This window comes from Embleya sp. NPDC025285, assembly GCF_055558835.1.
In genome coordinates, this window is record NZ_JBVHLU010000030.1 from 57,672 (window position 1) to 107,456 (window position 49,785).

At 72.3% G+C, this 49,785-nt stretch carries 48 protein-coding genes (1 of these 48 cut by a window edge); 18 read left to right on the forward strand and 30 right to left on the reverse strand.

What is annotated here, in order from left to right; genetic code table 11:
* The 3 genes in view from ACZ4FV_RS21535 to ACZ4FV_RS21545 are tightly spaced (at most 9 nt apart) and all read left to right on the forward strand, a layout consistent with a single transcriptional unit that may run on beyond the window.
* A protein-coding gene (locus ACZ4FV_RS21535) for a transketolase family protein (protein ID WP_395867136.1) crosses the window boundary here: on the forward strand, nucleotides 1–349 show its 3' end. Its footprint begins 644 nt before the window's first position; the window shows 349 of its 993 coding nt (coding positions 645–993); the start codon falls outside the window, past its left edge; the stop codon is at nucleotides 347–349.
* Complete coding sequence (locus tag ACZ4FV_RS21540; protein WP_402232036.1) at nucleotides 349–1,968, forward strand: AMP-binding protein; 1,620 nt, start codon at nucleotides 349–351, stop codon at nucleotides 1,966–1,968. The genes ACZ4FV_RS21535 and ACZ4FV_RS21540 overlap by 1 nt, the downstream gene beginning before the upstream one ends.
* Nucleotides 1,969–1,977: 9 nt before the next feature.
* A complete protein-coding gene (locus ACZ4FV_RS21545; protein ID WP_465323081.1) occupies nucleotides 1,978–3,123 on the forward strand; it encodes an acyl-CoA dehydrogenase family protein in 1,146 nt (381 codons plus the stop codon).
* A gap of 111 nt (nucleotides 3,124–3,234) precedes the next feature.
* Here ACZ4FV_RS21545 and ACZ4FV_RS21550 read toward each other — a convergent pair whose 3' ends face one another.
* From ACZ4FV_RS21550 to ACZ4FV_RS21575, 6 genes are all read right to left on the reverse strand, one after another.
* Nucleotides 3,235–3,837 carry a CGNR zinc finger domain-containing protein gene (locus tag ACZ4FV_RS21550; RefSeq protein ID WP_402232040.1) on the reverse strand — a complete coding sequence of 201 codons (603 nt, stop codon included), beginning with the start codon at nucleotides 3,835–3,837 and terminating at the stop codon, nucleotides 3,235–3,237.
* 27 nt (nucleotides 3,838–3,864) lie between these two features.
* Nucleotides 3,865–5,382 (reverse strand): nitrosuccinate lyase, encoded by a 1,518-nt coding sequence (locus tag ACZ4FV_RS21555; protein ID WP_465323082.1) that lies wholly within the window; start codon nucleotides 5,380–5,382, stop codon nucleotides 3,865–3,867.
* Complete coding sequence (locus ACZ4FV_RS21560; RefSeq protein WP_395867126.1) at nucleotides 5,379–7,376, reverse strand: FAD/NAD(P)-binding protein; 1,998 nt, start codon at nucleotides 7,374–7,376, stop codon at nucleotides 5,379–5,381. The genes ACZ4FV_RS21555 and ACZ4FV_RS21560 overlap by 4 nt, the downstream gene beginning before the upstream one ends.
* Nucleotides 7,373–8,575, reverse strand: a complete 1,203-nt coding sequence (locus ACZ4FV_RS21565) for an FAD-dependent monooxygenase (RefSeq protein WP_402232044.1) — start codon at nucleotides 8,573–8,575, stop codon at nucleotides 7,373–7,375. The genes ACZ4FV_RS21560 and ACZ4FV_RS21565 overlap by 4 nt, the downstream gene beginning before the upstream one ends.
* Nucleotides 8,575–10,146, reverse strand: coding sequence for a class I adenylate-forming enzyme family protein (locus ACZ4FV_RS21570; protein WP_395867122.1), 1,572 nt, complete (start codon nucleotides 10,144–10,146; stop codon nucleotides 8,575–8,577). Before ACZ4FV_RS21570 ends, ACZ4FV_RS21565 begins: the two co-directional genes overlap by 1 nt.
* 114 nt (nucleotides 10,147–10,260) lie before the next feature.
* The gene (locus tag ACZ4FV_RS21575; protein ID WP_395867120.1) at nucleotides 10,261–10,839 is read right to left on the reverse strand and encodes an SRPBCC family protein; all 579 of its coding nucleotides are present in this window, start codon (nucleotides 10,837–10,839) and stop codon (nucleotides 10,261–10,263) included.
* 190 nt (nucleotides 10,840–11,029) lie between these two features.
* On the opposite strand from ACZ4FV_RS21575, the gene ACZ4FV_RS21580 reads away from it, so the two are divergent.
* Nucleotides 11,030–12,052, forward strand: coding sequence for an NADPH:quinone reductase (locus ACZ4FV_RS21580; RefSeq protein WP_402232047.1), 1,023 nt, complete (start codon nucleotides 11,030–11,032; stop codon nucleotides 12,050–12,052).
* A 77-nt stretch (nucleotides 12,053–12,129) separates the two neighbouring features.
* Nucleotides 12,130–12,528, forward strand: coding sequence for a VOC family protein (locus ACZ4FV_RS21585; RefSeq protein WP_402232049.1), 399 nt, complete (start codon nucleotides 12,130–12,132; stop codon nucleotides 12,526–12,528).
* 66 nt (nucleotides 12,529–12,594) lie between these two features.
* Here ACZ4FV_RS21585 and ACZ4FV_RS21590 read toward each other — a convergent pair whose 3' ends face one another.
* From ACZ4FV_RS21590 to ACZ4FV_RS21665, 16 genes are all read right to left on the reverse strand, one after another.
* Nucleotides 12,595–14,937, reverse strand: coding sequence for an amino acid adenylation domain-containing protein (locus ACZ4FV_RS21590; protein WP_395867114.1), 2,343 nt, complete (start codon nucleotides 14,935–14,937; stop codon nucleotides 12,595–12,597).
* A gap of 152 nt (nucleotides 14,938–15,089) precedes the next feature.
* Nucleotides 15,090–16,178, reverse strand: a complete 1,089-nt coding sequence (locus tag ACZ4FV_RS21595) for a 3-deoxy-7-phosphoheptulonate synthase (RefSeq protein ID WP_395867112.1) — start codon at nucleotides 16,176–16,178, stop codon at nucleotides 15,090–15,092.
* 29 nt (nucleotides 16,179–16,207) lie between these two features.
* Nucleotides 16,208–17,230: a ketoacyl-ACP synthase III family protein gene (locus ACZ4FV_RS21600; RefSeq protein ID WP_395867110.1), complete on the reverse strand. Its 1,023-nt coding sequence runs from the start codon at nucleotides 17,228–17,230 to the stop codon at nucleotides 16,208–16,210.
* On the reverse strand, nucleotides 17,217–17,723 hold the full coding sequence (locus ACZ4FV_RS21605) for an SRPBCC family protein (RefSeq protein WP_395867108.1): 507 nt from the start codon (nucleotides 17,721–17,723) through the stop codon (nucleotides 17,217–17,219). Before ACZ4FV_RS21605 ends, ACZ4FV_RS21600 begins: the two co-directional genes overlap by 14 nt.
* Complete coding sequence (locus ACZ4FV_RS21610; RefSeq protein ID WP_402232053.1) at nucleotides 17,720–19,309, reverse strand: aldehyde dehydrogenase family protein; 1,590 nt, start codon at nucleotides 19,307–19,309, stop codon at nucleotides 17,720–17,722. The genes ACZ4FV_RS21605 and ACZ4FV_RS21610 overlap by 4 nt, the downstream gene beginning before the upstream one ends.
* Before the next feature lie 445 nt (nucleotides 19,310–19,754).
* A complete protein-coding gene (locus tag ACZ4FV_RS21615; RefSeq protein ID WP_465323083.1) occupies nucleotides 19,755–20,153 on the reverse strand; it encodes a YdeI/OmpD-associated family protein in 399 nt (132 codons plus the stop codon).
* The gene (locus ACZ4FV_RS21620; RefSeq protein ID WP_465323084.1) at nucleotides 20,150–22,075 is read right to left on the reverse strand and encodes an anthranilate synthase family protein; all 1,926 of its coding nucleotides are present in this window, start codon (nucleotides 22,073–22,075) and stop codon (nucleotides 20,150–20,152) included. The genes ACZ4FV_RS21615 and ACZ4FV_RS21620 overlap by 4 nt, the downstream gene beginning before the upstream one ends.
* A complete protein-coding gene (locus ACZ4FV_RS21625; protein ID WP_402232057.1) occupies nucleotides 22,072–22,740 on the reverse strand; it encodes an isochorismatase family protein in 669 nt (222 codons plus the stop codon). The genes ACZ4FV_RS21620 and ACZ4FV_RS21625 overlap by 4 nt, the downstream gene beginning before the upstream one ends.
* A 47-nt stretch (nucleotides 22,741–22,787) precedes the next feature.
* Entirely contained in the window at nucleotides 22,788–23,558 is a 771-nt protein-coding gene (locus ACZ4FV_RS21630; RefSeq protein WP_395867098.1) for a 2,3-dihydro-2,3-dihydroxybenzoate dehydrogenase, read from the reverse strand.
* A 10-nt stretch (nucleotides 23,559–23,568) separates the two neighbouring features.
* Nucleotides 23,569–25,062, reverse strand: a complete 1,494-nt coding sequence (locus ACZ4FV_RS21635; RefSeq protein WP_395867096.1) for an amidohydrolase family protein — start codon at nucleotides 25,060–25,062, stop codon at nucleotides 23,569–23,571.
* Nucleotides 25,059–25,388 carry a phosphopantetheine-binding protein gene (locus ACZ4FV_RS21640; RefSeq protein WP_402232059.1) on the reverse strand — a complete coding sequence of 110 codons (330 nt, stop codon included), beginning with the start codon at nucleotides 25,386–25,388 and terminating at the stop codon, nucleotides 25,059–25,061. Before ACZ4FV_RS21640 ends, ACZ4FV_RS21635 begins: the two co-directional genes overlap by 4 nt.
* 7 nt (nucleotides 25,389–25,395) lie before the next feature.
* Nucleotides 25,396–27,063, reverse strand: coding sequence for a (2,3-dihydroxybenzoyl)adenylate synthase (locus tag ACZ4FV_RS21645; protein ID WP_402232061.1), 1,668 nt, complete (start codon nucleotides 27,061–27,063; stop codon nucleotides 25,396–25,398).
* Between the two features lie 3 nt (nucleotides 27,064–27,066).
* Nucleotides 27,067–28,113 carry a ketoacyl-ACP synthase III family protein gene (locus ACZ4FV_RS21650; RefSeq protein WP_395867090.1) on the reverse strand — a complete coding sequence of 349 codons (1,047 nt, stop codon included), beginning with the start codon at nucleotides 28,111–28,113 and terminating at the stop codon, nucleotides 27,067–27,069.
* Nucleotides 28,113–29,456 carry a salicylate synthase gene (locus ACZ4FV_RS21655; RefSeq protein ID WP_395867088.1) on the reverse strand — a complete coding sequence of 448 codons (1,344 nt, stop codon included), beginning with the start codon at nucleotides 29,454–29,456 and terminating at the stop codon, nucleotides 28,113–28,115. Before ACZ4FV_RS21655 ends, ACZ4FV_RS21650 begins: the two co-directional genes overlap by 1 nt.
* Before the next feature lie 273 nt (nucleotides 29,457–29,729).
* A complete protein-coding gene (locus tag ACZ4FV_RS21660) occupies nucleotides 29,730–30,932 on the reverse strand; it encodes a cation:proton antiporter (protein ID WP_395867086.1) in 1,203 nt (400 codons plus the stop codon).
* An 85-nt stretch (nucleotides 30,933–31,017) separates the two neighbouring features.
* Entirely contained in the window at nucleotides 31,018–31,239 is a 222-nt protein-coding gene (locus ACZ4FV_RS21665; RefSeq protein WP_020555717.1) for a cation:proton antiporter regulatory subunit, read from the reverse strand.
* 259 nt (nucleotides 31,240–31,498) lie between these two features.
* Here ACZ4FV_RS21665 and ACZ4FV_RS21670 point away from each other — a divergent pair, with 259 nt between their 5' ends.
* The 3 genes from ACZ4FV_RS21670 to ACZ4FV_RS21680 all read left to right on the forward strand — a co-directional run bounded on the left by ACZ4FV_RS21670 (nucleotide 31,499) and on the right by ACZ4FV_RS21680 (nucleotide 32,358).
* Complete coding sequence (locus tag ACZ4FV_RS21670) at nucleotides 31,499–31,657, forward strand: hypothetical protein (protein ID WP_395867084.1); 159 nt, start codon at nucleotides 31,499–31,501, stop codon at nucleotides 31,655–31,657.
* Nucleotides 31,658–31,786: 129 nt separating this feature from the next.
* A complete protein-coding gene (locus tag ACZ4FV_RS21675; protein WP_402232065.1) occupies nucleotides 31,787–32,113 on the forward strand; it encodes a DUF6247 family protein in 327 nt (108 codons plus the stop codon).
* A complete protein-coding gene (locus ACZ4FV_RS21680) occupies nucleotides 32,110–32,358 on the forward strand; it encodes a hypothetical protein (RefSeq protein WP_395867080.1) in 249 nt (82 codons plus the stop codon). The genes ACZ4FV_RS21675 and ACZ4FV_RS21680 overlap by 4 nt, the downstream gene beginning before the upstream one ends.
* Before the next feature lie 88 nt (nucleotides 32,359–32,446).
* Here the strand turns inward: ACZ4FV_RS21680 and ACZ4FV_RS21685 are convergent, their stop codons facing one another.
* Complete coding sequence (locus tag ACZ4FV_RS21685; protein ID WP_395867078.1) at nucleotides 32,447–33,661, reverse strand: acyl-CoA dehydrogenase family protein; 1,215 nt, start codon at nucleotides 33,659–33,661, stop codon at nucleotides 32,447–32,449.
* Nucleotides 33,662–33,826: 165 nt separating this feature from the next.
* Entirely contained in the window at nucleotides 33,827–34,222 is a 396-nt protein-coding gene (locus ACZ4FV_RS21690) for a VOC family protein (RefSeq protein WP_395867076.1), read from the reverse strand.
* Between the two features lie 252 nt (nucleotides 34,223–34,474).
* Between ACZ4FV_RS21690 and ACZ4FV_RS21695 the strand changes: the two genes are divergently transcribed.
* From ACZ4FV_RS21695 to ACZ4FV_RS21720, 6 genes are all read left to right on the forward strand, one after another.
* Nucleotides 34,475–35,494 (forward strand): ADP-ribosylglycohydrolase family protein, encoded by a 1,020-nt coding sequence (locus tag ACZ4FV_RS21695; RefSeq protein ID WP_395867074.1) that lies wholly within the window; start codon nucleotides 34,475–34,477, stop codon nucleotides 35,492–35,494.
* Nucleotides 35,495–35,555: 61 nt separating this feature from the next.
* Nucleotides 35,556–37,043 (forward strand): bifunctional phosphatase PAP2/diacylglycerol kinase family protein, encoded by a 1,488-nt coding sequence (locus ACZ4FV_RS21700; RefSeq protein ID WP_395867072.1) that lies wholly within the window; start codon nucleotides 35,556–35,558, stop codon nucleotides 37,041–37,043.
* Nucleotides 37,044–37,398: 355 nt separating this feature from the next.
* Complete coding sequence (locus ACZ4FV_RS21705) at nucleotides 37,399–37,740, forward strand: hypothetical protein (RefSeq protein WP_395867070.1); 342 nt, start codon at nucleotides 37,399–37,401, stop codon at nucleotides 37,738–37,740.
* A gap of 209 nt (nucleotides 37,741–37,949) precedes the next feature.
* On the forward strand, nucleotides 37,950–38,630 hold the full coding sequence (locus tag ACZ4FV_RS21710; RefSeq protein ID WP_395867068.1) for a uracil-DNA glycosylase: 681 nt from the start codon (nucleotides 37,950–37,952) through the stop codon (nucleotides 38,628–38,630).
* 230 nt (nucleotides 38,631–38,860) lie between these two features.
* Complete coding sequence (locus ACZ4FV_RS21715; RefSeq protein WP_395867065.1) at nucleotides 38,861–40,150, forward strand: MurT ligase domain-containing protein; 1,290 nt, start codon at nucleotides 38,861–38,863, stop codon at nucleotides 40,148–40,150.
* Nucleotides 40,150–40,884 carry a type 1 glutamine amidotransferase gene (locus tag ACZ4FV_RS21720; protein ID WP_395867445.1) on the forward strand — a complete coding sequence of 245 codons (735 nt, stop codon included), beginning with the start codon at nucleotides 40,150–40,152 and terminating at the stop codon, nucleotides 40,882–40,884. Before ACZ4FV_RS21715 ends, ACZ4FV_RS21720 begins: the two co-directional genes overlap by 1 nt.
* Nucleotides 40,885–40,974: 90 nt before the next feature.
* Here ACZ4FV_RS21720 and ACZ4FV_RS21725 read toward each other — a convergent pair whose 3' ends face one another.
* From ACZ4FV_RS21725 to ACZ4FV_RS21735, 3 genes are all read right to left on the reverse strand, one after another.
* Entirely contained in the window at nucleotides 40,975–42,033 is a 1,059-nt protein-coding gene (locus ACZ4FV_RS21725) for a cation diffusion facilitator family transporter (protein WP_465323085.1), read from the reverse strand.
* Entirely contained in the window at nucleotides 42,030–42,416 is a 387-nt protein-coding gene (locus ACZ4FV_RS21730; RefSeq protein ID WP_395867061.1) for an ArsR/SmtB family transcription factor, read from the reverse strand. The genes ACZ4FV_RS21725 and ACZ4FV_RS21730 overlap by 4 nt, the downstream gene beginning before the upstream one ends.
* A gap of 206 nt (nucleotides 42,417–42,622) precedes the next feature.
* Entirely contained in the window at nucleotides 42,623–43,498 is an 876-nt protein-coding gene (locus ACZ4FV_RS21735) for a PaaX family transcriptional regulator (protein WP_465323086.1), read from the reverse strand.
* A 61-nt stretch (nucleotides 43,499–43,559) separates the two neighbouring features.
* On the opposite strand from ACZ4FV_RS21735, the gene ACZ4FV_RS21740 reads away from it, so the two are divergent.
* The 3 genes from ACZ4FV_RS21740 (at nucleotide 43,560) to ACZ4FV_RS21750 (ending at nucleotide 46,593) form a co-directional block, all read left to right on the forward strand.
* Nucleotides 43,560–44,729, forward strand: a complete 1,170-nt coding sequence (locus ACZ4FV_RS21740; RefSeq protein WP_395867057.1) for an LLM class flavin-dependent oxidoreductase — start codon at nucleotides 43,560–43,562, stop codon at nucleotides 44,727–44,729.
* A 39-nt stretch (nucleotides 44,730–44,768) separates the two neighbouring features.
* Nucleotides 44,769–45,833: a zinc-binding dehydrogenase gene (locus tag ACZ4FV_RS21745; protein ID WP_395867055.1), complete on the forward strand. Its 1,065-nt coding sequence runs from the start codon at nucleotides 44,769–44,771 to the stop codon at nucleotides 45,831–45,833.
* A gap of 331 nt (nucleotides 45,834–46,164) precedes the next feature.
* The gene (locus tag ACZ4FV_RS21750) at nucleotides 46,165–46,593 is read left to right on the forward strand and encodes an ATP-binding protein (protein ID WP_402232075.1); all 429 of its coding nucleotides are present in this window, start codon (nucleotides 46,165–46,167) and stop codon (nucleotides 46,591–46,593) included.
* 39 nt (nucleotides 46,594–46,632) lie between these two features.
* On the opposite strand, the gene ACZ4FV_RS21755 is transcribed toward ACZ4FV_RS21750, so the two are convergent.
* Nucleotides 46,633–47,148, reverse strand: a complete 516-nt coding sequence (locus ACZ4FV_RS21755) for a GNAT family N-acetyltransferase (RefSeq protein WP_395867051.1) — start codon at nucleotides 47,146–47,148, stop codon at nucleotides 46,633–46,635.
* A gap of 51 nt (nucleotides 47,149–47,199) precedes the next feature.
* Between ACZ4FV_RS21755 and ACZ4FV_RS21760 the strand changes: the two genes are divergently transcribed.
* The gene (locus tag ACZ4FV_RS21760; RefSeq protein ID WP_465323087.1) at nucleotides 47,200–47,766 is read left to right on the forward strand and encodes a TetR/AcrR family transcriptional regulator; all 567 of its coding nucleotides are present in this window, start codon (nucleotides 47,200–47,202) and stop codon (nucleotides 47,764–47,766) included.
* Nucleotides 47,767–47,805: 39 nt separating this feature from the next.
* Here the strand turns inward: ACZ4FV_RS21760 and ACZ4FV_RS21765 are convergent, their stop codons facing one another.
* On the reverse strand, nucleotides 47,806–48,789 hold the full coding sequence (locus ACZ4FV_RS21765; RefSeq protein ID WP_402232078.1) for an NAD-dependent epimerase/dehydratase family protein: 984 nt from the start codon (nucleotides 48,787–48,789) through the stop codon (nucleotides 47,806–47,808).
* Nucleotides 48,790–48,888: 99 nt separating this feature from the next.
* On the reverse strand, nucleotides 48,889–49,368 hold the full coding sequence (locus ACZ4FV_RS21770; protein WP_465323088.1) for a MarR family winged helix-turn-helix transcriptional regulator: 480 nt from the start codon (nucleotides 49,366–49,368) through the stop codon (nucleotides 48,889–48,891).
* Nucleotides 49,369–49,785: the final 417 nt, after the last annotated feature.

The window sequence follows — 49,785 nt, forward strand, 5'->3', positions numbered from 1 at the left end:
CGCCGCCCTGGCCGCGGCCGACGAGTTGGCCGGCGAGGGCATCTCGGCCGGCGTCCTGCACGTGCACACGGTCAAACCGCTGGACACCGCCGCCCTCGCCGCGGCGGTCGGCCCCGGCGGCACGGTGATCACCGTCGAGGAGCACTGGCGCACCGCCGGCTTCGGCTCCGCCGTCGCCGAGGCGCTGACCGAACTCGTGCCGGTGCGGGTGCGTCGAGTGGCCATGCCGGACGCGTTCGTGTCGGTCGCGGGCGGCCAGCGGTATCTGGTCGAGCGCGGCGGCATCACCGCCCGCGCCATCGCCGCGCACGCCCGCTCGGCCGTCGACCCGACCCGAAAGGACCTGTGATGACCGGCTCGTACCGAGCGAACGGATGGTGGCGCGAGGAGACCCTCCTGGCCGACCTGCGCCGCGCGGTGGCCGACCATCCCGACAAGGACGCCCTCGTCTGCTACCAGGACGACACCGTCGTGACCCTCACCTACGCGGAACTCGCGCACCGGGTCGATCGGTTCGCCGCCAACCTGGTAAGGCTGGGCGTGTGCTCGGGCGATGTGGTCACCCTGCAACTGCCCAACTCGTGGCAGTTGGTGGCACTGTGCCTGGCCTGCGCGCGGATGGGCGCGGTGGCCGGCCCGGTCGTCCCGGTCATGCGCCGGCGCGAGGTGGAGTTCATGACCGGCCTGACCGAGAGTCCGCTCTACATCGCGGCGGCCGAGTTCCGCGGCTTCTCCTACGCCCGGATGAGCGCGGAGGTGGCGCGGACCGTGCCCACCCTGCGCCGGCGCGTGCTGCTCGGCGGCGACGGCGGCGAAACCGCCGACGGGGCGCTGGACTTCGACCGCGAACTGATCGAGCGCGAGCCCACGACGGCCGAACTGGCCGCCCTGGACGATCTGGAGGCGGGACCCGACGACGCCGCGCAGGTGATGTTCACGTCGGGCACCACCGGCGAGCCCAAGGGCGTGGTGCACAGCCACAACACGCTCTACGCGATGAACAAGGCACAGGCCGACGTGCTCGGGCTCACCCCCGACGAGGTCACCGCGATGGGCTCGCCGACCTCCCATCAGGCGGGCTACACCTGGAACTTCGTGATGCCCCTGCTGCTCGGCGCGACCGCCGTCCAGGTGGACGCGTGGGATCCGGCGCTGATGTTGCGCGTGCTGGAGGAGCGTCGGGTCACCTTCTTCATGGGCGCGCCCACCTTCCTCTCCGACCTGATCGAGGCGCAGCGCGCCGCTCCCCGGGACCTGTCCGCGCTGACCACATTCGCCACCGGCAGCGCCCCGATCGCGCCGATGCTGGTCGAGGACGCGCGCGAGATCCTGGGCTGCCGGTTGTACGCGCTGTGGGGCATGACCGAGAACGGCTGTGTCACCATCACCCGTCCCGAGCAGCCCGCCCTGCGCGCCGCCGAGAGCGACGGCACCGCGGTGCCGGGGATGTGGGTGCGCGTCGTCGACCGCGACCACGGCGGGCCGGTGGCCGCAGGGGAGTCCGGGCTGCTCCAGGTGCGTGGTGCCGCGCAGTGTCTGGGCTACTTCCGCCGTCCCGAGGTGTACGCGGCGTCGGTCACCGAGGACGGCTGGTTCGACACCGGCGACCTGGCCCGTTCCGACGGACACGGCGGCATCCGGATCACCGGTCGGGTCAAGGACCTGATCATGCGCGGGGCGGAGAACATCCCGGTGGTGGAGGTGGAGGCCGCGCTGCTGCGCCACCACGCGATCAAGGACGTGGCGATCGTCGGCTACCCGGACGCCCGGCTGGGCGAACGCGCGTGTGCGGTCGTGGTCCCGGCGGGCCCCGCGCCGACGCTCGCCGACCTGCAGACCCACCTCGCCGGTCTGGACATGGCCAAGCGCTACTGGCCCGAGCGGGTGGAGATCGCGACCGCGCTGCCCCGGACGCCGTCCGGAAAGGTGCAGAAGTTCGCCCTGCGCGACCGATTCCAACAAGCCTGAGGAGGGGCCATGGACTTCACCTTCACCGAGGATCAGAACGAACTCGCGGAGCATGTGCGCAAGTTCGCCGACTCGCGGATCGCCCCGCACGCCCGGCAGAGCGACGCGCGCGGCAGCTATCGGCCCGGCCTGCTCGCCGAGATGGGCGCCGAGGGCCTGTTCGGCCTGCGCATCCCGCGGGCGTACGGCGGGAGAGAACTGGACGCGACGAGCGCGGGCATCGCGCTGGCCGAACTGGCCGCGGCCGACCTGTCGGTGTGCTTCCCGGTGCTCAACGCGGCGTTGGTGGGCGGTGTCCTGGCGGCGAACGGTACGCCCGGGCAACTCGCCGAGTGGTTGCCGTCGATCGCCTCCGGCGACACGATCGTGGCCCTCGCGCTGACCGAGCCCGCACACGGCACCGACGCGGCGAACATCGGGATGCGCGCCGAACCCACCGCCGACGGCTGGGTGCTCTCCGGCGAGAAGACCTCGATCATGGCCGCGATGTACGCCGGCCACGCGCTGGTCTTCGCGCGCACCGGCGAGGCGGGCGCGCACGGCGTCACCGCCTTCTATGTGCGGCTCGACGACGCGCACGTGACCCGCGAACAGCTCGACGATCTGGGCTGCCGGGCCGGTGGCCGAGGCCGGCTGCTGCTGGACGGGTTGCCGGTGGGTGCGCGGGACGTGGTGGGCACGCCCGGCCGCGGCTTCGTCGAGGTGATGCGCGGTTTCGGTGTCTCCCGGGCGCTGATCTCGCTGATGGCGATCGCGGTCGGGCAGGCCGCACTCGACGAGGCGGTCGGGCACGCCGGGCGGCGGGAGGCGTTCGGGCAGCCGATCGGCCGGTTCCAGTCGGTGGCCTTCGCCCTGGTCGAGCACGCGACGATGTTGCATGCAGCGCGCCTGGTCGCCTACCAGGCGCTGGCGCTGGCGGACGCCGGCGAGGATCCGCGGGTCCCGGCGAACATGGCCAAGTGGTGGGCCCCCAAGGCCGCGATGGACGCCGTGCACCAGGCGCTGTTGACCTTCGGCCAACTCGGCTGGACCGAGGACGGCCCGATCGCCCGCCGGCTCCGCGACGTGATCGGCCTGCAACTCGCCGACGGCACCGCCGCCGCCACCAAGCTCGTGGTGGCCCGCAAACTCCTGGGCCGCACCGCCGCGCCGTGAGACGACGGCGGGCCGCCGTACCTCGGCGAAGACGGCCGGCGGCGGGGAACGCGGTCGCGGGACACGAGAGACACCCGGGACCGGGCGCTCGAACGCCCACCCCGCCCCGGGTCATCCCCCGGACGAACCGGCGTTCGAGGTCGCTCGCGTCCCCCGGTAGGTGGCCATCTTGGCCCGCGTGCCGCATACCGCCATCGAGCACCAACGGCTGCCCCGGTTGCGCGAGCGATCGTAGAAGGCCCATTCGCAGCGGTGTTCGTTGCACGACTTCAGCCGCTGCCAGGTGCCGTCGAGCCGCGCCTCGACGGTGGCCGCCAGCACCGCGGCCCATACGCCGGGCAGTTCCGTCCGCGTCGGCCGGAGCACCGGGTCCGGCCCGCCACCGTCGAATCCGACGACCAGCGGGCATTCCCGCGCGACCTGTTCGAGGGTCCGCCTGGACCGCTCGTCGGTCGGCGCGCCGTTGTTCTCGCGCAGGAGCCCCCGCAGCGCCTCGCGCAGCGTGATCGTCCGCGCGAGGTCGAGGTCGTCCGGCGCGGTCGCCGGTGGCGCGAAGCCGTTGCGCGCCAGCCAGCGGTTCAGGCCCTCGACCGAGGCGAACTCGTCCGGACCGAACTCGACGTTGACGCTGTTCACGAATGCCTGCACCAGCGCGAGTCCGCCCGGTGCGACGGCCCGGTCTCCCGGCTGTCGGATTTCGCGTTGTGACCGCATGCCATTCATGCTACCGGCGTCTCCGTTTCACTGGTAGTTCCCCGTTCGCCCGTGCTCCCGTCCGGGCGAACCGAGTACACGGTCGACCATCACGCCGGCGCCGCCGGTGTACCCGGCCGGGTCCAGCAGTTCCGCCAGGCGCTCGGCGGGGATCCGTGTCGTGACCTCCGGCTCGCCGGCCAGCACCTCGGCCAACGACCGCCCGGTCCGCGCCGCGCTCGCGGACGCCGCGGCCGCCAGCGCCTTGGCCCGAGCCCGCCCGAGCGCGGGGGTCAGGATCGCCGCGAGCCGCTCGGTGACCATGTGGCCGCCGGTCGACTCCAGGTTGGCGCGCATGCGTTCGGGGTGGACGACCAGGCCCTCGGCGAGTTCCACGGCCGTGTGCGCGGCGCCGCCCGCGAGCCGCAGGCCCTCGCGCAACAACAGCCATTCGGCGTGCCACGCGCCCGCCGAGCGCTCGTCCTCGGCGACCGAACACCCGGACAACGCCGCCGCGATCGCCGGCACCTGGAGCGCCGCGCTGCGAATCAGCGTGGACAACACCGGATTGCGCTTGTGCGGCATCGCCGACGATCCGCCCCGGCCCGCCACGTCGGGTTCGGCCACCTCGCCCACCTCGGTCCGCGCCAACACCTGCACATCCACCGCGATCTTGCCCAGCACGCCGGTGGTACCCGCCAGCACGGCGGCCAGGTCGATCATCGGGGTGCGCAGCGCGTGCCACGGCAACGGCGTCCGGGCCAGGCCGGTTTCGGCGGCGAACGCGTCGACCAGCGCCTCGATGTAGACACCGGGGTCGAGCCGTTCGGCCGAGTCGTCGCGGACCGAACCGTCGCGGACCGAACCGTCGCGTGCCGCGTATTCGAGCGCCGCGTATTCGAGATAGGCCGCCAGCGTGCCGGCTGCGCCGCCGAGTGACACCGGCAGGCCGTCCGCGAGCAGCGCGTCGATCCGTCGTCGGGCGTCCAGGACCGACTGCCGCCAGCCCGCCGCCTTGAGGCCGAAGGTGGTGGGCACCGCGTGCAGGGTCAGGGTGCGCCCGGCCAGCACGGTGTCCCGATGCCGCTCGGCGAGCACGCCGAGCGCGTCGGCGATCCGGGTCAGGTCGGCCCGTACGATGCCCAGGGCCCGCGCGGCGATCAACATCGCGCCGGTGTCCAGGATGTCCTGGCTGGTCGAACCGCGGTGCACGAACTCGGCCGCTGCCGAGTCCTGTTCGGCTACCGCCCGGGTGAGCGCGGCGACCAGCGCGACCACCGGATTGGCACTCTCCCGGGCGGCCAGGGCCACCTCGCGCAGATCGAAGCGCTCGGCCCGGGCCGTCGCGGTGATGATCTCGGCGGCGGCCCGCGGCAGGGTGCCCAGCCGCGCCTGGGCTCGGGCGAGCGCGGCCTCCGCGTCGAGCATGGCCTGGAGCCAGGCCCGATCGCACACGGCCGCCTCCACCGGCGTCCCGACCCGGACCGGGGACAGCAGTCCCGCGTCCTGCTCGATGTCCGGGCGAGCGCCCACGTGTTGGTCGAGTACGTGCGGGACAGCGGTCACACGATCACTCCGTTCGGGGTGATTTCCGGGTCGGTCGACAACACCGGACGCACGTTCGCCGGCGTTCGGGAGGCGGCGGGCAGCGCGAGGACCGCGCGGGCGATCGCGTCCGAGTCGGCGAGCGTGACCGAGTCCACGCCGGGGCGGATCCCGGCGGCGGTGACCCAGTGCACCGATTCGGTCGGCACGCCGTAGGCGAATCGGCGCGGATGCGGCCGGTCCCGCCCATCGATCAGCCGGTACGGCCGCTCGGTCACCGCCAGGCCGCCGGTCTCGTAGTCCTCGCCGCCGACACCGCGGATCCGGTACGGCGCGGCCTGGTCGGTGTTCAGCAGGTGACGCAGCAGCGGGTCCTCGGTCCGGCGCAGATCCGGCTCGGGCAGCCGGGCCTCGATCAACACCGCGGCGCGTACCGGCGGGCCCGGCACCATGGTGGAGGCGGCCACGAACGCCGGTTCGGCGACGTCCAGGCAGATCCGGGTGCCGGGCCCGGTCAGGGTCAACACGCCGGCCTCGATCAGCGCGATCATCTGCTCGATCCGGGCGGCCGGCGGGCCGATCGACAGGAAGCCGTTGAGCGGCGTGTACCACCCCTCCAGGTCGTCCCGGTGCGAGTCGCCGGTCAGGCCGCCGTGGTCGACCGCGAGCCGGATCTCGTTGCGCAGGTCCCGCAGGACATCCAACGCGGCCTTGAGCGGTCCGTCCACGTTCCCCTCCCGGGCCGCCGCGACGTCCCGCTCCAGGTACTCCACCAGCCACCGGGTGAACTCCGCCCGGCTCGCGAACTCCCGCTCGCCGTAGGGCCGGGAGATCGCCGACCAGTCCCAGTGCGCGGCCCGCTCGATGCCGTACGCGAGGGCGAGGTCGGCACTCTCGTCGTCCGAACCCGCCGCCAGGTACTCCCGGGTGAACGCCGCGCATTCGGTCTCCCGGCGGCCTCGCCGGCGCAACAGCGCCGCGTAGTACACGCTTTCCACCTCGCGGACGATCAGCGGCCACAGGTCCGCGGTGAAGTCGACCGGCCGTCCCTCTCGGGCGCGCCGGCGCAGACCCTCGACGTACTCGGGCGTCAGCAGCCGAGGAACGTACCGCCCGTGCGCGCCCTTCTGGTTCTCGCCACGGGCGTGGTAGGGCACGCCGCGCCGCGAACTCGCGTACATGGCGGGCTCGTTGCCCGACGGGTGATACACCGTCCGCCCGTCCTCGGCGCGATCGAAGCGGCCTCCCCTGCCGCTGCTGAACAGGGCCATGTGGTCGAAGAAGTTGAGCCCCAGGCCGCGCAACAACACGTTCTCGCCGGGCCGGACCCGATCCAGGTCCAGGTCCGCCGGATTGGCCGGGGTGATGTAGGTCAGATGGTGGATCCGGGCCAGGCTCGCGGTGCGGGCCTCGCGCGCGGACAGCCGGGCCGGCAGGTGGCCCAGGGCCAGCACCACCGCGTCCAACTCGTGCAGTCGGGTGCCGTCCTCCAGTCGCACCCCCTGCGGGCCGCCCGGTATGCCGTGCGTGTCCGCCAGCGCCACCGCGCGCGAGCGGTGCACCCGCACCGCGACATGCGCCGGCGCGCGGGCCACCACCCGCTCGAACGCGTCGTGCAGGTAGCGGCCGTAGAACGCGCGCGTGGGGTAGTCGTCGGGGCCCAGCGCGCGGGCCTCGGCGAGGATCTCCGCACCGAGGTCGCCCGCTTCGCCCGCGGCCGCCGCGGACCGCGCCCAGTCGTACAGGCTCGGCCCGGGCACGACCGGCCCCTCGATCCGCGAGCTCGCGTCGGTGTACACCGTGATCTGCGCCGCGACCGTGTTCATCAGCAGGTGCTGGGACTGCTCCGAACGCCAGACCGCGCCGGCCCCCGGCGAGGCGGGGTCGACCACGTGGATCGTGACCTCCGGATGGGTGGGCGCGGCGCGTTCGTTGGCGCACAGGCGCTCCAGGACGGAGAGCCCGCGCGGCCCCGCGCCCACGACGCAGACCCGGATCGGGCCGGCGGCGCTCATGCCGCCGCCTCCTCGGCGCGCGGGCCGCCGACCCGGAACCCGTGCATCCAGGCCACGTGGTCGTGCAGCCGATCGGCCGACATCGCGCCGAGCAGCGCGTTCCTGGTCTCGGCCGCGGCGCCCGCGGGATGCCACAGACGGATGCTGTCGCGCGCGGCGAGCGTGATCCGGGTGGTCCGCTCGTGCCGCGCGTCGCGGTACCCGGCCAGGCGCTGCGGCAGGTCGTCGGCTCGCGCACCGGCCAGTCGCGCGCCGAGCACGACGGCGTCCTCCAGGGCCTGACACGCGCCCTGCGCCGCGTAGTGCAGCATCGGGTGGGCCGCGTCGCCCAGCAGCGCGACTCGGCCGTCGGTCCATCGGGACACCGGGTCGCGGTCGACCAGCATCCAGGTCTTCCAGTCCGCGCCGAGTTCGAGCAGCCGCTGTGCGGTGCCGCCCAGGGCGGCGAGTTCGCGCAGCACCCGGTCGCGGTGCACGCACTCCCCGGCGACGGCCTCGGTGCCGCCGTCCGCGCGGCTGGCCGCGAGGTTGAGGAAGCGACCGCCGGCGATCGGGTAGTGCACGAAGTGACAGCCGGGTCCGGCCCACCACACCACCGACCGGTCGAAGCGCAGCGCGTCGGGTACCCGTTCCATCGGGATCACCGCCCGGTACACGCTGATCCCGGAGATCCGCGGCTCGCCGTCGCCGACCAGCCGGGCCCTGATCGCGGAGTGGATCCCGTCCGCGCCGATCAGTACGTCGCCGGTGATCCCGGTGCCGTCCGCGAGCAGGGCCGTCGCGCTCGTGGCGTCCCGGGTGTAGTCGACGACGTGCGCGCCGGCGTACAGCGACACGGCGTCGGCGGCCAGGCACGCGTCGAGCAGCGCCCGGTGCAGTTCCGCGCGATGCACGACGACGTAGGGGCCGGCGAAGCGGCGCCGGTACTGCTCGGTCAGCGGCAGGCTCGCCACGTGCGCACCGGTGATGCCGTCCATGAAGCGCAGTTCGGCCATTCGTACCGCGGCCGCGCGCACCGCCGCGCCCACGCCCAGGACGTCCAGGGCGTGCAGTCCGTTGGGGGCCAGTTGGATGCCGGCACCGATCTCGGCGAACTCGTCCGCTCGTTCGAGCACTACCGCGTGGTGTCCGCGGGCGGCCACCGCGAGAGCGGTGGCCAGCCCGCCGATCCCGCCGCCCGCGACGATGACCTCGGCCATCACGCACCCCGATCCTCGTCCTCGAGCCGGCGCGCCAACTCGAGGCGTTTGATCTTGGTGGTCGCGGTCTGCGGCAGGTCCTCGATCCGACGCTGGACCGGATCGGCCATGTCCGGAAGTTCGGCGGTGGCCGCACGCCAGGCGTCCCGATCGATGGGGTGGTCGTCCCTGGTGCACACCACCGGCACGGCGGTGCCGTCGGCGCCGGGCACGATGACCACCTCGGCGAGTTCGTCCAGCTTGTCGAACAGCACGTCCTCGGCGGCCAGCGTCGAGCCGAAGCCCTCGATCAGGTCGACCTCGCGGTCCAGCAGGTGGATACAACCCCACCTGGTCCGGTAGCCGACGTCGCCCATCCGCCACCAGCCGTCGGCGGACACCTGCGCGTCGTAGCGGTCCTGTTCGCCGAGGTAGGTGAGGACCCGTCCGTCGCTCTTGACCTCGATGAAGCCGGGGTGCTCGGCGGACGGCGGCCGGCCCGCCCGACCGACCACCCGGGCGGCGGTCATCCCGGGGAAGGGGCGGCCCACACAGCGACCGTCGGCGTCCGGGGCCCGGCCCCGGGTGAAGGCGCGCACCACGGCCGGCCCGACCTCGCTCTGGCCGTACAACTGGCCGAACAGCGGCGCGCGGCGCCGGGTGGCGGCCAGCAGTCGGTGCACGGTGCGCGGGTGGATCGCGTCGAAGGTGGAGCTGAACAGCTTCACGCCGGCCAGCGGTTCGCGCGGATCGTCGGCCAACTCCTCCCATTCCATGAAGGTGTTGGGATGCGCCTCCAGGACCCCCGGCCGCAGCCGCGCGAACAGATCGGCGGCGCGTCGGGGATCGGAGTCGGCCAGCACGGCGATCGGGAAGCCGCGCAGCAGCGAGATGGCCAGTGCGGTGATCAGTCGGGAGTGCACGAACGACACGTGCAGCGCGATGGTTTCCCGGCGCCGCAGGATCGGCGCGACGATCGCGGCCTGCGGCCGATACCGGGCCTGGAGGCTGCGGCCGGTGTGTACGGCGAGCTTGGGCACTCCGGTGGTGCCCGAGGTATGGGTGATCAGCGTCGGCTCCTCGGCGGGCCGGGTCACCGCGGGCACCCGGGCCACCCCGGCGAACGCGTCGAGGGTGGTGGCGTCCGGGTGTGTGCCCGTGGTCAGCAGCACCCGCGCGGTCTCGGCGAAGACCGCGCCCGGCAGTCCGTCGAGCTTGGCCCGGTCGGTGACCAGGAACGGCCGGTCGGTGCGCCGCACCAACTCGGCGACGGTCGCGCCGTCGAGCATCGGCGACAGCAACACCGGAACCCCGCCGGCTCGGGCGATCGCGCAGGCCAGGAGGGTGATGTCGAAGCCGTCGGATTTGTGCACCACGACCCGGTCGCCGGGTCGGATCCCGGCCGCGTGCAGCCGGGCCGCGAAGTCGTCGATCAGGTCGGCGATCTCCGGGATGGTCGCGCGCCGGCCCAGGTCGGGGGCGATGTCCAGGTCGTGGTCGAGGATCAGGACGTTGGCCGGGTGTCGGGCCGCCGCGCGTTCGAAGAGCGTGCCCAGTCGGATGCCGCGATTACCGATGCGTTGCAAGAACATGAGGTCAGACCTTCGTCGGTGGGTTCGGGCGGGCCGACGACCGCGGGGAGGGTGCGGGATGGCGGGCGGTGGACCCGGTCGGCCGAGGGTCGGGGGGCGGGTGCCGGCGGCGGTTCAGCGCCGGACGGCGGCGGAGCGCTCGACGACCCGCTTGATGCGTTCGAGGGTGACCGGCAGGTCCGTGGCGAGTTTGGCGCCCCACTCGGCCAGGAAGCGCAGCTTCTCCCGCTCGTCCATCGCCGCGGTGATGCCCCGGATCCCCTCGGTGGCACGGCCCATCCGGAACCGGTGGGTCAGCACACAACCGCCGTCGGCGGGCTCGATGTCGTAGCCCCACACGCTGTCCTGCCGCACCCCCGCCGAGTCCCGCATCGCCCAGCCGAAACCGCGCCCGGGCTCGGCGGCGACCACCTCGGATTCGGTGAACCACGTGCCCCGGACCACCGGGGCCCAGCCGACCACGTCCGCGGCCCGCAGGTTCTCGCCGCGGAACACCGCGCCCACCGTGCCCGGTTCGCCGCGGATCCAGGTGCCGCCGACACACTCGGGACTCCACTCCGCGCTGCGCGGCAGATCGCTGACGACCGCGTAGACCTCGGCCGGGTCGGCCGTGATGTGCGTATGCGCGGCCAACAGGAACAGCGGCGCACGCTCGCCGGCCTCGAAGGCCGCGAAGCTTGGTGCGTTGGTCATCTCCCGGCGCCCCTTTCGGTGTCGCTGGTATGGGCGAGAGCACTGCTACCACTCATCACGTTATGGTGGTAACAGCGCGGCGACCACGCCCTGGCGATAAGACGTCCTTCTCGAATCGCGAAGCCACGCGCGTCCCGAACCGGCGGGTCACGCAGGGGAATTCACTTCGCCTGATGCCAGACTCCGGTACATGCGCGCTGCCTACCTCGAACGGCTCGGCCCACCGTCGGAGATCCGTTTCGGCGAGCTGCCCGACCCCTCCCCCGGCCCCTGCGACGTGCTCGTCGACGTGTGGGCCGGCACGGTCAATCCGGTCGACACCTTCGTGCGCTCCGGGCGGTTCGCCACTCCCGTCGCGTTCCCGTTCGTCATCGGCCGCGATCTGGTCGGCCGGGTGGCCCGGGTCGGCCCGGGTGCGCCCGGCTTCGCCGTCGGCGACCCGGTCTGGAGCAACAGCCTCGGCCACGGCGGCCGGCAGGGTGCGGCGGCCGAACGGGCGGTGGTCGCCGCCGACCGGCTCTACCGACTCCCGCCGGGGGTGGATCCGTACGCGGCGGTGGCGGTGCTGCACCCCGCGGCCACCGCCCACCTCGCGCTGTTCGCGCACGGCGGCCTGCGCGCCGGCGACACCGTGCTGATCGCGGGCGCCGCCGGAAACGTCGGCGGCGCACTGGTCACACTGGCCGCCGAGGCGGGCGCCCGGATCCTGGCCACCGCCTCGGCCCGGGACGCCCGATACTGCCGTGAACTGGGCGCCGAGATCGTCTGCGACTATCGCGATCCAGACCTGACCCGACACCTCGCCGAGGCCGCCCCGAACGGCGTGGACCTGTATCTGGACACCTCCGGCCGCAACGACCTGGCGGCGGCGGTCGACCTCCTCGCCCGCCGCGGCCGGATCGTTCTGCTCGCGGGCGCGGGACCGGGCACCGCACCGGTATTGCCCGCGAGCGAGCTCTACATGAAGGACGGCTCGATCCGAGGTTTCGTGATCTCGCACGCCGGCGTCGACGAACTCGCCGCCGCCGCGGGGACGATCAACCGCCTCCTCGGCACCGGCCGGTTGCGCCCGCGCGCGATGGAGATCCTGCCGCTGTCCGCCGCCGCCGACGTGCACCGTCGGATGGAACGGCACGAACTGCACGGCACAAGAGTGGTACTGCGCACCGACCACGCGCCCCGACCCGATTCGCCCGGTCCCGCCGGGGAGTGACCCCTCACGACCCGCGGCGTTATCACCATGTCGGACCGGTTCCGCCGAACACCGAGGGAGCACGAATGTTGCGAGGTTTGGCCCATGTCAGGTACCAGGCGGCAGACTTGGCCGCGGCCCGCCGCTGGTACACCGAACTGCTGGGCATCGAGCCCTACTTCGAACGCCCCGGGTATGTCGAGTTCCGGGTCGGCGACTTCCGACAGGAACTGGGTCTGGTGGACGCTGCCTACGTCTCGGAGCTGGGCGCGCACGGCACGGCCGAGGCCGGCGGTGCCGTCGTCAGTTGGCATGTCGGGGATCTGCCCGCCGCGCTGGACCGGTTGCTGGCCATGGGCGCGAAGGAGCACGAGCCGGCCCGCGACTTCGGCGAGGGATTCGCCGGTGCCTCGGTGATCGACCCGTTCGGGAACGTGCTCGGCATCATGCACAACCCGAACTACCTGGACGTCCTGGCCGAGACCGGCAAGGGCTGAGCCCGGCGCGCCGCGGCTCGTCGTCCCCGTCGGTCACGCCGGGGACGACGGCCGCTCGCACGAGGGTCAACGCACGCGGGCCGCCTCGATCACCGCGGCCATCCGGTCGATCGTGGGCTCGTGCAGCAGATCACCCAACTCGACGTCGATGTCGAACAGCTCGCGCACCTGCTCGGTCAGCCGGGCGCCACGCAGCGAGTCGCCGCCGAGTTCGAAGAAGTTGTCCCGCACTCCGATCCCATCCAGTTCGAGCACCTTCGTCCACAACTGCACGAGCGAGTGCTCGGTGTCGGTGCGCGGCTCTCGGTACGGGCTGTCCAGGTCCGGCCGCGAGCGCGGCGGTTCGGGCAGCGCGGCGCGGTCGATCTTGCCGTTGACCGATGTCGGCAGCCCGCCCACGACATACGCGGACGGCACCATGAACGCGGGCAGCTTCTCCCGCAGCGCCCGACGGATGTCCGGGACCGCCGGCGCCGGTTCACCCTTGGGCTCGATGTACGCGGTCAGGCGCACGTCCCCGTCGGTGTCCCGATGCGCCAGGACCGCGACCTGGGCGACGCCCGGTTGCCTTGCGGCGACCACCTCGATCTCGCCGAGTTGCACGGTGTTGCCCTGCACCTTGAGTTGGTTGTCCACCCGGCCGATGATCTCGATGCCGCCGTCCTGCCAGTACCGCGCCATGTCGCCGGTGCGGTAGAGCACCGGGTTCCGGTCCGGATCGATCGGGTTGGACACCCACTTCAGCGCGGTCGCCTCGGGCCGGTTCAGGTAGCCGGCGGACAGGCTGTGGCCCGCGATGCACAGTTCGCCCACCACGCCCGGCGGTACCGGCGCGAGGTTCTCGTCCAGCACGTAGATCTTGACGTTGGGGATCGGCCGGCCGATCGGCGGCAGCCGGCGGGCCCGTCCCTCGGCCCCCAACTCTCGTCCCAATTCGGTGATGTCGCAGCCGGCGACGGTGGTCGCCTCGGCGGAGCCGTACAGGTTGATCAGGCGGAACGGCAGCCCGGCGGGCGGCCAGGACTGGATCCGCTCGCCGCAGACCCTGATGTTCGCCAACGGGGTGTCGGCGGGCCAGTCCAGGCTCCACAGCCGCTCGGCCATCGGCTTCATCAACAGCGTGGTGGTGATCCGCTTGTCCAGGTACCAGTCCTGGAGCAACTGCGGGGATGCCACCACCGATACATCGGGAATGTGCACCGTACCGCCGGCCGCGAGCACCGGGAAACACTCGACCTCGACCATGCCGTAGCCGGGTGCGGCCAGCCAGGTGCCCTGGGTGTCGGCGTTCATCCCGGTCATCTCGCACATGCTGTGGATCTGATTGCGCGCCGCCCCGAACCGGACCAGAACCGCCTTCGGCGCGCCGGTGGAGCCGGAGGTGTAGCAGATGTGGATCAGGTCGTCGACGTCCACCGGCGCACTCACCTCGGTGCTCGGCTCGGCGTGCCAGTCGGCGACGTCCAGCGAAAGCACCGGACAGTGTCCGGAGACCTTGTCCTCGTGCGCGGACAGCGTCACGACCGCGGCGGCCGAGGCGTCCTCGACCATGAAGCGCACCCGATCGGCGGGAAAGTCCGGGTCGAGCAGGATCGCCGCCGCCGCGAGCTTGAAGCAGGCGAGTTGGGCGATCAGGCTCTCCGCACCGCGCGGGAAGCAGACCCCCACCCGGTCCCGCCGGCGAACACCGGTCGCGGCCAGGCGGTGCGCGAGGCGATTGGCCCGGTCGTCCAGTTCCCGATAGGTCAGCGCGCTGTCCGGCAGCGCGATCGCGATCGCCTCGGGGGTTCGGCGCGCGAAGTCCGCGACGATCTCGTGGAAGAACGGCTCGGGTACGTCCTGTTCGGTCCGGTTCCACTCGACCAGGATGCGCTGCCTCTCCTCGTCGCCCAGCAGCGGCAGATCACGGACGAGCACGCCGTCGTCGGTGCTCAGCGCGCACAGCACGCGGGCCAGATGCCGGCCGTACTGGGCGGCCGCCTCTTCATCGAACTCGTCCTGGGAGAGCAGCAGTTCGTATGTGGCCTCGTCGACGCACAGGGTCAGCGCGGCGCGGGAGGCGAAGTCCCGCGCGGCCGCGTCGGCCACCATGCCGTGGCAGGGGCGACCCGCCGCCGGTTGTGCGGGCGGCGCGGCGGCGACGCCGGCGAGCAGTTCCGCCGCCGTCTCGTCGCCGGACACCCGCGGCTCGATGGTCTCGGTCGGTCCCGGACCGGTACGGCGAGCGATCAGCAGATCGGTCTCGCCGGTGTATCGGTGGATCAGCGCCGCGAGCGCCGCCGACGCGTACCGCGCCGGATCCGACTTCGCCCGATCGGGGGCGGCGATGGCGATCCGATGCACCGCTCCGGTGCGATCGCCGTCGATGTGCCGCGCGAGCGGAAGTGCCGAACTCGTGGTCGTGGCCACCGGAATCGTTCCTCTCGAATTCTCGGATGTCGGATGTCGGATGTCGGGAGGTGGGAGGTGGGTACGGGGATGTGGGTACGGGGAGGTGAGGGTGTCGGGTGTGCAGGTGTCGGGTGTGCGGGTGTCGGGAAGCCGGGTGTCGGTCCGAGTGCTCAGGCCACCATCACCGACGGATCCGCCGCGCGCCGGGCCTTCACCGCCTCCGCCAGGCGCTCGACCATGTGCATGGTCTGCTCCCAGCCCGCGCACGCGTCGGTGACGCTCTGGCCATAGGCGAGACCGTCGGTCCGACCCAGGATCAGATCCTGTCGACCGCAGGCCAGGAAGCTCTCGATCATCATCCCGGCGACGCCGGACTCACCGTCGGCGATGCGTTCGGCGACGTCCTCGACCACGTTGGTCTGCTCCTCGTGGTCCTTGCCGCTGTTGCCGTGGCTCGCGTCGATGACCACCCGTCCGGGCAGTCCCGCGGCCTGCAACTGATCGAGTGTCTCGGCCACGTCGGGCGCGCTGTAGTTGGGGCCTTCGGTGCCGCCGCGCAGCACCACGTGGCAGTCGGGGTTGCCGCTGGTGGTCACCACCGCCGCCTGCCCGTCGTCGGTGATGCTCGGGAACACGTGGCTGTTCGAGGCGGTGACGATCGCGTCGATCGCGTCGCCCGTGCGACCGGCGGTCGTGTTCTTGATCCCGACCGGCATGTCCAACCCACTGGTGAGCTGGCGGTGCACCTGACTCTGCACGGTGCGCGCACCGATCGAGGCCCACGAGACCGCGTCGGCGAAGTAGCGGGCGATCATCGGGTCGAGGAACTCGCAGCCGATCGGCAGCCCGGTTTCCAGGATCCGCACCATCAGCCCGCGCGCCATCCGCAGCCCGGTGTTCAGGTCGAACGACCCGTCCAGGCCGGGATCGCTGACCAGTCCCTTCCAGCCCATCCGGGTACGCGGCTTCTCCACATACACGCGCATGACGATCAGCAGTCGGTCCGCCATCCGCCGGGACACTTCCGCCAGGCGCTCGGCGTAGACCAGTGCGGCCTCGGTGTCGTGGATCGAGCACGGACCGGTGACCAGGACCAGGCGATCGTCCTTCCCGTTCAGGATGCGCTTGACGTCCCGGCGGGCCGCCAGCACGGCTTTGCGGGTCTCGGGCGGGATCGGTATCTCCTTTCGCAGGGCGGTCGGCGACATGAGTCTGTCGACCGCCGTCACGCGGGAGTCGGAGTTGCGGCTGAGGCTCATGACAAAGTTCCTTCCTTCCGATCGTGGGGTCAGGACCGGTCCGCCGCGAACACGGCGGCGGAGAAGGTGAAGCCCATGCCGGTTCCGATCACGAGCACCCGGGCCCCGGGTGCCAACAGGTCTTCCTTGAGCAGGTGGTCGAGCGCGTAGATCTGGTCGGCCGCGCCGAGATGGCCGATGGTCAGCCCGAGTTCGTGCAGGTCGTGGCGGGGGGTGATGCCGAGCGGCCGGACGAAGCTCTCCCGGTGGAGCGTGCTGCCGACGAACGGGGTGACGAACCAGTCGATCTGCTCCTGGTCCAGTTCCGCGTCGGCCAGGGCACGGGCCACCACGCTGCGGGTGCGGTCCGCCGAACGTGTCTGGACGTCCCGGATGGAAACCTCGCCCTGGGCCAGGAATTGCCGAGTGCGGTGCCGGATGTCGCCCTGCCCGGAAGGCGCGGTACGAAACGGCTCGTCGCCGCGCGAGAGCCCCTCCAGGACCGTGTCGGTCTCCGAGACGAGCGAGACCAGCCGCAGCCGACCGCCGCCTCGGGCGAGCACGGCCGCCGCGGCACCGTCGCCGAACACGATGCCCGGGGACGTGTGCCAGCGATCGGTCGGCGGCGCGAACCGGTCCCCCAGCGTGATCAGCGCGGACGGCAGCGCGGGGCGCGACGCGAGCATCGCCGCGGCGATGTCGATGCTGACCAGCGAACCGTTGGACCACGCGGAGACGGTCGTGGGTACCCCGTCGACGCGCGGACCCAGCAGCTCCTTGGCGATCCAGCACGCGGCGGGCCACATGTCGATGCCCTGGAAGTGCCCGTGACTGTGCAGGTACAGGCTGCCCGGGTCGACCACGGTGCCGTACTCCTGGGCGTCCTTGATCGCCTGGCGCCCCGCGATCACGGCCATCTCCGGCGGCGCGAGCCGGGCCTGGGCGACGCTGACCATGCCGGTGCTCTCGGCGGCCTCGGCCTCGTAGTGGCCGGCCGCGACGGCGTCGGAAACGGGGGTCCGCTCGCCGAGTGTGCCGCCGGTTCCGGTGATCCAGATGTCATCGAAGCGCATGGCTCGGGCTCCCTTCCGGAATCAGGGCGACCGGCAGGTCGCGCAGGTGGTGCCCACCGGAGGTGATCTCCGCGGTGCCGCCGACGCCGATCAGGATGTGGTGTGCGGCGCGGACCAGGACCCGGCCGACGGCGGAGTCGATCGCGCCCGCGAGGTGCGGCACGCTGGTGCGGTAGCCGACCTCGAACACGGCCTCGCAGCCGTCGTCGGTGTCGGTGCACGTCCACGCGCCGCCGAACCGTTGGAAGTCGCCGTCGACCTGTTCGAACTCGATCCGGTACGGCTGCTGCTCACCGCTCGCGTCCCGGGTGCGCTGCGCCCACCGGGCGGTACCGCCGCGGAAGGCGAGCGTCCAGTGCCGCAGGTCGTCGCCGGCGTCCTGGACCGAGACGATCTCGGCGGCCCAGTCCGGGAAGACCCGGTCGTCGCGGAGTCGTTCGATCGCGGTCGCCGCCGAGCACGGCAGTGCGGCCTTGAGAGTGCGGGAAGTCATCGGGCTCCTCCGAGTCGGGGCGTCGGACGGACGATGCTGACGCCCTGCAGATGCGTGGTGCGCAACATGGGATGGCTCGCCTCGCCGAAGGCGCCGCCGGTGAGGCCGGTGCCGCCCGAGTTGGGCAGGAACGGGAGGAAGTTGCCGTGCGAGTCGTTGATCTTCAGGTTGCCGCCATTGGTGACACCCGACAGGAACCGCTCGATGTGCTCCGGGCCGGTCGACCAGAACGAGTTCCGCAGGCCGTAGGCATTGCTGTTGACGAACGTCAGGATCTCCTCGAACAGTCGCTCGTCCGAGTCGCCCGGCTCGGGCACGATGATCGGCAGCAGCGGGAAGAACGTCTCGTCCCGGACCACCGACAACGAGCGGGCGTCGCCGAGTCCGGCCACCCGCACGATCGTCGGTTCGATGAAGAAGCCGGTGTCCGACGGGGTGCCGTCCACCTCCAGGCGACGGCCGCCGTGCACCATCGTCGCGCCGCCCATCAGGGCCTCGGTCAGGCAGCCGAAGAACCAGTCGGCACCGAGCACGGGGGTGAGCACCACGCCGGGCTCGTCGGGATAGCCGGGGTGGATCTTGCCGGTCGCCACGATCAGTCGCTCGATCAGCTCGTCCGCGATCGCGGGGTGTGCGATCACCTGGTTGGGCACGTTGCAGATCTGACCGGAGTTCAGGAAGAACTGGGTCATGGTCTCCACCGCGGCGTCCAGGTCGGCGTCGGACCACACCACGCAGCAGTCGTTGCCCGCGAGTTCGAGGATCGGCTTCTTGCCCGCGGCGATGCAGTCCCGTTCGAAGGCCAGGCCCTGCTTGCTGCCGCCGTAGTAGACGATGTCGTTCACGTGTTCGCTGGCCAGCCAGGTGTCGACGGCCGGCGGGCCGCAGTAGGCGTTCAGCGTGCCGGCGGGCGCTCCGGCCGCCTCCAGCACCGGCGCCACCACCTCACGCATGGCGTACATGCAACTGAGTGCGACGCCGCGCGGCGCGCGGACCACGACGGTGTTGCCCGCCAACAGCGCGGTGATCGCGGACAACGCGTTCACCGTCGCCGCGTTCTGTGGTGGGTTGACGCACACCACACCGTCGGCCACGCGTCGCAGGATCATCTCGCGCTCTCCGTCGTGACGACGGAACTCCAGTTGTTCGGCGCACCATTCGAGCGTCTCGGGGCTCCATCCGGTGAGCGGGATCCCGTCGATCATCGCCTCGGCTCCCGAACGGGGTTGCCCCTCGGCGACCAGGATCTCCACCAGCGGATCCCGATGCTCGCCCAGCCGCCGCGCGATCGCCCGCCCGATCTCCATCCGGGTGGCGAGCGGCGTGCGCGCCCACTCCGGCGCGGCACCGGCGGCCGCCGCGAGCGCCGCCGCGATCATGCCTTCGTCGGCGACCGCACACGCTCCCGCGAGCCGATCCCCGGCACTCTCCCGATCGACCACGCCCAGGTCGAGATCACGCTTCAACCGCAGACTGGGAAAGGTGTCCTCGATGATGGCCCGAGCGGTGACGGTGTGCACATACTCCCCGCCTTCGCCGCCGATGTCCCGGCCGCCGATGTAGGCGGGATAAACCCTGGTGGTCACGGTTCTCCCTTTCGAGCGAAGGATGTGGATACCAGCAAAAACGCTACGCAGGTAACAGAACCGGAACAACGCACCCGCGATAAGACTTGGTTCTCACCCTGCGAACCAACAAAGCCACCCAGCCCACCAATTCGGCCCAACCAGCACCCGAGCCCAATCAGCCCGTGCGCCGCCTGAGCACACCAACCCGGCCGGCGCTAGAGGCCACTCAGCCCGTGCGGCGCTTGAGCACAACCAGCCCGGCCGGCGCTAGAGGCCACCCAGCCCGTGCGGCGCTTGAGCACAACCAGCCCGGCCGGCGCTAGAGGCCACCCAGCCCGTGCGGCGCTTGAGCACAACCAGCCCGGCCGGCGCATGAGGCCACCCAGCCCGTGCGGCGCTTGAGCACAACCAGCCCGGCCGGCGCATGAGGCCAAACAGCCCGGCCGGCGCTTGAGGCCACCCCTCAACCAGAGCCCGCCGCAGGCGAACCCGCGACCCAACGCCCCTCCGCCTTCGCAGCCTCGATCCGCGCCAACCCCGCCGCCCGCATCCGCCCGCGCTCGATCAACTTCTCCGCCCGCCGGCAATTGATCCTCGACCAGTTGCTCCGCGCCCGGCGCGGGGTGTACCGCTGCGCCCACCACCCCTCCGGCGTACCGCCGGAGAACGCCTTGCCGTCGATCCACCCGTAACACAACGCCACGTCCGACGCCTGTCCTTGGGTCACCGACGGCTCCGACGTGCCCTTCTTCGCCAACGCCACCCACACCCCGTCCGAGTCGGCGTGGTTCGCCTCCATCCAGGCGCCGAACTCCTCGGCCGAGGCGAAGTACAGGGTCTCCTCGCCGTCGTCGCCGCTCACGTGCGCACCTTCCCCTCCGCCAGATCGCCCAACAACTCACCCAGAATCTCGGCCCCGTGATCGGTCAACACCGAAGCCGGATGGAACTGCACCGAAGCGAACCCCGGCCCGCGCAGCCCATGCACCTCGCCACTGCCCGGGTCGCGAAACACCTCGACCGCACCGTCCCGCGCCGCGCACCGGATCGAATCGCTCGGGCTCAATGCCGCGAACGTGTTGTAGAACCCGACCCGTTCGGCCCGCCCGAAGCAGTCGACGGTCCGTTGCGTGCCCTGATTCGGCAGCGGATTGCGCACGATGTCCAGCCCGAGCATCGTGCTCAGCACCTGATGGGCCAGACACACCGACAGGAACGGCGTGTCCGCCGCCAGCAGCGTGCGGGTCACCTCCCGGATCCGGGCGATCTTGGGATGCGCGTGATCCCGAGGGTCCCCGGGGCCGGGGCCCACGATGACCAGGTCGTGCTCGTCCAGGCGATAGTCCTCGTCGAACCGCCGAACGGTCACCAGCAACCCTTGCGCGGCCAACAGGTGCCGCCCCATCGAGGTGAAGGTGTCCTCGGCGTCGATCACCAGCACGGTACGACCCGCCAACCTCGGTTCGGGCCGGGTGCGTTCCCCCGGCCCGGCGAACCAGAAGCCGGCCAGCGGCAGGTTCCGCGCCGCCAACGCCTGTCGTACGTCCGGATGTTCGCCGATATCGGCGCCGGTTCCGACCGGTCTGCCGACCGCACCGCCCACCGGGCCGCGCAACGCCTCCAGCAGGCCCGCCGCCTTGGCCCGGGTCTCCGCCGCCTCCGAGACCGGATCCGAATCACGCACCAGCGTCGCGCCGACCGCGATCCGCAACCGACCCGCCGGGTCGACATCCGCCGTACGGATCAGGATCGCCGAGTCCATCGCCCGACCACCGTGCGCGTCCCGCCCGATCAACGCGACCACGCCCGCGTAGTAGCCGCGCCCGGCCGGTTCGTGCCGCGCGATCACCCGGCACGCACTCTCCAACGGGCCGCCGGTGACCGTCGGCGCGAACATCGTCTCGCGCAACATGTCCCGCACGTCCAGCGAACTGCGGCCCTCGATCAGGTATTCGGTGTGGGCCAGCCGCGCCATGCGTTTCAACCGCGGGCCCACCACACGACCACCGAGGTCGCACACCCGGCCCATCATCTTGAGTTCCTCGTCGAGCACCATGTACAGCTCGCCGGCCTCCTTCTCGTCGGCGAGGAAGTCCAGCACCTCGCCCAGGTCCGGCCCACCGTCCGGATACCGATACGTGCCACTGATCGGATTCATCACCACGGTGCCCGCGTCCAGGCTGATGTGCCGCTCCGGCGAGGCGCCCACGAACGTACGGCCGGCGGTGTGGATCACGAACGTCCAGTAGGAGCCCGGGTCGCGCCCCAGCAACCGACGGAAGAAGGCCAAGGCGGTATGCGGCGACCAGTTGCCGATCTCCACCCGGAACGAGCGCTTGATCACGAAGTTGGCGCCGGTCCCGCGCCCGATCTCCTCCGCGAGCACCGTGCGCACCGTGTCCGCGTACTGCTCGTCGTCGGCGTCGAAACCGCCCCGGCCCAGCTCGATCGGCCCGTCCGGCAGCCGATCGAGGATCTCCGCGACGGACACCGCGTCCTGCTCCAGGACGGTCATCGCCAGCAGCGGTGCGCCGTCGTCGGGAAAGTCGTAGCCCCGCTCGCCGATCTGCCGATACGGCAGCACGGCCAGCGTCTCGTGCCGGCCGCGACCACCGGCCGGCGGCAGCGGGATGTCCGCGATCCGGTCCGGCTCGGTGATCCGCCCGAGCAGTACGTCGATCCGCTCGGGCCCGGCCGCGCCCGGCCGGTGCAACAACGCGAACGGCGGTGGGTCCGGCGCCAGGATGCGATCCAGGACGGACGGGCCGGGCGGCGGGCCGGTCATCGCTTGGCTCCGCCCGACGTCGTCGCCGTCGCCGTCGCCGTCGACAACGCGACCCGGGTGGACACCGTCACCGCGCACCGGGACGCCAGATAGTCCAGCGCCATCCGGTGGTACTCCGGCGAGAAGTCGGCCACCGCGTCGGCCACCACGAAGGTCTCGATGTCGTGCGAGAAGGCCTCGTGCGCGGTCATCAGGATGCCCACGTGCGCGTAGACGCCGCAGATCACCAACTGATCCCGGCCCTGCGCGCGCAGCAGGTCGAGCAGGCCGGTGCGGAAGAACGCGCTGGGCCGCCACTTGGTGAACACGGTGTCCGCCGCGTTCGGCGCGATCCGGTCCGGGATCATCCGCTGCCCGGGCTCGGCGGTCATCCCCGGGCCCCAGAAGTCCTTGAGCAGGCCGCGCTGTTCGTCGCTCATCCCGCCGGGTTGCGCGGTGTACGCGACCGGCGCGCCGCATTCGGCGAACCGGGCCCGCAGCGCGGCGACGTTGTCCATCAGGTCGGCCATCGGCGCCCGGTCCGCGTCGAAGGGCCGCATGAAGTAGTGCTGCAGATCGTGGATCAGCAACACCGCGCGCGCGGGATCGATCGTCCAGGACGCGACGTTGCGCGGCAGCTCGTCCTCGGTCGGCATGGGGTAGGACGCGATCGCCGGGATCGCCATGATGCCTCCTTTCTCGTGCGGTGGGGGACGCTCGACGGAGCGCGCGCTCAGTTGCCCAGCGCCGCGCCGCCGTCGACCGTGAGCTGGTGGAGCGTGATGTGCGCGGCGCGGTCGGAGAGCAGGAACAGCACCGCGTCCGCGACGTCCTGCGGGCGGGCGAGTCGGCCGAGCGGAATGCCGACCCGGAAGGTGGCCGCGGTGCCCTCGATCGAGGCCGCGCGCGCGTCGCCGTCCGCCCACAACGAGGTCAGCATCGGCGTGTCGGTGGAGCCCGGGGCGACCACGTTGCACCGGATGCCGTGCCCGGCCAGTTCCAGGCCGAGCGACTTGGTGTAGACGGTCGCCGCGGCCTTGGACGCCGCGTATGCCGCCATGTCCCAGCGCGGGGTGCCCGCCGCGTTGGAGGCCACCGTGACGATCGCGCCGCTCGCGCGCGGGATCATCCGGCGGGCCACCGCGCGGCACACGTGGAAGACACCGGTCGTGTTGACCGCGAAGGTCTGCTCCCAGTCCTGATCGGAGAGTTCGGCCGCGGCGCCGGTGCGCAGCACCCCCGCCGCGTTGACCAGGTAGCCGATCGGTCCCAGTTCGTCCTCGATTCGGGCCACCACCGCGTCCACGTCCGCGCTCGATCGCACGTCGGCGGCGAATCCGCGCACGCGGTGTCCGGCCTCGGTCAGTTCCTTGACCGGCGGCCCGAGCGCCTCGGCGTTCGCGTCGAGGGCCGCGACCGCGATCCCCTCGGCGGCCAGCGCGCGCGTCACCGCACCGCCGATGCCACCTGCCGCCCCGGTGACCAGGGCCGTCGTGTCGCGCATCGGGCACACCTCATTTCCGCTGTCGTCGAGATTTCCGGGGTCGTCCGGTGAGCGCGGCCACCACGTCCGGGTCGATGCCCAGGCAGCGCACCGAGAACGAGCCGAGCGCCGCCAGGTACTCCGCTTCCAGGTCGGCCTCGTCGACGCCGGTGGCCCGGCCGCCCTCGACCAGGACCCGGCCCGCGACCAGGACGGTGTCCACGTCGGTGGATCCGCCGAGTGCGAGGAAGGCCTCCAGAGGACGCGGGTTGAGCAGGTAGCGCCAGTCGTCGGTCGGGATCAGCTGGAGGTCCGCCTGCTTGCCCGCCTCGATGCTGCCGATCTCCGCGGCCCAGTCCAGACCTCGGGCGGGCAGCCGGGTGGCCATCGCCAGCGCGTCGGTGGGCAACACCTCGGTGGGATCGGCGTACATCTCGTTGTACATCTGCCAGCAGGCCCGCATGGCCTCGGCCATGCCGCCGATCGGCAGCGAGGCACCGTCCGTGGACAGCGAGACGTCCAGACCGGCGCGCCGGAACCGGGGCATCGCCCGGGTCTCGGTCAGCGCGGACTCCCCCGCCGGACCGTACTTCGCCGGCGAGTGGCTGATGTGCGCGTTCGCCTCGATCAGCAGCTTGCTCTCGTCCTCGTCCGCGAACGCGCAGTGCACCGCCATGAACCGGTCGGACAGCAACCCGAGTTCGGCGAACCGGCGGACCGGGGTGTTGCCGTGGTAGGCCAGCATGACCGCGGACTCGTTGCGCAGCGCACCCACGTGCGTGCCGAACGGAACGTCGTAGCGGTCCACCAACTCTGCCAGCCCGGCGCCGAGTTCGTCGCTCATGTTGGTGCCGTAGACCGCGGTCGGCCAGGCCCGGACCAGCCCGTCGGGATCGGCCGCGACCTCGCGCAGCACGTCCTCGATCCGGCGCAGTTCGTCGTCCGCGTCACGGGTGCGACGAAACCGTGTCTCGCCCTCCGCGCACACCGCGTCGCTCGCCCACGTGCTGACCACGCAGCGCATGCCCAGGTCCCGTGCGGCCCCGATCAGCGCCTGGGGCCGGTTGAACGAGCCGACGTCGCCGAGGGTGGTCGTCCCCGACCGCAACTGGGTCCACATCGAGTAGCGCGCGATGGCCGACGCCTCGTCCGGGGTGAGCAGTTCGAGCTGATCGTGGAAGACGTCGAAGGCGGTCGAGATCTGCCGGATGTCGCCGCCCAGGGCCATGAACGCGGGCTTGTCGTCCCGATCGGCGGGCGGTCGCAGGGCCCCCTTGAACGGGAACCGCAGTGCGAACATCTCGTGCCAGTGCGCGTTCACGAAGCCGGGCAGGATCATCTTCCCGCGCGCGTCGATCGTGCGCAGGTCCGCCCGCAGGGCCGGCGTCAAGCCGGCCTCGACATCGGCGGTGGTCCCGACCGCGGCGATCCGCCCGGCCTCGACCAGGACCGAACCGTCCGGGATCACCCGTGCGCCGGTGTCTCCCGGATACAGGCAGCCGCCCCGGATCAACAGCGCGCTCATCGGTCCGCCTCCGGCTGCCCCTTCGCTCCGGCCGCGGCGAACCGCTCGGTCCACGCGTCGATGGTCGGTTCGGCGGCCAGGTCGCGGAATTCGACCGCCAGGCCCTGCCGTCGCCACCGGGTGACCAGGCGCATCATCTCCAGCGAACCCAGGCCGAGCAGCACGAGGTTGGCATCGCCGGCGATCTCGCCGGAGGGGGTGCCGATCATCGCCGAGACGCTCTCGCGCAGGTCGGCCGAGGTCGGCGGAGCGGGGGTGGGCCCGGCGGTCCCGGTCGTGCCGGTGGTGCCGGAAGTGCTGGTGCTGGTGCTGGTGGTGCCGTCCATGTCCGGTTCACCCTTCCCGGTGTTCGGAGACGGTTGCGGCCGGTCCCCAATTCCGGCTCAGTGTCGGGTCGTTCGCCGCTGCCGTGAGGACCTTCTTGTCCACCTTGCCGAGCGCGGTCAGCGGGAAGGCGTCGACGTGTTCCATCCGGTCGGGCAGCTTGTACTCGGCCAGCCCGCGCTCGTGCAGGGCCCGCTTGAGGTCGGCCAGGGTCGGCGGTTCGCCCCGGCAGATCACGAACGCGTGGATGCGCTCGCCGAGGAACTCGTCCGCGACCGGGACCACCGCGGCGGCGTCCACCGCGGCGCAGCTCAGCAGGTGGCCCTCCACCTCGCCGGCGGCGATCTTGTCGCCGCCGCGGATCACCACGTCCTTGAGCCGCCCCTCGATCACCAGGTGCCCGGCCGGGGTCAGTCGGGCCAGGTCGCCGGTGCGGTAGAAGCCGTCCGAGGTGAAGGCGCGCCCGTTGTGCTCGTCGGCGCGGTAGTAGCCGCGCAGCGTGTACGGGCCGCGGGTGAGCAGTTCACCGACCGCGCCGAGCGGCACATCGGCGTCCCGCTCGTCCACCACGCGCACCTCGTCGGCCGCCGAGATCGGGCGGCCCTGCGTGGTCAGGACGGCCTCGGCGTCGTCGTCGGGGCGGGACATCGCGAGCAGGCCCTCGGCCATCCCGAACACCTGCTGCAATCGGCAGCCGAAGCCCGGCTCGATCCGGGCGGCCAGTTCGACCGGCAGCTTGGCGCCGCCGATCTGGATCAGCCGCAGGCTCGACAGGTCCGCCGCCCCCCACTCCAGCGCCTCCAGCCACAGCCGGGCCACGGTGGGCACCACCGAGGTGAGGGTGACCCGCTCGCGCTCGATGGCACGGAAACAATCGTCGGCGGAGGGGTCCTCGGCCAACACGACGGTGCCGCCGGCCGCGAGCGTACCGAGCACACCGGGGCAGCCCCAGGTGAAGTTGAACTCCACCGGCAGCGCGGCCAGGTACACCTCGTCCGGGCCGACTTCGCACACCTCGGCCGCCGTCCGGATCTGGTAGGCGTAGTCGTCGTGCGTGCGCGGAATCAGCTTGGGCAGCGCGGTGGTTCCGCCGGAGAGCAGGAAGAACGCCACATCCGCCGGGTCGTTCGCGGGCAGCGGGAGCGGATCGGCGTCCACGCTCGCCAGTGCGAACACCGATGCGCCGGCTCCGGGCGGCGGGTCGCCGTGCACGAACACCGCGCGCAGACAAGGGACTTCGTCGAGCATGCGGAGCGCGAGACCGGCGTGGTCGAAGCCCCGATGACGATCGGGCACCACGTATGCCGACGCCCCGGACGACTCGCACAGGTGCCGGATCTCGTTGGCACGGTGCGACGCGAGCGAGAACACCGGCTTGACGCCGACCCGGAACAGCGCGAACGCGACGATCACGAACTCGGCGACGTTGGGCAGCTGGAGCACCACCCGCTCGCCGGGACGCAGGCCCAGCCGGTGGAAGCCGGCCGCCATCCGGTCGATCCGGTCGGCCAGGTCGCGGTAGGAGAGCCTGCGTTCGCCGCCGACCAGGGCGGTGCGGTCGCCGTGCGCGTCGGCCCAGGCCCGGGGCAGGCCGCCGAGGTCGACGCCGAGCCACAACCCGTCGCGCCGATAGCGTGCGGCGACCTCCGCCGGCCACGGTACACATCCGTCCGGCATCGGTCAGCCCTCCTTCGCGGGCTCGTACGGGGCGAGGATCTCCAGCACCGCGCAGTCGGTCTCCATGCCCGGCCCGGCGCACAACAGCAGGACGTGATCGCCGGGGACCACCTCGCCGCCGGTCCACACGTGTTCGAGGCCGATGAACGGGTCCGCCGCACCGGCGTGCCCGAGCGTGCGGGTGAGCTCCCAGGTGCCGCGTGTGTCGTCGATGCCCAGCGGGTCGAGGTAGATGCTCTCCAACGCGCCCCGGGTGTAGCCGGAGTGGCAGATCCGGGCCACCTTGTCCAACGCCAGGCCGGCCTCGGCCAGCGTGCGCTCGACCGTATCGGCCACCACGTCACCGAAGTGCCCCATCGGCGGTGCCACACCCTTGGCCCACTGCTCGCGCCAATAGGCGCTGCGTTCCTCGAAGTTGAGCGAGCGGCCGATGGTGATGCCGGGCGGGAAGCGCTTCTCGCCGCCTCGGTGCAGTTCCTCCATCGACGGATTCGACACCGCCCCGAAGGCCAGCAGTCGGGCGAAGCCGGCCCGCCGGGACACCACCGCGGCCGCGCCGCCGTCCGCGAGCAGGAACAACTTCGACGCCCGCCACCGATCCACCAGCGGGGTACCGAAGTTGTCTCCGCAGGTCAGCAGCACCGCGTCGTGGTCCGGGTTGCCGAGCAGCCGGTACGCGGCGCTCTCCAACGCGGCCAGCGAACCCAGACAACCCGGCCCCACCTGGACCGCGGTGATCGGCCGGTCCAACGTGTTGCGCAGCACGTAGTGCGGCGCCGACCAGCCGTCCGGGCCCTGGTGGTGGGTGGCGGTGTGCAGCAGCGCGCCGAAGTCGTCCGGATCGTGGCCCGATCGGCGCACCGCGACCTCGGCCGCCCGCACCGCCATGTCCGGCCCGGGCAGGTCCCCGGCGACCATCACCGACTCCATGCCGGACGCCTCGCGGTCCGCCGGGTCGTACCAGGACGCGCCGACCGCGAACGCGGTGCTCACCACGTCGGGTCGATACGAGCCCACGCCCGCGACGAACACGTCTTCGTGGAACCTCATCACGCGTCCTCCTCCCGCGCGGGCACCAGGTAGCGCGCCACGCTCTCCAACTTCTCGCAGGTCTCCTCGAACTCCCGTTCCGGCGTCGAGTGGCCGACGATGCCGGCGCCCGCGCGCAGCCAGGTGTGCCCGTCCTTGCGGTAGGCGCTGCGCAGCACCAGGGCCGCGTCCAGTTCGCCGGTGTGGTCCACCGTGAGCACCGCGCCGCTGTACAGACCGCGCGCGCCGGGCTCGTGTCGGCGGATCGAGGTGTACGCGGCGTCCTTGGGCACGCCGGACGCGGTCACCGCCGGGAAGACGGCGGCGAAGGCGTCCCAGATGCCCGCGCCCGGCGCCAGTTGCCCGGACACCCGGGAAGCCAGGTGCTGCACACTGCCGCGCTCGCGTACGGTCATGAACTCGGGCACCGACACGCTGCCCTCCACACACACGTCCTCGAGTTCGTCGGTCCCGGTCTTGACCGAGATCGCGTGCTCGTAGACCTCCTTCGCGGAGGCCAGCAGGTCGGCGCGCAGGCCCTCGTTGACGAGCAGGTCGGGGGTCAGCGCGCGGGTGCCCGCCAGCGGTTGGCTGACCACGGTGCCCGCCGCGGACACCTTGACCACGATCTCCGGACTGAAGCCGATCGCCTCGATGCCGCCGAGGTCGAGCAGGAACGAGCGGGCCGGGTTGTTGCTCCGCCGGCCGGTCACGTAGGTGGCGATCAGGTCGATGTCCTCGTCCACGTCGACCACCCGGGAGAGGATCACCTTGTGCAGGTCGCCGTGGTTGATCTCGTCCACCGCGAGCTTGACCGCCTCGCGGTACTCGAACTCGCCCCGGCCGTGCACGTCCAGCGGTCGGGCCGGCTCGGCGGATCCCGCGACCGGTGTGTCGATCGTGGTCATCAGGGCGCTCAGCGTCTCCTGGTCGACCGCGCGCAACAGCGCGTGCCCCTCCTCCAGTCGGACCTCGGCGCGCGGCACCACCAGGTGCAGCAGTCGCTCGTCGCCGACGTGCGTGAGGTCGCCGTCCTTGGCGTAGGACAGTTCGAAGGCCGCCCAGCCGTACGCGCGCCACTCGGGCACCGTCACGGTGTCCAGGAGTCGGGACACCAGGTCCAGCGGCCGGTCGTCCCAGGGCAGCACGATGTCCGGCTCGTGCTCTCGGCTCAGCCTGGCGCCGTGCCGGTCCAGCGTGAGTTCGGCCCGCACCCCGCCCGCGTACGACCACGTGCCGCCATTCTCGTAGACCACGTAGGACGCGTGCAGGCCGGAGCCGGCCAGTCGGGCCGCGACGAGCAGCGGCTCCTCGGCGAGCGGGATCTGCGTCTCGAAGTAGTGCAGCCACCTGGTGGGACTCATCTGCGGGCGTCCTCTCGTAGCGGTCGGGATCGCGCGTCGACGACCGCGACGCGCACGGCCGCGGGCGGGACGGCGGCGGGGGCGCGGCGGGCCGGAGTCGGACCGATGCCTTGGGTTACCGTCAACGACGATACGGAGGTAACCGGGTGGGAACCACAAGCCCGCGATAAGGGGTTCTTCTCGAAACGCGAAGTCGGCGCATCCCGTTGGGGATACGCCGACTCGGGGTGTGCCACCCCGGCCCGGACCGGGCAGGGGCCCGACCGTCCGCCGCTACCGCGGCGTCAGGTCGTCGTCCTCCTCGATCGGGGCCGGCACCGCCTTGGGGCCGAACAGGCGGCGCAGCACGGGCTCGGCGTAGCGCGCCGTGAAGGGGCCGGCCACCACCAGGATGAGCACGTACGCGGCGGCGAACGGTCCCATCCGCGGCTCGACACCCGAGGTCGCCGCCAGGCCGGCGATCACGATGGAGAACTCGCCGCGCGCGACCAGCGCACCGCCCGCCCGGTAGCGGCCGGGTTTGGCGATGCCCGCGCGGGCGGCGGCCCAGTAGCCGGTGGCGATCTTGGTCAGCGCGGTGATCAGCGCCAGGGCGGCGGCGGGCAGCAGTACGCCGGGCAGCGCGCCGGGGTCGGTGGACAGACCGAAGAACACGAAGAAGACGGCCGCGAACAGGTCGCGCAGTGGCGCGAGCAGGGTCTGCGCGTGTTCGGCGACGTCGCCGGAGATCGCGATGCCGACCAGGAAGGCGCCGACGGCGGCGGACACTTGCAGCTTGTCCGCGATGCCGGCGACCAACAGGGTCAGGCCGAGCACGCCCAGCAGCAGGAACTCCGGTTCCTCGCTGGAGAGCGCCTTGGAGATCCGGCCGCCGTGCCGGAGCGCGAGGAAGAGCACGATGCTGATCGTGCCCAGCGCGATGGCCACGGTGAGCGAGCCGCCGAGCAGTCCGACGCCGGCCAGCAGCGCGGTCAGGATGGGCAGGTAGAGCGCCATCGCGAGGTCCTCGATGACCAGCACGGACAGCACCACCGGGGTCTCCCGGTTGCCCAGGTGGCCCAGGTCGCCGAGTACCTTCGCGATCACCCCGGACGAGGAGATCCAGGTGACGCCGGCCAGTGCGAGCGCGGCGGTGGGCCCCCAGCCGAGCAGCAGGCCGGCCACGAAGCCGGGCACCGCGTTGAGCAGCGCGTCGATCGCTCCGGCGGGCGCGGCGGCGCGCAGGTTGGTGACCAGTTCGCCGGCCGTGTATTCCAGGCCCAGCAGCAGCAGGAGCAGGACGACGCCGATCTCGGCGCCGATCTCGATGAAGTTGTCGCTCTGTGACAGGTCGAGCACGCCGCCGTGGCCGAAGGCGAGGCCGCCGAGGAGGTAGAAGGGAATGGGCGACATCCCCATCCGGGTCGCGACCCGGCCGAGGATGGACAGGCCCAGGATGATGGCGCCGAGTTCGATGAGCAGTGTTGCCGGGTGCATGGGTGGGTTGTGCTCGCGGTGTTCGAAGGGGCAGGACGGTCTGCGGCTCGAACCGCGGGTTGAGGGGGGTCCGCGGGCGGGTGGGTCAGTCCTCGGCGAGCAGTTCCGCGAGCGCGACGGCCTCGGCGCGGGTCAGCCGCACGCCCGGGCCGCACGCGTCGGGGTCGTCGACGTTGTAGAAGGCGATCCGACGCACGCCGTCCCGGCCGGCGACCACGGAGATGGCCCGGCCCGCGACGGTGGACAGGGTGTACTGCGTACCGATGCCCGGGAGGGGGGTTTCGCTGATCGGGACCTGGCCGCCCATGAGGTTCTCCTGTTCGAACGAGGGCCTTCAGATTAGGTGCAACCGGGGGATGGTCGGCCCTCTTCCCCCGGGTGTCGAGCTTCCTCGGGCACGACCCCGGTTCGACACGGTTTGTGTGGGCGTCATGGGGGCGTCGGATGTCCGCGCCCCGGACGACCACCGCGGGCGGTGGTCCGGCGCCGGCGGGGTATTCGGAAAGTGACGTCGCCGCCGCGACGTGTCCGGACTCGTCCGGACCCCGCCTCGCCAGGAGGTTACCGTGACCGATCCGTGGCCGGACCCGTTGCCCCCGGTCCCGCCGATGCCCAGCCCGCACCCGCTGCCGGAACCCGGCCCCGAGCCGCTGCCGCCGGACCCGGGCCGGCCGCCGGTCCCGGACGAGCCGGAACCCGAACCACAACCGGCACCGATGCGCTGACCCGGGCCGAGCCCGGTCGGACCGTCGCATCCGGGGTCGCGCGCGGCGCGCGCCCAACGACGCGGGGCGTACGCCCGACGCGCACGCGCCGACTACCGCGCGGTCCGGCCGGGCCGGCACGCTCAGTACATGGACGAGCAGCTTCCCGTTCCCGCGCCCCGCACCGCCGATCTCGTCATCCGCGTCGGCGGCGCCCGCTGGCCGTCGCCCGCCGAGATCCGCGCCGAGTTGCCCGAGGACGCGCGTGTCGAGTTCGAGCGCGAGTTCGCCGGCGCGCTCGACCACGCTCATGGCACCGGACAACTCGCCGCCCTGGCCGATGTCCTGGCCGGCTGGCAGCGCCATCTCATCCTCCGACGCACCGGCGACTACGAGCGGGTTGTCGAACGGTCCGCCCGACTGCACGCGGGCGAGCGGTTGGAAACCGTGCCCGCCGCCCAAACCAGGCGCGCATGAGCTGCCTGGTGGTGTACGACGCGCCCGCCGCCCGCCAGAAGGCAACCCTGCCCACCAGCGCGATCGGCGCGCTCAACACCCTGGAAAGTGCGCTGGAGCGCGACCCCTGGGCGGTCGGCGGCCGAATGCACAGCGGCCTCAAGACCATGCGCGAGGCCCCGTTCGGCTCCTTCGGCTTCATCACGTTCGTCATCGAGGACAGCCGCGTCCGGGTCACCGTGATGAACGTGGTCTGGACCGGCTGAACCGGCGATTCACGGGCGACCGTCGCGACACCCGACCCGTGCCTCGGGCCGAGTGACGCGACGCCTCGCGGCGCCCGGTAGCCCCGCGTCAGCGAATCGGCACGTCCGCCAACGTCCGCGCGATGACCAGTCGCTGGATCTCGCTGGTGCCCTCGAAGATCGTGTAGATCGCGCTGTCCCGGTGCATGCGCTCGACCGGGTACTCGCGGGTGTATCCGTTGCCGCCGAGGATCTGCATCGCGGCGGAGGTCACCCACTTGGCGGTCTCTCCGGCGTACAGCTTGGACATCGAGCCCTCGGCCGCGGTGAACGGCTGGTTGGTCGCCGCCATCCACGAGGCCCGCCAGGTGAGCAGTCGGGCCGCGTCGATCCGGGTGCGCATGTCGGCGATGGTGAACGCGACGCCCTGGTTGTCGATGATCGGCCGGCCGAACTGCTCGCGGACCTGCGCGTATTCCAGGGCCACCTCGTAGGCGGCGCGCGCGATGCCCACCGCCTGGGCGGCCACCGCCGGGCGGGAGGACTCGAAGGTGGCCATCGCCGCGTTCGAGCGCCCGGACGTACCCGCCTTGGCCCGCGCGATCCGTTCGTCCAGCTTCTCCTTGCCGCCGAGCAGGCAGTCGCCGGGGACGCGCACGTTGTCCAGCACCACCTCGGCGGTGTGCGACGCGCGGATCCCGTGCTTCTTGAACTTCTGGCCCTGGGACAGGCCGGGCGTGTTCGGCGGGATCACGAAGCTCGCCTGACCGCGCGAGCCCAGGGCGGGGTCGGTGGTGGCGACCACGACGTGCACGTGCGCGATGCCGCCGTTGGTGGCCCAGGTCTTGACCCCGTTGAGGATCCAGTCGCCGGTGGCCTCGTCGTGGACGGCGCGGGTGCGCATCGAGGAGACGTCGGAGCCGGCGTTGGGCTCGGAGGAGCAGAACGCGGCGACCCGGATGTCGTCGGCGGTGCCGAACAGTTCCGGCGCCCACGTGATGATCTGCTCCTGGGTGCCGTTGGCCACCAGGCCGGCCGCGGCGAGCGCGGTGCCGGTCAGCGCCAGGCCCAACCCGGCGTCGCCCCAGAAGAGTTCCTCCATGATCAGCGGCATGCTCAGCCCGGTGGGATCGAAGGCCTGGGTGGTGAAGAAGTCGAGGGAGTACAGTCCGACCTTGGCGGCTTCCTGGATGATCGGCCAGGGGGTCTCCTCGCGCTCGTCCCACTCGGCGGCGGCCGGGCGCATGGTGTCGGCGGCGAAGGTGTGCACCCAGTCGCGGATGGTGGTCTGGTCCTCGTTCAGGGCGAGGTTGAAGGCGGTCATGGGTGGCGGGCCCCCGGGCATCGTCGAATTGTTACCGGCTGGTAGCTTGAGTGTGTCGTCGCCACCCGAGAGCGTCAAGGGGCCCGGGACCACCGGCCGATCGGGGTTCGCGACCGCCTCGCGGGGCGATCCGCGACGACTCCCGCCACCGCTTCGGACGACCCGTCAGATCCCGGGTCGAAAGCGCATCGGATGCTCGTCCGGAACCTGCACCACGCAGATCCGCACGCCGTCCGGATCGGCGATCCACATCTCGTCCAACCCCCACGCCTCGCGGCGCGGCTCGCGCAGCACGGTGGCGCCCTTGCCCAGGAGTTCCTTGTGGGTGGCGACCAGATCCCGTACCTGGAGCCACAGTCGCAGATCCTCGGACCCCGGCCCGACCGCGGACGCGCTGCCGGAGACCTCCAGGAAGCCTCCGCCGAGGAAGAACACGGTCCCGCGATGGATCCCGGTCCCGAACTCGCGGGCGATCGCGAGTCCGAGCACATCGCGGTAGAAGACCAGCGAGCGTTCGAGATCGGTGGGCCGCAGCAGGATGCGACCGGAGAGTACGTCCATGCCCTCAGCTTCGCCCCGGGCCGCCGATTCCGAACCCTCACCTAACGGGCGCCTCACCCGGCGGGCCGCCCGGACGCACCGTCCCCACGCGCCACCTCGGCCCGCCGTTCTCGACCCGCCACGTCGGCCCGCGCCCCGCGCGCCGGCGTGCCCGGCACCGCCCCGCGCCGGCCGCATCGAGCCGAACCGGAAAAAGATCCGGGCGATGATCGTCGGGCCGGCAGGCTGGTGCTCGACGAAGGGTGGTGCCACATGGTGGGGAACGCGGAGCGCGTGCGCGGGAGCATGTTCGGCCTGGCGTACGGGGACGCGTTGGGCGCGCCGACGGAGTTCCTGTCCTACGCACAGATCGTGCGGCGGTACGAACTGCCCGGCCCGCTGGATCTGGAGGGCACGCCGGCCCTGGTCACCGACGACACCCAGATGGGCCTGGCGGTGGCGCACGCGCTGATCGACGCGCGCGCGGACGGTGGCGCGTTGACCGCCGAGCGGTTCGCGCCGCTGGTGATCCACCACTTCCTGACCTGGTGGGACTCCCCGGACAACACCCGCGCGCCGGGGCACACGTGTATGTCCGCGTGCGCGGAGCTGGCCGCCGGCCGAACCTGGCTCGACGCGACCCGACGCGGCTCCAAGGGCTGCGGCGCGAACATGCGGGTCACCCCGCTGGGCCTGGTCGACGCCCTCGGCGAGGCCGACCGGTGCGGCGCGGCGCAACTCCAGGCGGCCGTCACCCACGGCCACCCCACCGCGCTGGCCGCCTCGGACCTGACCGCGACCGCCGTGCACGCGCTGCGCGTCGGGGTCTCCATCGGCGACCTGCCCGGGTACCTGCGCGCGCACGCCGAGGCGCAGCGCAAGGTCTATCGGGCCGACTGGCTCGGCGAGGGCCTGTGGCGTGGTCCGTTCGCGGACACCCCGGAGGGCTTCATCGCGCGCGGCTGGGACGAATGCCTGGGCGTGCTGACCCGGCTGGAGCGGGCCCTGTCGGAGCGCGATCGACGATCGGACCCGTGCCGCATCACCGGCGCCGGGTGGATCGCGGAGGAGGCGCTGGCCACGGCGGTGTTGTGCGTCGCGCTGTACCCGGACGACCCGAGGTCGGCGCTCGCCCGGGCCGCGGCCACCTCCGGCGACTCGGACTCGATCGCCGCGCTGGCGGGCGCGATGATCGGCGCCGTACACGGCCTGGACGGGTGGCCCGCCGAGTGGCTCGATCGCATCGAGTATCGGGCCGAACTGTCCGAGGTGTCCGAGGCCCTCCGTATGTGACATGGGTCGCGGTGTGCCGAGCGCTTGCGGGTCGGGAGCGCTTGCGGGTAGTGATGGCGCCATGGGAAAGATCCATGCCGCCGACCGGGCGGCCTTCGCGTGGGTGGCAACGCATCATGTGCCGTGGGCGAACAAGGCGCTGCCCGCCTTGTCGCGCGCGGCGAACCATTCGCGCCTGTGGGCGGTGACCGGTGCGGGGATGGCGCTTTCCGGTGGACGCAGCGGGCGCCGGGCGGCATTGCGCGGGCTGGGTTCGGTGGCGCTGGCGTCGACCGTGACCAATGTGGTCCTCAAAAGCTGGGTGCGCCGGCCCCGGCCGGTGATAGACGCGGTACCGATCGCCCGCCGGCTGAGCCGGCAGCCGTGGACGACCTCGTTCCCCTCGGGGCACGCGGCGTCCGCGGCGGCCTTCGCCACCGGCGTCGCGTTGGAGTCGCGTCCGCTGGGCGTGGCGGCCGGCGCGCTGGCCGGTTCGGTGGCCTTCTCCCGGGTGTACACGGGCGTGCACTACCCGGGTGACGTGCTCGCGGGCGCGGCGCTCGGCGCGGGTCTGGCCGCGGTGACGCTGCGCTGGTGGCCGACCCGGCCGGTGGAGGCCGCGTCCGCGCCGCAGCCGCGCGGGAAGGTGCCGGCGCTGGGCGAGGGCGACGGCCTGGTGGTCGTGGTCAACCGCTCGGCGGGCCCCGAGGGCGACACCGCCCAGCGCCTGCGCGAACTCCTGCCCGGGGCCAAGGTGGTCGAGCGCGGCCAGAACGGCGACCTGGTCGCGCTGCTGTGCGAGGCGGCCCGGGAGGCGCGGGTGTTGGGCGTCGCGGGCGGCGACGGCAGTGTGAACTGCGCCGCGCGGATCGCGCTCGACCGGGGCATGCCGCTCGCGGTCTTCCCCGCCGGCACGCTCAACCACTTCGCCGGCGACCTGGGCCTGACCCGGTTGGAGGACACCGTGATGGCGCTCTCGGCGGGCGAGGCGGTGCTGGTGGACGTCGCCGAGTTGCAGCGCGACCACTCGCACCCGTTCTCCGACGACGGCGAGGAATTGGGTCCCGAGCTCTTCCTGAACACCTTCTCGCTCGGCGTCTACCCCGATCTGGTGCGCTTCCGCGAGGAGTTGGAGGGCAAGATCGGCAAGTGGCCGGCCATGCTGGTGGGCCTGGTCCGGGTGCTCCGGGACGCGGGTCCGGTCAAGATGCGCGTCAACGGTCGGCCGCGCTCGTTGTGGCTGCTGTTCCTGGGCAACGGCCAGTACGCCCCGGAGGGCTTCGCGCCCACCTACCGCCCCGACCTCACCGACGGCCTGCTCGACGTACGCATCGTGGACGCCTCCCGCCCGCTGGCCCGCACCCGCCTGGTGGCCGCGGTGTTGTCCGGCACCCTGGGCACCTCGCGCGTGTACGAGGCCTCCACGGCCCGCACGGTCAGGCTCTCCGAGATCCAGGAGGGCGCCGAACTCGCCGTCGACGGCGAGGTCCGCCCCGGCGCCTCGCAACTGCGCGTCGCCAAGGGCCGCCGCCTGATGGTCTACCGCCCGGACGGCGCGGTTCGCGACTGACCCCGCGTCGCCCACGCCGCCACCACGCCGCACACCCCGCCCCGCCCGCACCGACCGCCTCACCACGCCGCCCGTGTACCTGCGGCCGAACTCGCCCGGCTTGCCGTCGACTTGTCCCGGCAGGCCCGGGGGGCGCCCGGAACGGAAACCGGAACGGGGGTCCCGTGCGTGGTGGGGGTGCGAGGCCCGTGATTCGGGGCACCGCTACGGTGTGGGCCGCCGGTCGATGGGCCGGGGGGATGCGAGCTGTTGTCGATAAGGGGCAGTGGTGGCGGTTTCGGGGGCGATATCCGGGTCGGCCGGACGTATGGCGGCGATATTGGCGGCGGGAAGAGTCGCCGCCGGGGTGGTGTCCATGGTGGCTCCGCGCGGTGGGGTGTGGTTGCGGCCCACCGCGGCCCGGGAGGCGTCGTTGCTGGGCCGCGGCCTCGGCGCGCGGGATGTCCTGCTGGGCACGGGCGTACTGCGCGCCCTCGCGGCCGGCCGCGGCAGTGCCGAGTGGGGCTGGCTCGTGGTGGCCTCGGATCTGGTCGACGGGGCCGGCGGCGCGATCGAGTGGCGCCGCCTGACCCCCGCGGAACGCACGTGGGTGGGCGCGGTCTTCGCGTTGGCCGCGTGCGAGGCGGCGGTGGCCCTGTCCCTGGCCGGCTCGGACCCCGAGGATGCCTGGGACATCGTGACGGGCTTGATCGAGTAGCCCGCGGCCGCCGGTCCGGGTGCGGCGAGGCGGATCGCCTCGGCCGCCCGGCCGGCGAACCGCGGGCGCCCGACCGGGGCACCCGGGCCCGACCGCGTCCGGGCGAATCCGGGCCGGCGGCGCGGCACGAACCCGGCCCGTGCCAGGGAGTGCCCGCGCAACGCCTCTACGGCAGGGGGTGTCACCCGTTTGCCCTATGCTCAACTCCCATGGTGGCACGGCCGTTGGGCGAAATTGTCGAGGCAGGATGGGCGAAGGCCCTGGAACCGGTGGCGGGCCGTGTGGCCGCCATGGGCGACTTCCTGCGAGGAGAGATCGCCGCGGGGCGGCGTTACGTGCCCGCGGGCGCGAATGTGTTGCGGGCGTTCACGCAGCCGTTCGCGGATGTGCGGGTTCTGATCGTGGGTCAGGACCCCTATCCCAACCCCGGACACGCGGTGGGACTGAGCTTCGCGGTCGCCCCCGAGGTACGGCCGTTGCCGGGCTCGCTGATCAACATCTTCACCGAGATGAACCGCGACCTGGACCTGCCGATGCCGACCAACGGCGACCTGACCCCGTGGGCCTCCCAGGGTGTGCTGCTGCTCAACCGCGCGCTGACCACCGCCCCCGGTCGCCCCGCCGCCCACCGCGGCAAGGGCTGGGAAGAGGTCACCGAGCAGGCGATCAAGTCCCTCGCGGCGCGCGGCACTCCGCTGGTGTCCATCCTGTGGGGCCGCGACGCCCGCAACGCCCGGCCGCTGCTGGGCCCCGGCGCGGCGGTGGTGGAGTCGGCCCACCCCTCCCCGATGTCCGCCGCCGGCGGCTTCTTCGGCTCCCGCCCCTTCTCCCGCACCAACGACCTGCTGGTGGCCCAGGGGGCACAACCGATCGACTGGCGCCTTCCGTAACCCCAAAGCACCAACCCGCGCTCCGGGCCACGCGCCCGGAGCGCGCACGCCCACCCGCCGCGAAACCCCGACCCACGCGAGGCGCGGGTGTGGGCGGACACACCCTCGCGACCCGGACAGGGCGCAACCACGACAACCACCCCGCGCGTCCACGCCTATAGGGTGGCGGCCGGTACAACCGGTCATGGGCCACCGCCGGTCGGGGCCGTCGCTTGGAGGAACCTTCTTCGATGTCAGGCAATAGCGTTCCCGGCCAGGGGGGTGCGCCGCAGCGCTCCCCCAAGGCGTTGCCGCCGCGTTCCAAACTGGCGATCACCGCGAGTCGGGTGACCGCGGCCATCTCGCGACGCGCCGGCAAGGGCAGCGGTTCGGTCATCGGCGGCAAGCTCGCGCTGCGGCTCGCTCCGGACCTGCTCGCGCAGTTGTCGGTGGACCTGCAGGTGGTGCTGATCTCCGGGACCAACGGCAAGACCACCACCACCCGCCTCGTCGCCGAGGCGATGCGCGCGGCGGGTCCCGTGGTGTCCAACGCGCTGGGCGCGAACATGCCGGCCGGCATCACCTCCGCGCTCGCGGGCGCCGGCGCCGAGGCCCGCTACGGCGTGATCGAGGTCGACGAGAAGTATCTCGCCGGTGTCGCCCGCGACTCCGACCCGGTCGCCATCGCGCTGCTCAACCTCTCCCGCGACCAGCTCGACCGCGCCGCCGAGACCCGGATGCTCGCCGAGAAGTGGCGCGAGGGCCTGCGCGGGCGCGACGCGATCGTGGTCGCCAACGCGGACGACCCGCTGATCGTGTGGGCCGCCTCCTCCAGCAAGGACGTGTTGTGGGTCGCCGCCGGGCAGACCTGGCAGGAGGACTCCTGGTCCTGCCCGCAGTGCGGCGGCGTGATGCAGCGTCCGGGCGACGACTGGTTCTGCTCGGAGTGCGACTTCCGCCGTCCCTCGCCGACCTGGTCGCTGGCCGGGGATCGCATGGTCGACCCGGACGGGCAGGTGTGGCCACTGCACCTCCAGCTCCCCGGCCGCGCCAACCGGGCCAACGCGGTCACCGCCGCGGCCGTCGCGTCGCTGTTCGGGGTGCCCGTGGACGCGGCCCTGGAGCGGATGAAGCACGTCACCGCCGTCGCCGGCCGCTACGACGTGGTCGACTACCTGGGTCGCAAGCTGCGCCTGTTGCTCGCGAAGAACCCGGCCGGTTGGGTCGAGACGTTCTCGCTGATCGACCCGCCGCCCACCCCGGTGATCCTGTCCGTCAACGCGCTCGACGCGGACGGCAAGGACACCTCGTGGATCTGGGACGTCGACTTCACCCAGCTCGCCGGCCGCCCGCTGTTCGTGCTCGGCCAGCGTCGGCTCGACCTGGCCGTCCGACTGGAGGTCGCGGGCCTGCAATTCCAGGTCTTCGAGACGCTCGCCCAGGCGGTCGCCGCCTCGCCGCCCGGCCAGATCGAGGTCATCGCCAACTACACGGCGTTCCAACAGCTTCGCAAGACGATCAAGGAAGCGGCACAGGCATGATCGGTGAGAGCAGGCTGCGCCTGGTCTGGATCTACCCGGACCTGCTCAGCACATATGGCGACCAGGGCAACGCGCTGATCGTGGAGCGGCGCGCGCTGATGCGCGGCATCGAGGTCGAGCGCGTGGACGTGCGCTCCGACCAGCCCGTGCCCACCTCCGGTGACATCTACCTGATCGGCGGCGGCGAGGACCGGCCGCAGCGCCTGGCCGCCGAGCGGCTGCGCCGCGACCCGGGACTGGCCACCGCCGTGGGCGCCGGCGCCGCGCTGCTCGCGGTGTGCGCCGGATACCAGATCATCGGCAACGAGTTCATCGACGACCTGGACCAGCCCGAGGCGGGCCTGGGTCTGCTGGACGTACGCTCCGGCCGGGGCGCGCCCGGCAAGCGCTGCGTCGGCGAGGTGCTGGCCGAGGTCGACCCGGCGCTCGGCCTGCCGGTGCTCTCCGGCTTCGAGAACCACCAGGGCGTCACCTACGTGGGCCCCGGCGCCAAGCCGCTGGCCAGGGTCACCCACGGCAACGGGAACGGGACCGGCGACGGCACCGAGGGCGCCTACGCGGGTCGGGTGATCGGCACGTACATGCACGGGCCGGTGATGTCGCGCAACCCGGCGCTCGCCGACCTGCTGCTCACCTGGGCAACCGGCGTTCCGCTGACCCCGCTGGGGGACCACTGGCACGAGCAGTTGCGCTCCGAGCGCCTGCGCACGGTCCGGGCCGCCGCCTCGAACTGAGCAGGCCGCCTCGAACCGAGCACCAGGGAACATGCCGAGGGGCCCGGGTACCGATCGGTACCCGGGCCCCTCGGCCGTCCGCCCCACCCGTCAGGGCGTGTGCACCGCCCCGTGCGGGTCCTCGCAGTGCCCCCGCGTCGTGCCGATCGCCAGCACCGCCGGGTCGGCGTGGTCGACCTGGAGCGTGGTGTGGGTGATCGCGTACCGCTCGCGCAGCCGTTCCTGAAGCCGGTCGCGCACTCGGTGGCAGTCGTCGCCGGGCTCGACCAGGACGTGTGCGGACAGCGCCGGGAAGCCGGACGTGATGGTCCAGATGTGCAGGTCGTGGATCTCGGTGACGCCCTCGACCGAGGCCAGGTCGCTGCCGACCGCGTCCGGCTCGATGCCGGCGGGGGCCGCCTCCAGGAAGATCCGCCACGACTCGCGGACCAGCGCGATACCGGACTTGAGCATCAGCGCCGCGACGATCAGCGACGCGATCGCGTCGGCCCGGGCGAAGCCGGTGCTCAGCACCACGATGCCGGAGATCAGCGTCGCGATGAACGCCCACAGGTCGTTCAGGATGTGCTGGTAGGCGCCCTCGATGTTGAGGCTGGAGCGGTTGGCCCGCGAGATCAACCACGCCGCGATCACGTTGATCACGATGCCGACCGCGGCGGTGACGATCACCAGCGCGCCCTCGACGTCGGGCGGCGAGATCAACCGGCGGACCGCCTCGTAGGTGAACCACACCGCGAGTACCAGGAACGTGATGCCGTTGATCTGCGCGGACAGGATCTCGGCGCGCTTGAATCCGTACGTCCAGCGCCCGCGCGCGGGTCGGGCCGCGAGGCGCATGGCGACCAGCGCGAGGCCGATCGCGAACGCGTCGGTGACCATGTGTCCGGCGTCGGTGATCAGCGCGAGCGAGTTCGCCAGGATGCCGACGATGACCTCGACCACGATGAACGCGCCGATCAGCACGAGCGCGGCGGTCAGGTAGCGCCGGTCCGCGTCCGGGGCCACACCGTGGGAGTGACCCGCGTGCCCGGATCCCCCGTGGTCGTGGCCGCCGTGGCCGTCGGGGGCGGCATGGGCACCGTACGACTCGCCGGCCGGCGCGGCGGACCCGGGTGCGCCCGGGGCGTGGTCGTGCTCGCGGGTGGTCATGAAATCCCTCCGGGAATCTCGCTCGCGCAGCCGGTGTGATCGGTGGCGGGGGCGTGGCCGATGTGCGCCAGCGCCACGTCCAGGAGCAGGCGTACGTGGGCGTCCGCGAGCCGGTAGTAGGCCAATCGGCCCTCCCGGCGCACCGTCACCACCTGGTGCGCGCGCAGCAGCCGAAGCTGGTGCGAGACCGCCGACTCGCCCTGCCCGCACGCGGCGGCCAGGTCGCGTACGCACAGTTCGCCCTCCAACAGCGCGACCAGCAGGGTCAGCCGCCCGGGATCGCCCAGCAGCGCGAACACGTCCGCGGTCTCGGCCAGATGGGGGCCGTCGGGCAGCCGCGACCGCACCGAGTCCACCAGATCCGCGTTCACCGGCTGCGCCACCGGGTCACCTCCACGATCACGTCCGCCATCGCATCGACTCGGACATCGTAACGTCTGAACAGCTCTTCATACGAGCATGAGAAGAAGGTAGGGGGTGGGGGTATCCCTTCGCAAGCGCACCGCGCCGCCGGGCGAGACGAAAACGACGACGGACCTCGCCCCGACCGGTGGGGCGCCGGCCGGAACGAGGTCCGTTCGGGGGAACGTCAGCCCGTTCGCGGATCCCGATCCAGGTGCGCCCACCACCGCTGCGCCGGCTCGTGGACCCGCCGCCACGTGGCCACGAACAGGTCGCTCGCGGCCGGTCCCGGCCAGTCCGCCGGCAGCAGCGCCGCGGGCAGCCGCGGGTCGCGTTCGAAGGTCAGCCGCCACGCGTGCACCAGCCTGGTGCGCAGCTCGAAAGCCTCCTCGTCGGCGCCCGCCCGGGCATCGGTGAATCGGTTCACGAACGCCTCCAGGTCCGCCCGTACCGCACTCAGGTCCCACGCCTGGTCGACCAGGGCCCGTTCGCGCGCCCCGTCGCACACGGTGGAGGTCATCCAGGTCGCGTGCCCGGTCAGGCCGCGTTCGTCGATCAGCGCCCGCAGCGCGTCCACCCCGCCCGGGTCCGCCGCGATCCACACCCCTCGGCCCAGATCGCCGAAGCCCTCGAACGCGAGCTGCTCCTCGACCACCGCGCGCGCCTCGCGCAGTGCCGCCGGCGGCCGCAGGAGCAACTGCTGCCACTGCCCCGACCAGGGCGTCTCGCGCGTCGCCCGGGACAGCCGCTCGGTCCACCCGGTGAGCAGCCGGTACAACGACGGCGCGAGGGTCAGCCGGGTGTAGCGCCCCTGCGCCCGGGCCGACAGCCAGCCCTCCTGCGTCAGGCGGGTGATCGCCCGCCGGGTCGCCGCCTCCGGCACACCGAGCGCGCCGAGCGCGGCCACCGCCGTCGGCGACCACACGCCGTCGTGCCCGGGCCAGCGCACGTACTCCCCCAGCACGGTCAACAACAACGTGCGCGCACTGGGCCCGCCGCCGGCGGTGCGCCGGGTGCGCGGCGCCGTGCGGCCGTCGCCCCTTGTTTCCTCGTCATCCTCCATGTAGGACATAACTCATTCAAGCATGTTCTTGTGTCCTACGTTCCTATGAAGGGTTCCACTCGTGTCCGCAGCCGCTCCCCCGACCCGCTTCGGCGCCTTCATCGCCCCCTACCACGGCATCGACGGCAACCCCGCGCTGCAACTGCGCCGGGACCTCGACCTGGTCGAGCACCTGGACGCGCTCGGCTTCGAGGAGGCGTGGATCGGCGAGCACCACTCGGCCGGGTACGAGACGATCGCCTCGCCCGAGGTGTTCATCGCCGCCGCCGCCGAACGCACCACCCGGATCCGGCTCGGTACCGGCGTCAACTCGCTGCCGTACCACCACCCGTTGGTCCTGGCGGACCGCATCGTGCAGTTGGACCTGCAAGCGCGCGGACGGGTGATGTTCGGCTCCGGCCCCGGCCAACTGGCCTCGGACGCCTTCATGATGGGCATCGACCCGATGCGCCAGCGGAGCATGATGGCCCAGGCGCTGGCCGCGATCGTGCCACTGCTGCGCGGCGAGACGGTGACCATGAAGACCGACTGGTTCACCCTGGACCAGGCCCGGCTGCACCTGGCCCCGTACTCCCGCGACGGGATCGAGACCGTGTGCGCCTCCACCGTCTCGCCGTCCGGGTCGGTACAGGCCGGCACCCACGGCATGGGTCTGCTCTCGCTCGCCGCCGCCGACCCGTCGGGCCTCGCCGCTCTGGCCACGAACTGGGACGTGTACGCGAAGACCTGCGCCGAGCACGGCCATGTCGCCGACCGCGAGCGCTGGCGGCTGGTGGTGCCGATGCACCTCGCGGAGACCACCGAGGCCGCGCGCGAGCAGGCCGAGTACGGCGTGCACCACCTCGTCGACTACATCCAGGGACTGTCCGGGATGACCATGCCCTGGGGCGCGACCGCCCGGCAGGCCGTCGCGCAGTGGACCGGCGAGGGCTTCCCGACCTTCGGCGTCGCGATGATCGGCACACCCGCGCAGGCGATCGAACGCATCACCGCGATGGCCGAGCACTCCGGCGGCTTCGGCACGCTGCTCCTGCTCGACCTGCCGATCGCGCGCCCCGCGGACAAGCGGCGCAGCTACGAGTTGTTCGCCGAGTACGTCGTGCCGCACTTCACCGGCGCCAACTTGCCCCGGCAGGCCTCGATGGCCTGGGCGAACGAGAACAGCGAGCGCTTCATCGGCGCGCTGCGCCAAGCGGTCGTGGCCGCGATGACACCGCCCGCCGCCTCCTGAATCCACCCGTTCGTCGACTCACCAGGGAGATGACCCATCATGCGAGCAGCGGTACTGCGCGGCGGCGCGTTCACGGTCGAGGACATCGCGGCCCCCGAACCCGGCGAGGGGCAGGTCCTCGTGGAGACGGTGGCCTGCGGGATCTGCGGCTCGGACCTGTCCGCGTACAAGCACACCGCCGAGTTCCTCCAGGCCTCGATCGACTCCGATACGCCCTCGTTCGTCTTCGACCCGAACGCCGACCTGGTGATGGGCCACGAATTGTCCGCACGAGTGCTGCGACCCGGCCCGGGCGTGACCGGCTTCGAGGAGGGCGAGGTGGTGGTCGGTCTGCCGTGGGCGCTGGACGGCGGTGGTGTGTTGCGCACCATCGGCTACTCCAACACCTTCCCCGGCGGCTTCGGCGAGCGCATGGTCATGCAGGCCGCGGCCCTGGTCAAGGTGCCCTCGCACGTACCGGCGCAGATCGCCGCGCTGACCGAGCCGCTCGCGGTCGGCTTCGGCAACGTGGCCCGCTCCGGCGCGGAGCGGGGCGGCGCGGCGATCGTGATCGGCGCCGGTCCGATCGGCCTGGGCGCGATCGCCGGCCTCGTCGAGCGCGGCGTGGCGCCGGTGGTGGTCTCCGAGCCCTCGCCGCGCCGCCGCGAACTCGCCCGCGCGTTCGGCGCGCACGTCGTGGTCGACCCGGCCGAGCGGGACCCGTTCCTCGCGTGGCGCGAGATCGCCGAGCCCGGACAACCGCTGACCGTCTTCGAGTGCTCGGGCAAGGCCGGCATGTTCGACCGGATCACCTACGCCGCGCCGCGCGGCGCCACCGTGCTGCTGATCGGGGTGTGCATGACCGAGGACACCTTCCGGCCGGTGGTGGGCATCTACAAGGACCTCACGGTCAAGATGTGCCTGACCTATCCACCCGAGGAGTACCCCCGGACGCTGGCCCGGATCGCCGCCGGCAGTGTGGACGCGGCGTCGCTGGTCACCGGTCAGGTCGGCTTCGCCGGGGTAGCCGCCGCGATCGACACGCTCGGCCGCCCGGACGAGCACGTCAAGGTTCTGGTCCGACCGCACCTGGAGGGCTCGGGCGTACATCCCGCCACCGCCTAGGCCCTGTCCGGCCCGGCGCCGGACGCCGGGGCCGGACCTCGGCGGATGTCACGCGTACGAGTGGACCCGGTTCGGACGACCCTGGCGCGCGCCGTGCGCGGGCGGCGCGCCCGCCAGGGCGTTTCGCCGACCCACGCCCCGAACGCCCCGCCGAGCGGGGTGTGGAAGTGTCGCAAACTGGACGCGCCGGGCGTCGGAATCGGTACGCTCCGAGGGAATTCCCTCGGAAGATCCGTACACCCGCCATCGGGGACATCATGAGCCACACCGGGCACCGTCACGGTGCCGTGTCCGTCCATCACGTGACCGCCACCGGCTCGGGAGGCGCGGTATGACCGTGCTCAACGATGCCCAGCCGGTGTGTCGGTTCGATCTGCCGCCGCACGAGGCGGAGGTGTCCGCGGCGCGCCGCAAGGTGGTCGCGATCGCCGTCGAGTGGGGCATGCCCGCGCATGGCGACCTCGTGGACACGCTGCGCCTGGTCGTGTCCGAGCTGGTGACCAACGCGGTCCGGCACGCGGGAGTACTGACCCCCGCCATCGGCGTCACCGTGCGCGGCACCGCCGAGGGTGGCGTGCAGGTGGGGGTGCACGACCGACACCCGTTCTGCCCGAAGGCGCTGTTGGAGACGGTCGACGACGACAGCGGGCGCGGCCTGCTGATCGTCAAGGCCCTGGTCGCGGAGGTCGGCGGGTACGCGGGGATCCAGCCGGACACGACCGGCGGCAAAACCGTGTGGGTGACCCTGCCCCTGCGCTGAACCGCTCGCGGACCCGCGGGGCGCGCTCGCCGCCGCCGCTCACAACTTCAGGTCGAAGCGCTGCTCGACTGCGTCGATCCCCCAGGCGCGGGCCGGATGCTCCTCCGTCAGGGTGAATCCGGCCCGGTCGTACAGATGCCGGGACGCGCCCAGGCCCGCGATCGTCCACAGGTACACCCCGGCCGCGTCGCGCCGACGGGCCTCGACCAGCGCGGTGTCGAGCAACGCACCACCCACACCACGTCCGCGCGCGGCCGGATCCAGGATCACCCAGCGCAGTCGCATCCACCCGTCCTCCTCGCGGGTCAGCCCGATCCCGCCCAGCACCCGCCGCCCGTCCTCCGCGACCCACATCCGCCCGGGCCCGTCGTCCCCCTCCCGCGCCCGGGCCTGCACGAGTCGGGCCATCCCGGCCGCGACATCCGCCTCCATGGTCGTGTCCATCCCGTACTCACGGCTGTACAGCACCCCGTGCAACGCGGCGATCGCCCCGAGGTCACCCGGCCGCGTCGCGTCACGAATGGTCACCGCCGCCGGGTCGGGCGTCGAGGTCATGATCCCGAAATCCCCTTCACTGAAACAGTCGTTTCAGTAGAGAGTAGGCGGGTGACCGCAGACGCGAAACCCCCCACCTCCGCCCGCCGCGCCGACCTGCTCGCCGCGAGCGTGGCCTACGTCGCCGAACACGGCCTGGCCGAACTCTCGCTGCGCCCGCTGGCCCAGGCGATCGGCTCCAGCCCGCGCGTCCTGCTCTACCTCTTCGGCTCGAAGGAGGGCCTGATCCGCGAGATCCTCGCCGTCGCTCGCGTCGAACAACTCGCCCTGGTCGAACGCGCCGACGATCACCCCGGCACCGCCCGGGAAACCCTCGACCTGCTGTGGACCTGGCTCGTCGTCCCCGAACGCCGCGGCGCCCTCCGGCTGTTCTTCGACGGCTACGTGCGCTCCTTCGACGCCCCCGACGGCCCCTGGTCCGACTTCGCCGGCAAGTCCCTGGACGACTGGCTCCCCCCGCTCAACCGCGTCCTCGCCAACCACCCCGTCCCATCGACCCTGGTCCTGGCCGTCCTGCGCGGCCTCCTCCTCGATCACCTCGCCGCGGACACTCCGCGACACCACGAGAGAGTCCAGGCCGCGTGGACGTCCTTCCTGGACCACGCCTTCCCGCACTGACGGGTACGCGCGCTCCGGTGGAGACGGACCGGGCCCGGCTCAGCCCGCCAGGATCGTGGCCTCCTTCTCCGGCGGCAGTCCCACCACCGGCCGGTCCGAACGTTGCGGCACGATGCCGTTCACCGAGCGGAGCCAGGTCCAGGTGTCCGCGACGGTCTCCTCCACCGGCCGCACACGCAGTCCGGCGCCCAGTGCCTTGCGCACGTCGCGACGGTGGATGCTGTCGTAGTCCGCACCGGCCGGAAGCCAGATCGGCAGTTCGAGCCACGGCTCGATACCCGCCTTCACAATCGTGTCGGGATCGATCCAGCGCAGTTCCGCGTCCGAACCGGTGACCCGAACGCACAGATCGAGCAGCTCGCCCATCGTGCTGTGGCCCGTCGGGCTGACCAGGTTGTAGGCGCCACTGCGACCGGCCTCGGCCGCGTCCAGGGTCCATTCGGCCAGGTCACGGGCATCGATGAACTGAAGCTCGGCCTCCCGCGGCCCCGGCGCCAAAACCGGGCCGCCCCGCGCGATCCGGTTGAGCCACCACGGCAGCCGACCGATGTTCTCCCGCGGCCCCAGGATCAACCCGGCACGCCCGTGCACGTACCGATCGCCGAACGCCCGCTCGACGGCGATCTCCGCCCCGCGCTTGGCGTTCGGATAGGCCACGTCACCGTCGTCGGGCGACCCCTCGACCAGCGGAGCCTCCTCCCCCAGCCCGGCCGGCGTCGGCTGGTCGTACACCGAGCAACTCGAGACGTACGCATACCGACCGACACGATCGGCCAACAGGTCGGCCGAGTCGCGAACCACACGCGGCGCGGCACTCCAGGTGTCCACCGCCAGGTCCCACTCGCCTCCGGCCAACGCCGCCAACCCGCCCTCGGAGGTCCGATCCCCCACCAATGAGCGCACACCATCCGGCAGTTCATGCCGACCGCGATTGAACACGGTCACATCCCAGCCCCGATTCACCGCGGCATCGGTGACGGCCCGACCCACGAACGCGGTCCCACCCAGAATCAAAAGTCGCATGCCCCGACCCTGCCCACCCCCGCCCGCCCCCACAACCACGTCACGCTCTCGGCGGAATCGCTCTCGGCGGAATCGCCCTCGGCGAAGACCACCCACCGCTCACCCGGCCCCTCGCCGCGAGCAAGGCTCCCCCGCGGCGTCCTGCTCCACCAACTCCCGGTCCACCAACCGCAACAACCGCAACAACTCGGCCCGATCCGCCTCCCCCAGGCGATCGAACACCGCCGCCCCGGCCCCCTGCCGAATCGCCCGGATCCGCCGCAGCTCGGCCCGCCCCCGCTCGGTCAGCTCCACGAGCGTCGCGCGCCGGTCCAGTTCGGAGGTGCTGCGGCGGACCAGTTCGCGCGCGGCCAGGTCGTCCACGACGGTGGTCGCCGAGCGCGGCACGATCTCCAGCCGCGCGGCCAGGTCCGCCATCCGCAGCGGCTCGTCGGCATGGGCGAGCACCTTCATCGCGTGCGCCTGGGCCGGAGTCAGGCCCAGCGGGGCGAGTTCCCGGCCGGCGCGTACCCGGATGCGCTTGGCCACGCGCATGAACAGGTCGCCGATCGGCGCCGAGGTGGATTCCGGCGAACTCACGCGTGTCACGTCCCGAGGAGCGGGGATCCTGCTGGATCCGGGTGCGCCCATTGTCCCGTCAGGCGCGACCGGCAACGACGCGGGCGTGTGGTCGGCGCGGCGGGAGCGGGTCGGCGGAAGCGCGGGCGGAACGTGAGAGGGACCTGGGGCCGTGGGGATGGGCGGGTGGACTTGCCGGGGTAGCGGGGACGGGCGGGCCGACGCGCCAAAGTCGCGGGGACGGCCGGACCGACTTGCCGGGATCGCAGGGACCGCCGCCACCCACCCGAATCGCGGACACCGGCGGGCCGACGCGCCAAAGTCGCGGGGACGGCCGGGCCCACTTGCCGGGATCGCAGGGACCGCCGCCACCCACCCGAATCGCGGACACCGGCGGGCCGACGCGCCAAAGTCGCGGGGACGGCCGGGCCCACTTGC

What these genes read in the sequence shown, in the direction of transcription:
- ACZ4FV_RS21540 (WP_402232036.1), top strand. Translation starts at nt 349, where the DNA reads ATGACCGGCTCGTACCGAGCGAACGGATGGTGGCGCGAGGAGACCCTC.
- ACZ4FV_RS21545 (WP_465323081.1), top strand. Translation starts at nt 1,978, where the DNA reads ATGGACTTCACCTTCACCGAGGATCAGAACGAACTCGCGGAGCATGTG.
- ACZ4FV_RS21550 (WP_402232040.1), bottom strand. Translation starts at nt 3,837, where the DNA reads ATGCGGTCACAACGCGAAATCCGACAGCCGGGAGACCGGGCCGTCGCA.
- ACZ4FV_RS21560 (WP_395867126.1), bottom strand. Translation starts at nt 7,376, where the DNA reads ATGAGCGCCGCCGGCCCGATCCGGGTCTGCGTCGTGGGCGCGGGGCCG.
- ACZ4FV_RS21565 (WP_402232044.1), bottom strand. Translation starts at nt 8,575, where the DNA reads ATGGCCGAGGTCATCGTCGCGGGCGGCGGGATCGGCGGGCTGGCCACC.
- ACZ4FV_RS21570 (WP_395867122.1), bottom strand. Translation starts at nt 10,146, where the DNA reads ATGTTCTTGCAACGCATCGGTAATCGCGGCATCCGACTGGGCACGCTC.
- ACZ4FV_RS21575 (WP_395867120.1), bottom strand. Translation starts at nt 10,839, where the DNA reads ATGACCAACGCACCAAGCTTCGCGGCCTTCGAGGCCGGCGAGCGTGCG.
- ACZ4FV_RS21580 (WP_402232047.1), top strand. Translation starts at nt 11,030, where the DNA reads ATGCGCGCTGCCTACCTCGAACGGCTCGGCCCACCGTCGGAGATCCGT.
- ACZ4FV_RS21595 (WP_395867112.1), bottom strand. Translation starts at nt 16,178, where the DNA reads ATGAGCCTCAGCCGCAACTCCGACTCCCGCGTGACGGCGGTCGACAGA.
- ACZ4FV_RS21600 (WP_395867110.1), bottom strand. Translation starts at nt 17,230, where the DNA reads ATGCGCTTCGATGACATCTGGATCACCGGAACCGGCGGCACACTCGGC.
- ACZ4FV_RS21605 (WP_395867108.1), bottom strand. Translation starts at nt 17,723, where the DNA reads ATGACTTCCCGCACTCTCAAGGCCGCACTGCCGTGCTCGGCGGCGACC.
- ACZ4FV_RS21620 (WP_465323084.1), bottom strand. Translation starts at nt 22,075, where the DNA reads ATGACCGGCCCGCCGCCCGGCCCGTCCGTCCTGGATCGCATCCTGGCG.
- ACZ4FV_RS21625 (WP_402232057.1), bottom strand. Translation starts at nt 22,740, where the DNA reads ATGGCGATCCCGGCGATCGCGTCCTACCCCATGCCGACCGAGGACGAG.
- ACZ4FV_RS21630 (WP_395867098.1), bottom strand. Translation starts at nt 23,558, where the DNA reads ATGCGCGACACGACGGCCCTGGTCACCGGGGCGGCAGGTGGCATCGGC.
- ACZ4FV_RS21635 (WP_395867096.1), bottom strand. Translation starts at nt 25,062, where the DNA reads ATGAGCGCGCTGTTGATCCGGGGCGGCTGCCTGTATCCGGGAGACACC.
- ACZ4FV_RS21640 (WP_402232059.1), bottom strand. Translation starts at nt 25,388, where the DNA reads ATGGACGGCACCACCAGCACCAGCACCAGCACTTCCGGCACCACCGGC.
- ACZ4FV_RS21645 (WP_402232061.1), bottom strand. Translation starts at nt 27,063, where the DNA reads ATGCCGGACGGATGTGTACCGTGGCCGGCGGAGGTCGCCGCACGCTAT.
- ACZ4FV_RS21650 (WP_395867090.1), bottom strand. Translation starts at nt 28,113, where the DNA reads ATGAGGTTCCACGAAGACGTGTTCGTCGCGGGCGTGGGCTCGTATCGA.
- ACZ4FV_RS21655 (WP_395867088.1), bottom strand. Translation starts at nt 29,456, where the DNA reads ATGAGTCCCACCAGGTGGCTGCACTACTTCGAGACGCAGATCCCGCTC.
- ACZ4FV_RS21660 (WP_395867086.1), bottom strand. Translation starts at nt 30,932, where the DNA reads ATGCACCCGGCAACACTGCTCATCGAACTCGGCGCCATCATCCTGGGC.
- ACZ4FV_RS21665 (WP_020555717.1), bottom strand. Translation starts at nt 31,239, where the DNA reads ATGGGCGGCCAGGTCCCGATCAGCGAAACCCCCCTCCCGGGCATCGGT.
- ACZ4FV_RS21675 (WP_402232065.1), top strand. Translation starts at nt 31,787, where the DNA reads ATGGACGAGCAGCTTCCCGTTCCCGCGCCCCGCACCGCCGATCTCGTC.
- ACZ4FV_RS21680 (WP_395867080.1), top strand. Translation starts at nt 32,110, where the DNA reads ATGAGCTGCCTGGTGGTGTACGACGCGCCCGCCGCCCGCCAGAAGGCA.
- ACZ4FV_RS21685 (WP_395867078.1), bottom strand. Translation starts at nt 33,661, where the DNA reads ATGACCGCCTTCAACCTCGCCCTGAACGAGGACCAGACCACCATCCGC.
- ACZ4FV_RS21690 (WP_395867076.1), bottom strand. Translation starts at nt 34,222, where the DNA reads ATGGACGTACTCTCCGGTCGCATCCTGCTGCGGCCCACCGATCTCGAA.
- ACZ4FV_RS21695 (WP_395867074.1), top strand. Translation starts at nt 34,475, where the DNA reads ATGGTGGGGAACGCGGAGCGCGTGCGCGGGAGCATGTTCGGCCTGGCG.
- ACZ4FV_RS21700 (WP_395867072.1), top strand. Translation starts at nt 35,556, where the DNA reads ATGGGAAAGATCCATGCCGCCGACCGGGCGGCCTTCGCGTGGGTGGCA.
- ACZ4FV_RS21705 (WP_395867070.1), top strand. Translation starts at nt 37,399, where the DNA reads ATGGTGGCTCCGCGCGGTGGGGTGTGGTTGCGGCCCACCGCGGCCCGG.
- ACZ4FV_RS21710 (WP_395867068.1), top strand. Translation starts at nt 37,950, where the DNA reads ATGGTGGCACGGCCGTTGGGCGAAATTGTCGAGGCAGGATGGGCGAAG.
- ACZ4FV_RS21715 (WP_395867065.1), top strand. Translation starts at nt 38,861, where the DNA reads ATGTCAGGCAATAGCGTTCCCGGCCAGGGGGGTGCGCCGCAGCGCTCC.
- ACZ4FV_RS21725 (WP_465323085.1), bottom strand. Translation starts at nt 42,033, where the DNA reads ATGACCACCCGCGAGCACGACCACGCCCCGGGCGCACCCGGGTCCGCC.
- ACZ4FV_RS21735 (WP_465323086.1), bottom strand. Translation starts at nt 43,498, where the DNA reads ATGGAGGATGACGAGGAAACAAGGGGCGACGGCCGCACGGCGCCGCGC.
- ACZ4FV_RS21745 (WP_395867055.1), top strand. Translation starts at nt 44,769, where the DNA reads ATGCGAGCAGCGGTACTGCGCGGCGGCGCGTTCACGGTCGAGGACATC.
- ACZ4FV_RS21750 (WP_402232075.1), top strand. Translation starts at nt 46,165, where the DNA reads ATGACCGTGCTCAACGATGCCCAGCCGGTGTGTCGGTTCGATCTGCCG.
- ACZ4FV_RS21755 (WP_395867051.1), bottom strand. Translation starts at nt 47,148, where the DNA reads ATGACCTCGACGCCCGACCCGGCGGCGGTGACCATTCGTGACGCGACG.
- ACZ4FV_RS21765 (WP_402232078.1), bottom strand. Translation starts at nt 48,789, where the DNA reads ATGCGACTTTTGATTCTGGGTGGGACCGCGTTCGTGGGTCGGGCCGTC.